Source organism: Pontivivens marinum, from assembly GCF_900231835.1.
In the GTDB taxonomy this organism is placed as follows: domain Bacteria; phylum Pseudomonadota; class Alphaproteobacteria; order Rhodobacterales; family Rhodobacteraceae; genus Pontivivens; species Pontivivens marinum.
This window is the reverse complement of the sequence record NZ_OCTN01000001.1, coordinates 279,857-335,214: the sequence shown is the minus strand read 5'-3', so window position 1 is coordinate 335,214 and position 55,358 is coordinate 279,857. Positions and strand designations below refer to the sequence as shown.

Below are 55,358 nucleotides of genomic sequence, written 5' to 3'. Positions count from 1 at the left end.
AGGCCGCCCTCGCGCAGCCGTGCAATATGGCCGGAGGCGGTTTGGCGGGTGATGCCAGCCTCCACCGCCAATTCGCTGGCCGTCAGGGCGTGCCCCGCCATCAGCGCGGTCAGCATCCGTGCGCGGGCGGGATCGCCGATCAGGGTCGCTATGCGGGCTATATCGGGTCCGTCTGCCATGGGGGCAGTTTAGGGTCAGGGCGCGCATCGGGCAATCGTGGACGCTTCGGTTTGGGCCGAACCATTAGCGTGTTGCAGTGTGCGATAACGGGGCAGCACTGAAAGGAACCAGCATGCTGACCTGCATCATTCGATACGAGATCGAGCCCTATCAACGCGATGATTTCGCGCAATATGCCCGCAATTGGGGGCGTGCCATTCCGGAATGTGGTGCCGATCTGGTCGGCTATTTCGCACCGGTGGAGGGCACAACCACTACCGCGTACGGGATTTACAACATTGCCGATCTGGCGGCTTATCAGGACTATCGGGCCACACTGAGTGCACATCCGCTGGGCCGTCAAAATTACGAGTTCGCCGCCGCGCGCCGTTTCATCCGGCGCGAGGATCGCGCGTTCTACAGAAATGAAAGCAGGGGGTAGATATGCTTGCAGTGATATTCGAGGTTCAGCCAAAGGACGGAAAGCGGCAGGCCTATCTGGACCATGCGGCAGGCATGCGTGACCTGTTTGACGGATTGGAGGGGTTCATCTCTGTCGAGCGGTTCGAGAGCCTGACCACGCCCGGCAAGCTGCTATCACTGAGCTTTTGGGAGGATGAGGCCGCGCTGGACCGTTGGCGCAATGTCGAACGACACCGTGCGGCACAGCGGGCCGGGCGCGGGGATTATTTCGCCGATTACCGCCTGCGCATCGCCGGTGTGATCCGCGATTACGGCATGGATGAGCGTGAGCAAGCCCCGGCCGATAGTCGTGCAATACACGGTTAGGGCCGGGGCAGGGGATTAGTCGAGATCAGCGGCGGAGTGACGCTCTGCCACTTGGGTCGCCTCATCCCCCCATGGGCGGTTCACACGAACGCCGCGCTTCACTGCGGGGCGTTCTGCGATCTGTTCGGCCCAGCGAAGCACGTGCTTATATTCAGTGACCGACAGGAAGGTCGCGGAATCGTACAGCTTGCCCAGCACCAGTGCGCCGTACCACGACCAGATCGCCATATCCGCGATGGTATATTCGTCGCCCGCGATAAACGGATGTTCGGCCAATTGGCGGTCCAGCACGTCGAGCTGTCGCTTTACCTCCATCGCGAAACGGTTGATCGGGTATTCGAACTTCTCTGGCGCATAGGCATAGAAGTGGCCAAAGCCGCCGCCCAGATAGGGGGCGGACCCCATTTGCCAGAACAGCCAGTTCATCACCTCGGCCCGTGCGGCAGGTTCGGTGGGCAGAAACGCCCCGAATTTATCCGCGAGGTACAGCAGGATCGAGCCGCTCTCAAACACGCGCACGGCATCATCGCCGGAGCGGTCCATCAGCGCGGGGATTTTGGAGTTGGGGTTGGCCGAAACGAAGCCGGAGCCGAACTGGTCGCCCTCACCAATATTAATCAGCCATGCATCATATTCCGCGCCCGTGTGACCGGCGGCCAGCAGTTCCTCAAGCATAACGGTGACTTTTACGCCGTTCGGTGTGCCGAGTGAGTGCAGTTGCAGCGGGTGTTCCCCGATGGGCAGGTCCTTATCATGGGTCGGGCCAGCAATGGGGCGGTTGATGCTGGCGAATTTCCCGCCGCTTTCTGTGTCCCAGGTCCATACTTCGGGTGGGGTATAGGTGTCGGTCATGGGATTTTCCTTCGCAATTGTTCCCCAGTCATGTGTGTGCAGGTAACATCAGATCAAGTTACAGGTCGCGTGGATCGTGGCTTAGGTAACGTAAATGTGCCATCGCATTCACAAAATATCCGCGCCGCAGACATCTTGACCCTGAACCGTGCTTGCACCTAGGCGCTGTGCGCGTTACATGCATGTTTTCCCCGACCACGAAACGAGTGGAGGCCACCCTATGGCACGCGTTACCGTCGAAGATTGTGTTGATAAAGTTCCCAACCGGTTCGAGCTGGTCATGCTGGCTGCGCACCGTGCGCGTGAGCTGAGCACCGGTTCTGAACTGACTGTCGATCGCGACAATGATAAGAACCCTGTTGTTGCGCTGCGTGAAATCGCGGACGAAACGCTGACAGCCAACCACCTGCGTGAGGCAGCGATCGAATCGCACCAGCGCCAGATCGAGGTTGATGAGCCTGAAGAGGACCAGATGGCCCTGCTGATGGGCGATGGCGGTGACAAGCCGTCCGAGGATGACATGTCCGAGGAATCGCTGCTGCGCGCCCTCATGGACGCACAGGGCGAGAAGTGATTATGAAAAGAGAGCATCATGGCTGACGGGGCTACCGACGGTCGCTCTCTTTTCCGGCCTACCGCGGCAGAGCTTGCCGCGCAGGCCCGTGAATATAATCCCAATTCGAACTCTGCACTGATAGAGGCGGCCTATGCCTATGCGCAGGCCGCCCATTCAGACCAGCGCCGCCGCTCAGGCGAGGCGTATTTCACCCATCCGCTGGCCGTGGCGGAGATGTTGGTGGATCAGCAGCTAGACGATTCCACCATCGTTACTGCGCTATTACATGACACTGTTGAGGATACAGGCTCCACCCATCAGGAGGTGACGCGCCTGTTCGGTCGGGAAATTGCCGATCTGGTCAACGGTGTGACCAAGCTGACAAATCTGGAGCTGTCCTCGGCCGAGACGAAGCAGGCCGAGAATTTCCATAAGCTGTTGATGGCCGTCGCCCGCGATTTGCGCGTGTTGTTGGTCAAGCTGTCGGACCGCCTGCATAATATGCGCACGATCCGCCATATGCGTGCGGATAAGCAGATTCAAAAAGCGCAGGAAACCATGGATATCTACGCACCGCTGGCCGGTCGCATGGGTATGCAATGGATGCGGGATGAGCTGGAGGACCTGAGCTTTCGGGTGCTACAGCCAGAGGCGCGATCCTCGATCATCCGGCGGTTTATCACGCTGAAGAACGAGACCGGGGACATCATCCCCAAAATTACCGATGATATCGAAAAGGCGCTGTCACAGGCGGGGATTACCGCGCATATCAGTGGCCGTGAAAAGCGACCCTTTTCTATCTGGCGGAAACTGAACGATAAAAACGATCCGGAGGGTGATTTTCACCGTCTGTCCGATATTTTCGGGTTCCGTATCATCGTCGCGACCGAGGAAGATTGCTATCGCGCGCTGGGCGTTGTGCACCGGCGCTGGACGGCGGTTCCGGGGCGGTTCAAGGATTATATCTCGCAGCCGAAATCCAACGGCTACCGCTCGTTGCACTCAACGGTTTCGGGCCGGTCTGCGCGGCGGGTGGAAATGCAGATTCGCACCCGCGAAATGCATGAGGTCAATGAAAGCGGTGTCGCCGCGCATTGGTCCTATCGCGATGGTATCCGGTTCGAAAACCCGTTCGCGGCTGATCCGGTTGCGTGGCTAAAGGACCTGTCCGAGGGCTTGGCCAATTCGGACAACCCGTCGGAATTTCTGGAACATGCCAAGTTGGAGATGTTTCAGGATCAGGTGTTCTGCTTCACGCCCAAGGGTAAGGTGGTCAAGCTGCCGCGCGGTGCGACGCCGCTGGATTTCGCCTATGCGATCCACACCAATCTGGGCAATTCCTGTGTCGGGGCCAAGGTGGATAACCGTCGCGTGCCGCTGTTCACCCGCCTGCGCAACGGCCAGTCGGTGACGATTATTGCTGCTCCGGGTCAGAAGCCGCAGGCCAGCTGGGCCGATCTGGTCGTAACGGGGCGTGCCAAAACCGCGATCCGCCGCCATGGGCGTGAGGAGGAGCGCGAGGCGCAAATCCGTTTGGGTCGTGAATTTGCCCGTGTCGCCTTTGCCAAAGTGGGCAAGAAGGCCACGGAAAAGGCGCTTGCGACGGCGGCGGAGCGGATGAACATTTCTGGCGGCGCGGATGAGTTGCTGCGTGCGCTGGGCGCGACGGAGCAATCGGGCGATGCAGTTGTTGCCGTGCTATATTCCGAGCTGGTGGATATTGGCCCGACGGAGAACGGACATAGCGACGGCGTTATAGGTCTGGACCCCGGTCAGGCGGCCCGTGCGGCGCTGTGCTGTCAGCCGCTGCCCGGCGAGCGAATCGTCGGCATTACCTTTCGCGGGCAGGGTGTTGAGGTTCACGCAATCGATTGCCCCAAGCTGAGCGAATATGAGGAGCAGCCCGAGCGTTGGGTTGATCTGAAATGGGGCGTTGGTGAAAGCCTTGGCACGCATACGGCGGTGCTGGCTGTGACTATGGCGAATGATGCGGGTGTGCTGGGGCGGCTATGCTCATTGGTGGGTGAGCATAATGCCAATATCTCGGATCTGAATATTGTGGACCCCAAGCCTGATTTTTACGTCGTGGAAATTCGCGTTGATGTGCGGGACCTGAAACATCTTTCCCGGGTCGAGACTGCAATAAAGGCCGATTCGGCGGTGACAGATGTGGCGCGTAAGCGTAACTCCAAGGCGAACTAGTCTGGCTGTACGGGCCCATGCCCGAAACACGCAGTTATGACGATGGAATGATAGCAAGGACGGCCCGAACCATGGTGTTCAAGCGCAGAAAACCGCTGAGCATTCTGCAATGGCTGCGAGAGGGCGTGCTGCCCCGCGCGGGATGGCGTCGTGTTGTCGAATATCTGGCGCATCGGGTGCGCCGCCTGCCGGATAGTCCGCACAAGATTTCACTGGGTCTGGCCTGCGGTGTCTATATCTCGTTCTCGCCATTTTTCGGGCTGCATATTCTGGTCGCCATGGGGTTGGCGTGGCTGCTGCGGGGCAATGTATTGTCGGCGGCGATTTCGACCTTTTTTGGCAATCCGATTACGTTTCCGTTCATCGCCTATATCTCGCTAGGCATCGGGCGGTGGATCACGGGGGACGGTGGTACACGCGATTTCGGGCATATTGCCGGCGCGTTTAGCCATGCAGCGATGGGGATCTGGGGGTCGATCAAAAGCTTGTTCGGCTATGGTCCGTCCTCATGGGACCTGCTGGGCGGGTTCTTTTACGATCTGTTCCTGCCCTATCTGATCGGTGGAATCGCGCCAGGGTTGATTGGCGGGACGCTGACATATTACCTTAGCCGTCCACTGGTGCGCGCCTATCAGGCCCGCCGTCGCGAGAAAAAGCTGAAGCGGATTGCTACACGCGCCGCTGCCAAGAAACGGATTGCTGACGCGAACCAGCAAACCGACTAACCTTACCCCACACGATCATTCGGAGGACCGGGCATGAGCCAGTCGCACGACCGCCTTAGACTTGGGATCAACATTGACCACGTAGCCACGGTGCGGAATGCGCGGGGGGGATATTTTCCTGATCCGCTGCGCGCCGCAAAACTGGCCGAGCGTGCGGGCGCAGACGGGATCACCGCGCATTTGCGTGAGGATCGTCGCCATATCCGTGATGCGGATATCGAAGCCTTGGTAGAGGAGCTGACCGTTCCGCTGAATTTCGAGATGGCAGCAACCGCGGAAATGCACGCCATTGCCCTGCGCCACAAACCCCATGCGGTGTGCCTCGTTCCCGAAAAACGTGAGGAGCGCACGACCGAGGGTGGGTTGGAGGTTGCCGGTGATCTGGCACGGCTGACCGATTTCATCGCGCCCTTGGCTGAGGCGGGATCGCGGGTTTCCTTGTTCGTCGCGGCGGACCCTGTGCAGATTGAGGCGTCGGTCAAAACCGGTGCGGCGGTGATTGAGCTACATACAGGCGCCTATTGCGATGCCCATAATGAGGGGCGTTTCGATGATCGTGATCTAGAGCTGGCGCGGATTTGCAATGCGGCGGAGCTGGCGCATGGATTGGGGTTGGAGGTCCATGCGGGCCATGGCCTCGCCTTTGACAGTGTCGGTCCGATTGCCGCGATCCCTGAGGTGCGAGAGCTGAATATCGGGCACTTCCTGATTGGTGAAGCGATCTTCCTCGGGCTTGATGGCGCAATTGGCCACATGCGTCGCCTTATGGACGCGGCGCGATGAACCCTGCCGATTTCGGCCTGATTATGGTTGCCGCATTGATTGCGGTGGCCAGCCCCGGGCCTGCTACCTTGGCCATTACCAGCACGTCGATGCAGCGTGGGCGGGCACATGGTGTCTCCGTGGCCAGCGGGGTTTTGACCGGCTCGCTGATGTGGTCCTGCGCGGCGGCGTTGGGGTTGGGCGGTATCATGGCGGCCCATGCGGGGCTGTTGGAGGTGCTGCGCTACGCGGCGGCATTCTATCTGCTGTGGTTGGCGTATAAATCGGCGCGGTCCGCCGTGCGTGCAGGCAATCCAGTTGCGAAACCGTCGGATGCACGGGCCTTGCGCGGCAGCTATCTGCGGGGGCTTGGCCTACACCTGACCAATCCGAAGGCGATCTTTTTCTTTGGCGCGTTATACACGGTCGGCATTCCGGCGACGGCAACGACGCTGGATGTTGTGATGGTTGTCGCCCTGATCGCAGTGCAAAGTGCGACAGTGTTTCTGGGCTATGCGGTGTTGTTCTCCTCGGCCCGTGCGCAGGCTGTTTATCTGCGCTCGCGCCGCTGGATTGAGGGGGCGGTTGCAGTCCTGTTTGCGGGCGCTGCCTTGCGTATTTTAAGGGGTGGCCTGACGTGATCTTGGGTGTTGGCACGGATATGGCGAATATCGAGCGGATCGAGGGCACCATTGCGCGGTTCGGCGAGCGGTTTTTGAACCGTTGCTATACCGACATTGAGCGCGCCCGTTCCGAGCGGGTGGCCAATCGGGTTGAAAGTTACGCAAAACGCTGGGCAGCCAAGGAGGCGTGCTCCAAGGCGCTCGGCACCGGTTTGCGCATGGGGATTGCGTGGCGCGATATGGAGGTGCGTAATTTGCGCACAGGCCAGCCCACCATGCACGTCACCGGTTGGGCGGCAGAGCGGTTGAAAACCATGACGCCTGCGGGCTGTGAGCCCTTTATCCACGTTAGTTTGACCGACGATCACCCATGGGCCAGTGCCTTTGTCGTGATCGAGGCACGCCCCGTCACATCCCCCGCGCCAGTTGACATTCCGGGGGCTTAGCGCAAGAACCCGCACTAGCATCAAAACCCACAAGGACAGTGTTTCATGGCCAGTAAGAATTCTGAGGGCGGCGTTCTGGATACGCTCAAGACCGTCATCTATGCCTTTCTGCTGGCTGGACTGATCCGAACCCTGTTTTTCCAACCGTTCTACATTCCGTCCGGCTCGATGAAGCCGACGCTGCTGATCGGTGATTTCCTGTTCGTGAACAAATTCGCCTACGGCTATTCGCGCTATTCCTGCCCGATGGCCCTGTGCGCCGTTGATGGCCGCCTGTTCTTTAGCGAGCCAGAGCGCGGCGATATCGTTGTGTTCCGGCATGAGGGGCTGGGCCAGGATTACATCAAACGCCTGATCGGTCTGCCCGGTGATACCGTGCAAATGCAGGGCGGACGCCTGATCCTGAACGGTGAGATGCTGCCGCTGGTTCCTGCGGAGCCGTTCGAGGAAATCTTTGAATATCAACAGGCCACCCGTCCGCGCTGCGCCAATGGCTCCGTATCCCTGGGTGCGACGTGTCAGAAGGAACAGTTCATTGAGAGCCTGCCAAATGGCGTGGATCACATGGTTCTGAATATCGGGGATGAGACGGGCGACAACACGCCGATCTATACCGTGCCGGATGAGCATTACTTCTTTATGGGCGATAACCGCGATAACTCGACCGACAGCCGCTATTTCACGCGCGCGCAAACCTCTGAATTCCGTGCGGAGCTGTCCGGCCCGCCGCCCTTTAGCGGGTCCGGCGTTGGATTCGTGCATCGTGATCTGCTGATCGGAAAGGCGAACCTCGTCGTGTTCTCGGCTGCTGGATCGTCCCTGTTCAAGGTCTGGAATTGGCGCATGGATCGCCTGCTGGAATGGGTGGAGTGAGCGCGAAATCTGCACGCGCCGCCCTGATGCGGGCGCTGGGGCATGAATTTGCGGACCCCGGTTTGCTGGAGCGTGCGCTGACGCATTCCTCGATCGCAAACCGTGCGCGCCCTGATAACCAGCGTCTGGAATTTCTGGGGGATCGCGTTCTGGGATTGGTGATTGCCGAGGCATTGCTGACCGAGGATAAGAATGCGGCCGAGGGCCTGATCGCGCCGCGTTTCAACGCATTGGTGCGCAAGGAAACCTGCGCCGCGATTGCCACCCATGTCGGGATTGGTGAGGCGCTGATCCTTGGCCGATCCGAGGCGCAGACCGGTGGTCGGCGCAAAACCGCATTGCTGGGCGACGCGATGGAGGCAGTGATTGCCGCCGTTTACCGCGATGCTGGTATGGAAAAGGCCCGCGCGGTTATCCTGCGCCTATGGGCCGATTATATTGCCGGAGCCGAGGAGGACGCGCGCGACGCGAAAACCCGACTTCAGGAGCTCGCACAGGCCCGGGGCGAGGCATTGCCCGTCTACAAGGTCGTTAACCGGCGTGGGCCGGATCACAAGCCGGTCTTCACCATCGAGGTACGTCTCGAATCCGGTGGCACCGCATCGGCGGAGGCGAGCAGCAAGCGCGACGCCGAACAGCAGGCCGCCCGCCGCCTGCTTGAGGAGATTTCGTCCGATGACTGAACAGCAAACCCGCGCAGGCTTCGTTGCCCTTATTGGTGAACCCAATGCCGGTAAATCCACCCTGACCAATGCGATGGTCGGGGCGAAAGTGTCGATTGTGACGCATAAGGTCCAGACCACCCGCGCCCGCATTCGCGGCGTCGCGATGGAGGGGGACAGCCAGCTGGTGCTGGTCGATACGCCTGGTCTGTTCCGCCCGCGCCGCAATCTGGATCGCGCCATGGTTAAGGCCGCATGGTCCGGTGCCGCGGATGCCGACATTGTGGTCCTGTTGATCGAGGCGCATCGCGGCAAGACTGACGGCGTGGACGCGATTATCGCCGCGCTAAAGGAACGTGATGTTGAGGGGCAGAAGGTTGCCCTCGCTATTAACAAAATCGACCGGATTCCTCGTGACCGCCTGCTGGCGCTGACGGCGGAGATGTCCAAGGAATTCGATTTTGCCCAAATCTTTATGGTTTCGGCGGAGAAGGGCTACGGCGTTGATGACCTGAAGGCGTGGCTGGCTGGTCGTGTGCCCGAGGGGCCGTGGATGTACCCTGCGGATCAGATCGCCGACCTGCCGCTGCGCATGATCGCGGCGGAGATTACACGCGAAAAGCTGACCCTGCGCCTGCATCAGGAATTGCCCTATCAGTTGACCGTTGAGACGGAAAGCTGGGAGGAGCGCAAGGATGGCTCGGTCCGGATCGATCAGATCATCTATGTCATGCGTGACGGGCATAAGGGCATCGCGCTCGGCCCGAAGGGTGAGACGATCAAGGCGGTCAGCATGGCCGCGCGCGAGGAACTGAACGAGTTTCTGGGCCAGAAGGTCCACCTGTTCCTGCAAATCAAGGTACGGCCGAACTGGCTGAGCGAGGCAGAGCGCTTTAGCGAAATGGGGCTCGACATCAAAGATGGCGGCTGAGCCGCGCCTCACCTCTGAATTCTGGGTGCATGCCTATCTGGCGCGCCTGCGGTTGAATGACATTCCGGTGTTTTTAACGGCCAAGGGTGACGCCACGGCGGGCGCTGTGATCGTCAAGCTGAACACGCTGGACGGGCAGGCGCGGGCCTTTCACCGCAGTTATGATATGGAGTTCAACCGTATCTGGGTTGAGCTGATTGCCGGTGCGGATCGCACGGTTGAGGATGAGCTGACCCGCCAGCGTATGTCCGACCCCGATCTGTGGATCGTTGAGGTCGAGGATCGCGCAGGTCGGCATCTGCTGGATGAGGAGGGCCTGGCGTGATCGAGTGGCGCGAGCAGGGCATCCTGCTGGCCGTCCGGCGTCATGGTGAGGCCAATGCAATTATCGAAGTTCTGACCCGCGATCACGGCCTGCATGCAGGTGTCGTGCGCGGGGGCGCGTCGCGCAAACAGGCGCCTCTGCTACAGGTCGGCGCGCAACTGGACCTGACTTGGCGCGCACGGATCGAGGATCATATCGGCAGTTTCGTGGTGGAGCCTGTTCGGTCGCGCGCCGTGCCGATCATGGCGGATCGGGCTGCACTGGCCGCGCTGCAATCGGTGGCGGCGCTGTTGACCACCTGTATAGCGGAGCGGCAGCCGGTAGAGGAGGTGCATGATCGCACCTACGCGTTGCTCGACACGCTGGCCCGCCAACCCGATTGGCCGCAGCTATACGCGCAATGGGAATTATCGCTGCTGGCGGATTTGGGGTTCGGCCTGGACCTAAGCTGTTGTGCGGTGACGGGGGTGACGCAGCAATTGCGCTATGTCTCACCGCGCACAGGTCGCGCCGTGTCGCAGCAGGGCGCGGGGGAATGGGCGGATCGGTTACTGCCGCTGCCACTGTTCTTGCTGATGGGTGGGGATGCCAGCGCACAGGAAACGGCGGATGCGCTGCGCCTGACGGGGCATTTCCTGCGGCAATGGCTGGGCCCGACCCTGACCCGATCCAACGCGCTGGATGCGCGGGATCAGGCGGCGCGGGCGATTGTGGGGCAGATGGTTAAAGCGGCAGGAACTCCAACCGGATAATCCCGCCCGCATCACGCATAACCAGCACGCCGTTCTCCACATGGGCGGAGCGGGCGTCGATCATGGCGATGGCGATTTCCTCTTGCAGGGTGGCACGCTCGCAATCGGGCAGGCGGGGCACGACGATGGTTTCCACCACGAAAATCTCACCCGTTCCGAAATAGTTGCCGCGAATATCCTGACAGGGGCCGGTGCCGTCGATCTGTCCGCCGGACAGGTCAACCTCCATCACGCGCCCGACCAGCCGGTCGTTCAGTACGGTCAACGCCCAATCCACGTCGCTGATCTGCGTCGGGATGATTTCGGGTGGGGCATTTGCCGCCTCAAGCGCGGCAATCTCCGCGCCCCGCGATGGGGCGGGCCGGCCGGGGGCAGGGGCCGAAACCTCACGCGGGGTGGGGTCACAGGCAGCGAGGAATAGCAGCAGCAGGGGCGCGATGCGCAACATGGGTCAGCGTCCGTCAGTTTGGGTCGCACCAGAGCTAACCCGCGTGCCCCGCTGGGGCAAGGCTACGCTTGGCGAGTATCTAGCAGGCGGCGGGCGATAACATGGGCCTGAATTTCGGCTGCGCCCTCGAATATGTTGAGGATGCGGGCATCGCACAGCACGCGGCTGATCGGGTATTCCATCGCGAAACCATTGCCACCGTGGATTTGCACGCCGTTATCCGCAGCGGCCCATGCGACGCGCGCGCCCAGCAGTTTGGCCATGCCGGCCTCCAGATCGCAGCGACGCTCGGCGTCCTTTTCGCGGGCGGAGAAATATGTGAGCTGCCGTGCGATCATGATCTCAACCGCCATCATGGCTAGTTTGGCATAAACGCGGGGTTTTTCGACCAGTGGCGCGCCAAAGGCGGTGCGGTCCAGCGCGTATTGCAGGCTAAGCTCCATCGCGCATTGCGCCACACCTATAGCGCGGGCGGCGGTCTGGATGCGGGCGCTTTCGAATGTGCGCATAAGCTGGCGGAAGCCCTGACCCTGTTTGCCACCCAACAGCGCATCGCCGGAAACGCGGTGATCGTCGAGGGCGAGAGTGTATTCCTTCATCCCGCGATAGCCGAGGACCTCGATCTCTCCACCATGGATTGTCGCATCGGGGAAGGGCTCCGCATCAGTGCCACGGGTTTTCGGGGCGAGGAACATGGACAGGCCGGAATAATCATCCGTATCGGGCACGGTGCGGGCAAGTACGGTCATCAGGTCGGTGCGGCCGCCATGGGTGATCCATGTTTTGTTGCCACGCAGCACCCAGTCATCGCCATCCTGTACGCCGCGTGTTTTCAGCGCACCAAGGTCCGATCCGGTATTGGGTTCGGTGAACACAGCGGTGGGCAGGGTTTCACCGCTGGCGAGTTTCGGCAGCCATTCCGCCTTTTGCGCGTCAGTGCCACCACCAAGGATCAGCTCCGCCGCGATTTCCGACCGTGTGCCCAGCGAGCCAACGCCGATATAGCCGCGCGACAGTTCCTCGGACACCACACATATCGCGGTTTTGCCGAGGCCGAAGCCGCCATGCTCCTCAGGTATTGTCAGGCCAAAGACGCCGAGTTCGGACATTTCCTCGATGATGCTCATCGGGATCAACTCGTCCTTTAGGTGCCATTCATGGGCGTGTGGCAGGACCTTATCATCGGCAAAGCGGCGGAACTGGTCGCGGATCATGGTGAACTCTTCGTCCAGACCCGTCGCGCCGAAGGTCGCGACGCCCTGCCGTTCGACCATCAGCGCGGCGAGGCGTTGGCGTGCCGCATCGGTATTGCCGGACATGAGCGGCGTCATGGCGTCGGGCAGGGACAGGCCCAGATCGGCAAGGCGGAACATCTCACCTTGGCTCATCGGGATGCCGCCGGAAAGCTGGCTGATATATTCGCCTAGGCCGATGGTCAGGATCAGCTCCTCCATCTCACCGAACGCGCCATCGGCATTCAGGCGTGTCGCCCAGTCGATAAGCTGCACAAGCGCCTCGCAATAGGTGGCGATCCACGCAACACCGTGGGCGTCATATTGCACTGCGTCCACGCTACGCTGCGCCGTTAGGGTGGCCAGTGCATCGACCGCATCGCCGCGCAGGGCCTGCAAGGGGGCAATAGCGGCCTGGGCCTGCTGTAGGATGCGATCATTGCTCATCGGTGTATCTTTCATCGGTCGAGCCCTCGAATGGTGCGGCGCACAAATTCCGTGCAGTTGCGAGGGACACTAGGGTGCGGATTTGGAGGGGTCAAGATGTGCTCGCAACAATCGTGCGTAATTGTGTAATTTATAGAATGTTTATTAGCATTGCGTTTGCGCCCTTTGCCGTGTGAATTCAGGCCATGTCATTTTTCGCACCTGTTTTTGCCTCCATCGACCTCGATCTGATTCTGATTGCGGTTTTGATCATGTTCATCGCCGGATTCGTGAAGGGAGCGGTCGGTTTCGCCCTGCCTATGGTGGCGATCAGCGGCATCGGGTCGTTGATGCCCGCCGCGATTGCCGTTGCTGCGATCATGTTGCCGGCGGCGCTGACCAATCTGTGGCAGGCGCTGCGGGATGGGCCGCGCGCGGCGCTTGGCAGCTTGATGGCGTTCCGATGGTATGTGCTGCTGATCGTGTGCGTGATGGGCATGGTGGCGCCGTTGGTCAGCATCCTATCGACGGAGATGTTGTTTATCGTTCTCGGTGGCGGGGTTACGTTTTTTGCTGTGCTGCAACTGGCAGGTTGGCGGCCGGGGCCGGAACTGGGCAAAACGCGCATCGCCACGATTATTTCGGGTGTGACGGCCGGGGTCTTTGGCGGTTTGGCCGCTGTGACCGGCCCCGCCGTGGTGCTGTACCTGCTGGCGCGTGAGGTACCGAAGGTGGAGCAGGTGCGCCTACAGGGCGTGATCTTCCTGCTGGGTCTGCTGGTGGTGATTACGGTTCATGGGCGGACGGGCGTGCTGAACGAGTTGACGTTGCCGCTATCGGTGATGTTGATCGTACCTGCAATTGCGGGCATGGGCGCTGGCCTGTTGGTGCAGGACCGGTTGGAGCAGGAAACCTTTCGCAAGGCGACATTGGTTGTTCTGGTTGTCGCCGGTTTGAACCTGCTGCGTCGGGGTCTGATGGGTTAGGTCTGGGCGAAACCATCGCGGCGCGGGTCGGCTACGGCCTCGATCTGACCGCGGGGGGATCGGCGCACGGCATGGACCCCGCCAAAATACATCGCACGATCTGGCCACAGGTTCAGATCGGCAGGCAGGGCGCGAATGGCGTCGTACCAACGCTCCTCCGCCGGTTCTGCGGCGACTGGCCCGTTCAGGGTATCCAGATGCAGGCGAGGGGCGAGGATTGCTTGCTCCAGCGCCATACCGTCGATCAGGTGCAATGCGGTCTGGCTGAGCGCGGTGCGGATGCGGCTGGACCCGCCTGATCCCATCATGGTGATTGATCCGTCCGGCGCGCGCAGGCTGATCGGGCACATGGCGGAGGCGAGACGGATGTCCTGCTCCCAACTGCCCGGACCGGCGGGCAGCAGATCCTCCTCACCCAACATATTGTTCGGCATGATGCCGGTGCCCGGAACGATCATTCCCGCGCCTGTGCCGTTGGATAGGGTCAGCGCCGCGCCCAGCCCCTGTTGATCCGTGACCGAGATATGGGTCGTGCCGCGCAGGCGGGCATCGTGGCGGGCCAGCGTCTTGCGCAGTTCAGCGGCCAAGGTCGGATCAAAGCGCAGCGTGGTGTCTGATTTTTCGCGCAGGTTCAGCAGCTCAATCTGTGCGAGGTGCAGCAGCGCGGGCGTAACCTGATCGGGCAGCGCGTCCAGCATCAGCGCGATTTGCGCGCCCCCGATGGAGGGGGACGGGGTTAACGATACCTGCCAGCCGCGTCGGGTCATTTGCAGGGGATCGCGCCATTTCGGAGCATAGCGGCGCAGGTCATCGGCGGTCAGCACGGTGCCGTCGAGCGAGAGCAGCGCCTGCGCGACCTCCCCCTCAGTGAACAGGCGGGGGCCCTCAATCGCGAGGACCTCCAGCACGTCGGCAAGGTCGGGGGCGGTCAGGGTATCGCCCGCTTGCATGATGCGTTCCGCGGTGCCGAACCGCTGCTGCGTGCGTGGGTCTGCGGTCAGGATCGGGGCGGCAATCTGTGCGACCTCGGCCTGTAGGGTGGTCACGACATGGCCGTTACGGGCGGTTTCGATTGCGGGTTGGGCCAGTTCACGCATCGGCGTTTTGCCAGCGCGGGCGTGGGCCTCAAACAACATCGGGATCAGGCCGGGTGTGGCGACGGTGCCTGCGCCAATGTGGAAAATCTGCGTGGTGTCGCCGAAATCCGCTTCGACCTGCTGCACATCGCCGGGAATGCGGCGGCGCGGCGTTTGGACAAAGCCGTCCAGCACACGCGGCGCGCCATGTAATGGGGCCAACATCAGGAAGCCGCCTCCCATCGGTCCGGCCAGAACCGGTTCCACCACACAGGCCATCAGGGCGGCGGCGATGCACGCATCCACGGCGGTGCCGCCCGCGCTGAGCACGTCATATGCAGCCTGAGTCGTCAGGCGGTGGCCGGTTGCGGCGGCGATGGGATGTTTGTTGGCTTTCATAGATCAGGCGATGCCAGCAGGATCAGGTCCGGTCAAGCGTTCACGCTGTCATGTTGCGCCCCGCAGGTGATGTTTGCGGTGCATCGGGGCGTGTACCGTCCATTGGGCAGGACGGGAACGGGCGCACCGGATAGCGCGCCCGTGAGTATTATGCTGCGGTAACGGCGATACGCATTACGTCGTCATCCACATGCGCCTCGTACTGGGCGAAGTTGTCGGCGAACATCGCCACCAGCTTGGCCGCTTGGGCGTCATAGGCTTCCTTGTCATCCCATGTGCGGCGCGGGTCCAGCAGCACGTCGGAAACGCCCTCAACCGCGACAGGAACGTCGAAGCCGAAATTGGCGTCCTTGCGGAATTCCACCTCGTTCAGGGTGCCTGTCAGGGCGGCGGTCAGAAGGGCGCGGGTGGCGCGGATTGGCATACGCGATCCGGTGCCATATGCGCCGCCGGTCCAGCCGGTATTGACCAGCCAGCAGGTTGCGCCATGGTCCGCGATCTTGTCCCGTAGCAATGCGCCATAGGCCTCTGGTCGACGGGGCATAAAGGGGGCGCCAAAGCAGGTGGAGAAGGTCGGTGACGGTTCGGTCACGCCCTTTTCTGTGCCTGCAACCTTGGACGTGAACCCGCTGAGGAAGTGGTACATCGCCTGTGCCGGTGTCAGACGCGCGATGGGGGGCAGTACGCCAAACGCATCACAGGTCAGCATCACGATATTGCGGGGCATACCGCCCAGCGATGTGTCGGATGCGTTCGAGATGTAGTTCAACGGATAGGCGCAACGCATGTTCGGCGTCAGGCTATCATCCTTGAAATCCAGCTCCTTGGTATGTTCGTCATAGACCATGTTTTCGATCACGGTGCCGAACATCTTGGTCGTGCCGTAGATTTCCGGCTCTGCCTCGGGGCTGAGGTCGATGGTCTTGGCGTAGCAGCCGCCCTCGAAGTTGAAGACGCCGTTATCGGACCAGCCATGTTCATCGTCACCGATCAGCGTGCGGGCCGGATCAGCGCTGAGCGTGGTTTTCCCGGTGCCCGACAGGCCAAAGAAGACAGCGACATCATCCGCGTCACCCGTCGCGTGGTTGGCCGAGCAGTGCATCGGCATCACGCCCTTTTCAGGCAGCAGATAGTTCAGCAGGGTAAAGACGCTTTTCTTGTTCTCACCCGCATAGGACGTGCCACCGATCAGGATGGTTTTCGTCTCGAAGCTCATCGCGATGACGGTTTCGGAACGACAGCCGTGACGCGCCGGATCCGCCTTGAACGTCGGGCAGTTCAGGATGGTGAATTCGGGGATGAAGCTTTCCAGCTCCTCCAGCTCGGGACGGCGCAGCAGGTGGCGGATGAACAGGTTATGCCATGCCAGTTCCGTCACGACGCGCACGTTCAGGCGATAATCAGGGTCCGCACCGGCGTACAGATCCTGTACGAACAGCTCTCCACCCTCGACATGCGCCAGCATGTCCGCATGCAAGCGGGCAAATGCCTCTGGATCCATGGGGGGGTTGTTGTCCCACCAAATGGTGTCCTTGACCGAAGGTTCCGCGACGACAAACTTATCCTTGGGCGAGCGACCGGTATGCTTGCCAGTGGAGACGAGAAATGCGCCGCCCTGACCGATCGTGCCTTCGTCACGTTTGACCGCTGCCTCGATGAGGGCGGGCTCCAGCAGGTTGTAGTGAACAGAGGCAACATTGGTGATGCCGCCCTGCGCGAGGGTGTGGTCTGGGTTGACCTTGCCAGTCTCCATTTTGGACTGTGCTCCTGAAGGTTGAGGCGCGCTAAAACCTTGGCGACGCGCCCCGCGTCTCTATCTGCATGATACCGCCGAAGGGCCAGTCCGGCAGCGCGTTCGCGCCTGCACCATGCGATGACACTTCCTCCTTACCCAGCAACTTTCAGTAATTCCAGTCCGCATTTTTTGGTATTTTATTCCGCAACCGCTTTGAATCGTGTCTAATGGCACTATGCCCAGCATTCGCGTGACACTGCCCCGCGCATAGTCGATAATCAGGTCTGGAAAACGCATGACAGTTCTGGGGGCGAGTATATGCAGCGCATTACCTTGGTTGATGATGACCGGAATATCCTGACCTCTGTATCAATGGTGCTGGAGGGTGAAGGCTTTGAAGTAACGACATTCTCGGATGGCGCGGCTGCTTTGCCTGCATTATCGCGCGGAGAGGCGGATATTGCCGTTCTGGACATCAAGATGCCCCGAATGGACGGAATGGAGCTGTTGCGCCGTTTGCGCCAGAAAAACGACATGCCGGTGATATTCCTGACATCCAAGGATGAGGAAATCGACGAGGTTCTGGGCCTGCGCATGGGCGCCGATGATTACGTGCGTAAGCCGTTTTCACAGCGCTTGTTATTGGAGCGTATCCGCGCCGTGCTGCGGCGTAGGGCCGCACGGATGGAGCCCGAGACCGAGGAAGACGCCGATACCATCATGCAGCGCGGTAAGCTGATGATGGATTCGCTGCGCCATACGGTCACGTGGGGCGGGCAATCGATATCCCTGACTGTCACCGAATTCCTGATCCTGGAGGCATTGGCGCAGCGCCCCGGTTTTGTGAAAAATCGCGATCAGTTGATGGACGCGGCCTATGACGATCAGGTCTATGTCGATGATCGTACCATCGACAGCCACATCAAGCGGGTCCGCAAGAAGTTCAAGCGCGTGGATGACAGCTTCTCCTCCATCGAAACGCTATATGGCGTTGGCTATCGCTATACCGAGGTCTGAATTGGGCAGGTGGCAACAGAGCAGACGATTGTCGCTGCCACGGTTAGAGCGTGGTCGCGGTCTGACCATCGGTGCACCGGGCGCGGCAAAGGATTCCGCGACCCTGGACGATCAGCTCTATTCCGCATCGCCAATTGCCCGCAAAATCGTGCTGTTCAACCTGCTGGCGCAGGCGGTCATGGTTATCGGCATCCTGTTCCTCAGCCAATATGAGCGTTCCTTGGTCGAACAGCGGGCACAGGGGCTAACCCGTGATGGATTGCTGATTGCGCGCACGGTTAGCAGTTTTGCCACCCAACAGGATCGTGCTGTGCTGGACAATGTCGCTGCGGATGGAATCGTGCAGGATGTCGGTGATCTGACCGGCGCGCGGGTGCGGCTGTTTGATGCGGATGGCGATCTGGTATCCGATACGCGCGGCACGTCCGAGCAGACCGTGCCCCAAGCGGCGGAGCAGCAGGGTGCCTCGGCGGGACAGGCGGCGGTCTATCTGTTTGACCTCGTGATCGACCGGATCGTTGCGTTGTTGCGACGGGTTGAGGATGCAGATCGGGCTGCGTTATCGCGTGAGGAGCTGGATGTCTTTATCGCGCAGTCGATGGGCGGAACTTCGCAGCAAATCGTGAATCGTGATGATACGGGCGATTACATCCTGTCGATCTCGATACCTGTGATTGCGCGGAATGAGCCTATCGGCGTGCTGGTTCTATCGACCCGCAGCGGTGATATTTCGCTGCTGGTGTCGAATGAACGGCGGCAGATGATGACCGTGTTTCTATTGGCGCTGACCGTGTCGATTGGTCTGTCGGTTGTGCTGGCAAATTCGATCGCGCGGCCATTGCGGGCGCTGGCCCGTGCGGCACAGCGGGCCAGCCGCTCAACCCGTGATATGGCGCCTGAACGTATTCACTTCCCCGATTTGACCGGTCGACCGGATGAGATCGGCAACCTGAGCCGCGCCCTGATTCTGATGACGCAGGCACTATATGAACGGATCGAGGCGAACGAGGAGTTCGCCGCCGATGTCGCGCATGAGATCAAGAATCCGCTGACCTCGCTGCGATCCGCCGTGGAGACGATGGAATATGCAAAGACGGACGAGCAACGGAAACGCCTGCTGGACGTGATTGCCAATGATGTGCAGCGTTTGGACCGGTTGGTCACGGATATTTCCAACGCATCGCGGCTGGATAGTGAGCTGGTGCGTGAGGAAATGGAGGCGTTCGACCTGAACCTGCTGATCGGGTCCTTGGTCGAGTATAACAGCGCCGAGGCCGCGAAGGTGGACGTGAAGCTAGTCGCGGATACGCCGGAACCTGCGGTGGTTGTTTCGGGGCTTGAGGGGCGTTTGGCACAGGTTTTCATCAACCTGATCACCAATGCAGTCAGCTTTACCCCCCCCGATGGCACTGTTTCCGTGCGTGTTTCGGTTGAGCGTGATCGGGCCATTATCGTGGTGTCTGATACGGGGCCGGGCATTCCGCCTGATAACCTGAAGGACGTGTTCAGCCGCTTCTACTCCGAGCGCCCGGGGCAGGAATTCGGGTCGCATAGCGGCTTGGGCTTGGCGATCTCGAAACAAATCGTCGAGGCGCATAATGGCCGGATCTTTGCGCGCAACATCCAGAATGCGCAGGGTGATGTAATGGGCGCGCAATTCACCGTCGAATTACCGATGTGAGCATCCATGGCTGCGTCATCTCTGGACCATCTCGCGCGGTTCTAATTCTGGGCGCGGCGGGTTCGGGCAAGAGCAGTTTGTCCCTGCACCTGCTGGCGCGTGGCGCACAGTTGGTTGCAGATGATCGAGTGGTTCTGGATGCGCAGCAGGGCCGCTTGATGGCCAGTGCTCCGTCATCGCTGCACGGGTTGATTGAGCTGCGTGGTATCGGAATCGGTCAAGTGACCCCGGCAGCCCCCGCCGCGCTGTCACTGGTGGTTGATCTGGATGTTGTGCCGTTGGAACGCCAGCCGCAGCCGTTGATGTGGCAGCATTCAGGCATCACTTTGCGGCGGATCGCGGGGCAGGGCGTCGCGCTGCTTCCCAGTTTTTTGGAATTATGGCTACGTAACCAAATCGATTTGATTGACGATATGGGGTGATTCATGACGGATAAAACGCATGAGGCAACGCCGCTGGTACTGGTAACAGGCCCATCCGGTGCGGGGCGCAGCACGGCGATTCGCGTGTTGGAGGATTTGCGGTTCGAGGTGATCGACAACCTGCCGCTCTCCTTGATCCAGCAGGTTGCGATTGGCGGTTCGGTCACGGGCCCCTTGGCCATTGGCGTTGACGTACGCACGCGGGGATTTTCGGCGAGCAATCTGCTGGATATCGTGTCGTGGATGCAGGATGAGCCGCGCGTGGCGGGGCAATTGCTATATCTCGATTGCTCGGAGGAGGTGCTGCTGCGCCGGTTTTCCGAAACACGCAGGCGTCACCCGCTGCATGATGAGGCAGCCCCCAGTGCCGTCGCGCGTGAGGTTGATTTGCTGCGCGGGCTAAAGGATCGCGCCGATATCCTGATCGATACCTCGGATTTATCGCCCCATGATCTAAAGGCGGAAATCGCGCAATGGTTCGGGCCGCAGGGCAGCACCGGCCTGTCGGTCAGCGTGCAGTCGTTTTCGTATAAGCGGGGGATTCCGCGCGGCTTGGACATGGTACTGGACTGTCGGTTTCTGCAAAATCCACACTGGCAACCGGCTCTGCGCGCATTGACGGGGCGCGATCAGGCGGTTGCGCACTATGTGCAGGCGGACCCGAACCATGATGCATTCGTCGCACAGGTGGGATCGCTGCTGGACCTGCTGATTCCGGCCTATCGGGCCGAGGGTAAAGCCTATTTCAGTCTGGGTTTCGGGTGTACCGGCGGGCAACACCGTTCTGTATATATGACAGAAGCAATCGCGAAACGCCTTGCAGAAGTCGGGACGCGGGTGTCTATTCGTCACAGGGAAATCGCCGGAATGACGACAACAGTCGCAGCTGGCACAGAAGGGTGAAACCCGGTTTTGATCGGTATTGTTATTGTAGCCCATGGTAGGCTCGCACAGGAATATCTAGCCGCGCTTGAACATGTTGTCGGGCCGCTGGAGGGTGTGCGTGCAATCTCCGTTGAGCCGAATGATCGGCTGGATACCTGTCAGGCCCAGATATGTCGTGCCTCCGAGGAGGTTAACGAGGGGCAGGGCGTGGTTCTGGTCACAGATATGTTCGGCTCCACCCCGTCCAACCTCGCGATGAAGGCCTGCACCCGCAACGGGATGGGCGTTTTATACGGCGCGAATATGCCTATGCTGGTGCAACTGGCCAAATCCCGACACCTGCCACGGCACGATGCGGTTACAGCGGCGGTTGATGCCGGACATCGCTATCTGGATGCCCGTGAGGGGCCATCCTATTCCCCTGCGGCTGCTTGCTGAGAACCCATGAAATTAACGCTCGATATTATCAACCGTAAGGGGCTGCATGCCCGCGCCTCTGCCAAGTTTGTGGAATGTGTCGAGGCACGCGACGCCACAGCCTCGGTCAGTCGCAATGGTGAAACAGTTTCCGGCGATTCGATTATGGGCCTGATGATGCTGGAGGGCGCGCAGGGTACCCAGATTCAGGTCGTCACCCACGGGCCGGAATCGGCCGCACTGGCCGATGATCTGACGAAACTACTGGCGGATAAGTTTGGTGAGGGCGAGTAGCCCTCAGCCGCCTGTCATCCGTTTCAGAATGTCATCCTTATCCACGAAGTGATGCTTTAGCGCGCCACCAACATGCGCCAGCAGGGTTAGTGCCAGAATAATCGCGGACCAATAGTGGATACCAGCGGCAAGGTTTTCGATCCACGCAACACCCGGAACCCATGGATCGGGCAGGATGAACCAGTTGAACACCTTGTTGTCGATGTTCAGCAGGTCCTGAATCGGGGCGGCGGCTGACATCACCCAACCGCTCAGCGGCATTAGGAAGATCATCAGATACAGCACTGCGTGGCTTAGATGCGCGGCGCCGATTTGCCATTTGGGCGTATCGGCTGGCAGGGTCGGACGCTTGGGGGACAGGGCCAGCCATATCACGCGGATCACGGCCAGGGCAAAGACCAGAAAACCCCAGCTTTTATGTGTCTGGGTCAATGCGAATTGTTCCAGCGGGTCGGCCACGAATTGGGTCATGTAGACCCCTAACCCCAGCGTCCACAGCAGGATGCCCGCCGTTGCCCAATGGATCAGGCGTGTGGGGATACCCCAGCGGCGTGTTGAGTTCATCACTTGCATCATGGCCTCCTGCGGCGGTTCGGGGCGGGATGTACCGCCCCGATCACGTCATTATTGCGACGTCAGTTCCAGATTCACAGTGACAGGGATCACAGCGGGAATAACTGGCGCGCCAAAGCCCATGCCAAAGGCGGTGCGGTCGATTTCACCGGTGGCAGTGAAGCCTGCGATTTGCATGTCAGGGTTGAACGGGAATGGTCCCAACTGGTTCAGCGTTGCCGCGAAAACAATCTCTTGGGTCTGGCCTAGCAATGTCAGATCGCCGGTCACATCGGCAGTATTCTCACCTGTTTCGGTAACGGAGGTGGAGACGAAGGTGATTTGCGGATGCTCACCTGTGTTCAGGAAGTTCTCACCGTTCAGGTGGCCGTCACGCTCGGCCCAGCCAGTGTCGATACTGGTGGCGTCGATGGTAAAGGAAACTTCGGTTGCTTCGATATTGTCAGGGTCAAAGCTGACGACCGGCTCAATGGTGTTAAAGCGGCCGTTCAGCGTGGAATAGCCCAGATGGCTGACCTCAAACGTGACGGAGGTGTGCGACGGGTCAACCTGCCACTCAGCAAAGGCCGCGAGCGGCGCGAGGGTCAGGGCGGAGGCAAGAACAATGGTGCGCAAAGTCATGGGATATCCTTATGTTTGCGTTATCTGTCCCCCACAGATGGCACATCGCTGTCGGAATGCACCCGTGAATCGACCCAACAAATTGTCACGAAAACGAGAACAATCACGCTTTCGTGAGATTTCTGTTGCGCAAAGTCGTGCAATTAGCGGGTCGGAACGGGGAACTCGCCGCGATAATCGTAAAAGCCACGATCGGTCTTGCGGCCCAGCCATCCGGCCTCAACATATTTGGTCAACAGCGGGCAGGGGCGATATTTGGTATCGGCCAATCCGTCATGCAGCACGTTCATAATGGCAAGGCAGGTATCCAGACCGATAAAATCAGCCAGCTCCAGCGGACCCATCGGGTGGTTGGCGCCCAGTTTCAGCGAGGTATCGATGCTTTTGACCGAACCTACGCCCTCATACAGGGTATAGATCGCCTCGTTAATCATCGGCATCAGGATGCGGTTCACGATGAAGGCGGGGAAATCCTCCGCACTGGCCGAGGTTTTGCCCAGCTTGGCCACCACAGCCTCCAACGCATCATAGGTGGCGCTGTCAGTGGCAATGCCGCGGATCAGCTCAACCAACTGCATCACCGGCACTGGGTTCATAAAGTGGAAGCCCATGAACCGCTCGGGCCGGTCGGTTTGCGAGGCGAGCCGCGTGATCGAGATGGACGACGTGTTCGAGGTCAGAATGGTTTGCGGCCCCAGATGCGGCAGTAGCTCTGCAAAGATCGCGTGCTTCACGACCTCCTTTTCGGTCGCGGCCTCGATAATCAGGTCCAGTTTGCCCAGATCGGTCAGGGTTGGGGTGGTGGAAATACGCGCCATTGCGGCGTCGCGCTCAGCCTCGGTCAGTTTTGCGCGCCCAACCTGACGGTCAAGGTTCTGCGCGATCTTTTCGACCGAAGCGGTCAGCGCATCCTGCGAGATGTCGGTCATCGTTACGTCGAATCCGGCAAGGGCAAAAACATGCGCGATCCCGTTGCCCATCTGCCCGGCGCCCACGACGCCAACTGTTCTGATATCCATCTCGAAACCCTCACGTGTTGCAGCGCGACAATAGGCTTGTCCGTGCATTGTCCGCAAGATGTTGAGGAATTGTTCAGACCTGTGCCTTAGCCCGAAAGGAAGCTGTAGAGGATTTGAGCATGAGCTTTCAGTCGGTTCTGACAACGGGTGTGGATTATCAGGAATATCGCTGGGGGCGTGCGCGACAGGTGTTTCGGGGACCAAAGCCGGACCTGCGCCGCCCCTACGTTGCCTGCATCGGCGGGTCCGAGACATATGGCAGATTCGCTCGTGAGCCATGGCCGCAGCAGCTAGATGCGCAGCTCGGGCACACCTGCGCGAATTGGGGCACCCCCGGCGCGGGGGCAAGTTTTTACCTCAAGGACCCTGTGGTGCTGGAAGCATGCTCGAACGCGCGGGCCTGTGTGATCTCGATAATGGGGGCGCATGTCGTGTCTAACAGGTTGTATTCAGTGTATAACCGCCGAAATCTGCGATTGCGCACGATCAGCCCGATGATGCAGGCCCTGTATCCGGAGGTGGAGTTCGACCAATACCGCTTCGTTCACAATATGCTCGCAGCTCTGTATCGGATCAGCCCGCAACGCTTCGCCGTGGTGGAACTGGAAATGCGGCAGGCGTGGCTGGCGCGAATGACTGAATTGCTGGCGGATATCGAAACGCGCAAAATCCTGTTCTGGTTCTCTGACACATCACCGGATGAGGCAGGCCGCATGCAACCACTGGCCGCGCGCGATCTGCTGCCATCATTCGTTGATCGTGAGATGATTGATGCGCTGCGCCCGCATGCGGACATTTATGTCGAATATGTCGCATCCAGTGACGCCGCAAACGGCCCGCGTATTCCGGGGCGCAGGCCGCCACAGGTTGCGCGGAGAAGCCCGTCGCATATCATGCATGTGGAGGGGGCAGAGTTGCTATCAAACCCCGTTTCGCGCCTGCTAGGATTGTCCATGATGTAGATTGCTTTGGCGCGTCGGTGGGCTACCTCAGCTAAAACCCACGAAAGGTGCCGCAACATGCAAAACTCGCTCAAACTGGCCGTCCTGATCGACGCGGATAATACCAACCACAATGTCGCGCAGGCGCTGTTTGACGAGATTGCCCGACTGGGTGAGGCGAATGTGCGCCGCATCTATGGCGATTACACCCGTTCTGAAATGCAGGGCTGGGAAAAGAAGCTGGCCACCCACGCGTTGATCCCCACACATCAACCCGCCTATGTGAAGGGTAAGAATGCCTCAGATATCACCATGGTGATTGATGCGATGGACCTGCTGCATAAGGGGAATGTGGACGGTTTTTGCCTCGTCTCCTCAGATAGTGATTTCACGCGCCTTGCCCAGCGGATCAAGGAGGAGGGCGCGGTTGTGTACGGTTTTGGCGAACAAAAAACGCCCGAGGCATTTCGCGCCGCCTGCACGCGGTTCATCTATAATGAAAACCTCATGAACGGCTCCCCCGATGCGGAGGCCCCGGATCGGCGGAAAACCCAACCACCCGCCGCGGCGGTGCCGATCCTGCGATCCGCGATTGCGGAGCTGGAGGGCGATGATGATTGGGTGTCGCTGGGTGTGCTGGGCCAGCGGATCAACAATGCGCGCCCTGATTTCGATGCGCGAACCTATGGCTGCTCTAGCCTGTCCAAGCTGGTTGAGAAATGCGGTGCCTTCGATCTTAGCCGTGATGCGGGCAATCGGGTGATCGTGCGGCGCAAGGATTGACGATCAACTATTGTTTCGGCTCTAGCACGGTCACGGCCGCGTGAACATCTATTCAGATAGCCCTCGCACAACGCATCGGACGGGTTCGATTCGCGGGAAATTCTGCGTGGGACTGGGTGTAGTAAGATGTTTCATGATCGTTTTGATGGTGTGCTGATGTCTGTGTTCATCAGTATCGAATTTGCCGTGATGTTCGGCGCATCGGCATGGGTTGTCGGTGATTTGGCGGGCCTGTCCATGCCAATGCATTGGGTGGCTCTGGCCTTTGCTGCGGCGCTGACAACTGCGCTGCTTCGGCCAATTTGGCGCCGGATGTTGGCTCCCGCAAGCGGGCGCTGAAATGAAAAACGGGGCGCCGATGGGGCGCCCCGCTTCTATCTAGAACTCGGTTCGATTAGCCGAGAGCTTTTTCAAGCTCGGGGACGGCGTCGAACAGGTCGGCAACCAGACCGTAATCGGCAACCTGGAAGATTGGTGCCTCTTCGTCCTTGTTGATCGCGACGATGACCTTGGAATCCTTCATACCGGCAAGGTGCTGGATCGCGCCGGAAATGCCGACTGCGATGTACAGGTCCGGTGCCACAACCTTACCGGTCTGACCAACCTGCCAATCGTTCGGTGCATAGCCCGAATCGACCGCCGCGCGGGATGCGCCAACTGCGGCGCCCATCACGTCTGCCAGTTTTTCGATGATCGCGAAGTTTTCCTCGGAGCCGACACCACGGCCGCCGGAAACAACGATTTTCGCGGAGGTCAGGTCAGGGCGATCGCTCTCCTCAACCTTATCCTCAACCCAAGTTGACAGGGCCGGATCAGCGGCTGCTGCTGCGTCCTCAACGGATGCGGAACCTCCCTCACCAGCAGCATCGAAGGATGCTGTGCGGATGGTCATGACCTTTTTCGCGTCGCTGGACTTTACAGTCTGGATCGCGTTGCCGGCATAGATCGGGCGCTCAAACGTGTCGCCGTCAACAATCCCCATAACTTCGGAGATGACCATAACGTCGAGCAGGGCAGCCACGCGGGGCAGCACGTTTTTCGCGTTTGCGGTCGAGGCTGCAACGATGTGCTCGAAATCACCCGCGATGCCGGCAACCAGAGCGGCAACAGGCTCGGCCAGATAGTTGGCGAGCGAGGCGTCGGACACGGCCAGCACCTTTGCCACGCCGTCCAGTTTCGCGGCGGCTGCGGCGGCATCGCCAACATTGTCGCCCGCGACCAGAACGGTCACGTCGCCCAGCTTGGATGCTGCGGTCAGTGCCTTGGCTGTCGCGTCCTGCTGGAACACGTTGCCGGTCATTTCTGCCAGAAGAAGAACGGCCATATCAGATCACTCCCGCTTCGTTTTTCAGTTTGCCGACCAGTTCCTCAACGGAGCTGACCATAACACCTGCTGCCCGCTCAGGCGGCTCGGAGGTTTTGACGACGCTCAAACGGGGGGAGACATCGACGCCGTAATCGGCAGGTGTCTTTTCCTCGAGCGGCTTTTTCTTCGCCTTCATGATGTTTGGCAGCGAGGCGTAGCGAGGCTCGTTCAAACGCAGATCGACGGTCACGATGGCGGGCATCTTGACCTTGATTGTCTGAAGGCCGCCGTCAACTTCGCGGGTTACGACGGCGTTATCGCCCTCGATTGCCAGCTCGGATGCGAATGTTGCCTGCGACCAACCCAGCAGCGCGGACAGCATCTGACCGGTTGCGTTCATGTCGTTATCGATCGCCTGCTTGCCTGCGATGACCAGACCGGGCTGTTCCTCGGCCACCACTGCGGCCAGCAATTTGGCAACGGCGAGGGGTTCGATATCGGTGTGAACATCATCTGCTGCGTTGATCAGGATCGCGCGATCAGCACCCATGGCGAGGGCGGTGCGCAGCGTTTCCTGCGACTGCTTAACGCCGATGGAGACGACGACGATTTCCTCGGCCGCGCCCTTTTCACGTAGGCGAATTGCCTCTTCGACGGCAATCTCGTCAAAGGGGTTCATCGACATTTTTACGTTAGCCAGATCGACGCCGCTTCCATCCGCCTTCACACGGACTTTCACGTTATAGTCGATCACGCGCTTGACCGGTACCAGGACCTTCATTGCGTCTCTCCACTGCTATGGCCGGAATATCCGGCGAGTCTTTCGTTGCCATGTCTAACGGGGCTAGCGCCGTCCGACCATGGGAAATGCGACGTTTTCATGCGCGGTTGCGCACGAATATGTCGCGATGGTTTCTGATATGTCGCGCTGGTTTCCGAACGGGTCAATTTCGACGTCGCGTCAGCGATTCGCGCCGGGAACCCATAAAACATCGTCGCGCCCGTCATCATTTGCGATGCGGCCCGCGACGAAAAACCAATCGCTCAGGCGGTTCAGGTACTTTACCGCGTTGGGGTTCACGCCCTCATGGGTGGAAAGCTCCACCACCAGCCGTTCCGCGCGGCGCGTGACGGTGCGACACATGTGCATCTGCGCGGCCAGGGCGGACCCACCAGGCAGGATAAAGCTGCGCAACGGTTCCAAGCGGGGATTCATCGCATCGATCTCACGCTCCAACCGGTCAACCTGTTCGGCAACCATGCGCAGGGGCGGGTATTCGCGTTCGTCGTCCTGCTCCATGTCCGGCGTGCACAAATCAGCGCCCAGATCGAACAGGTCGTTCTGGATCGCGGCCAGCATCACATCCATGTCGCCCTCGGCCACTTGCCGCGCCAAGCCGACGGTGGCGTTCACCTCATCCACGGTGCCATAGGCGTTTACGCGTTCGGAATGTTTTGCCACCCGCGCGCCGTTGCCCAATGCGGTCTGACCGGAATCGCCGGTTCGGGTGTAAATCTTGTTGAGTACAACCATGTTTAGCCCCCCTGCTTTGCCAGCCAGATGCCACCAACGATGACAATCACCGCGATGAATTGCATCAAAATCCGCAGGCGCATGATTTTGTTGGCATATTTCTTATTGAATTCGCCGCCTTTGGCAAAGCCACCGACGCCGATGAGAAGGACGACAAGTACCGCCAAGCAGGCAATGCCGATCACGTAGAGTAAGGGTCCCTGTACCATACTCCATCAGTTAGCTTTCCCGCGCCAAACTGCAAAGGGACATCGCGTCGCGGGGGTGAAATTGTGGCTCTGGGCATAGGGGGCAGGGCGGGTTAGGGTTCGCATATGAACAAGAAACTGATGACCTATGCCAGTATTGGTGCTGCCACCGCCGCGATCCTCAGCTTTACGCCGCTGGGCGTTATGGGCATGGCCGCAATCGGGCTGGGTGCAATTGCGGGTTATATCGACCTGATCCTGCTGCCTGCATTGTTCATCTGTGTGATTCTGATCGGGTATGCGCGCTCCGGCTCTGCATGATCGTGGCGTTTGGCACTTTACCGTTTCGCGGGGCCGCCCTACACATTTGCTATGGCTGACATTGACGACACGACCGACGACCCGAACGGGCATATCACATCCGAGCCTTTGGCGCGGGCGATTGGTGACCGTTATCTGCAATATGCGTTGAGCACGATCATGCATCGGGCACTGCCTGATGCGCGGGACGGGTTAAAACCTGTGCACCGCCGGATTCTGTTCGCCATGCGCGGGTTGCGTCTGGACCCGAACGGCGCGTTCCGAAAATGCGCCAAGATCGTGGGTGAGGTGATGGGTAACTATCACCCCCATGGCGACCAATCGATTTACGACGCGCTGGCCCGCTTGGCGCAGGATTTCAACGTCCGCTATCCTATGGTGGACGGGCAGGGGAACTTCGGCAACGTGGATGGCGATAACCCCGCCGCTCAACGATATACCGAGGCCCGCCTGACCGCCGCCGCCGTCGCGATGATGGAGGGCTTGGCCGAGAACGCCGTTGATTTCCGCCCCAATTATGACGGGTCCGAGAGCGAGCCGGAGGTTCTGCCTGCGTCCTTCCCGAACCTGCTGGCCAACGGCTCGTCCGGTATTGCGGTGGGCATGGCGACCAACATTCCGCCCCACAACGTGGCCGAGGTGATCGACGCCGCGCTATACCTGATCAAAACGCCCAATGCCGGTGTTGAGAAGCTGGTCGAATTCATCCCCGGCCCTGATTTCCCGACAGGCGGCACGATTGTCGAACCCCCCGCCGCCATTCGTGAGGCATATGCCACCGGTCGCGGTGCCTTCCGCCTGCGCGCTGTTTGGCAGGTTGAGGAACTGGGCCGTGGAACGTGGCAGATCGTTGTCACGGAAATCCCCTATCAGGTTCAGAAATCCAAATTGATTGAGCGTGTGGCGGAGCTGATTAACTCCAAAAAACTGCCGATCCTTGCCGATATTCGCGATGAGAGCGCCGAGGATATCCGCATCGTTCTGGAGCCTCGGGCCAAGACGGTGGACGCTGCCACCCTGATGGAGGCGCTGTTCAAGCAATCCGATCTGGAGACGCGATTCTCGCTGAACATGAACGTCCTGATTGACGGGCGCACGCCACAGGTATGCAGCTTGCGCGACGTTTTGCGGGCCTATCTGGACCACCAGCGCGACGTGTTGCAACGCCGCTCACAGCACCGGTTGGAGAAGATCGACCGTCGGCTTGAGGTGCTTGAGGGCTATATCATCGCCTTCCTCAACCTTGATCGGGTGATTGAGATTATCCGCTACGAGGATGAGCCGAAAACGGTCATGATGGCCGAATTCGCGCTGACCGACGTACAGGCCGAGGCGATCCTGAATATGCGGCTACGCTCCCTGCGTAAGCTGGAGGAGATGGAACTGCGCAATGAGCGTGACGCGCTGATCGCGGAACGTGCGGGGCTGGAGGCTCTGCTTGCCTCCGAGGATCTGCAATGGTCCAAAATCGCGGAACAATTGCGCGAAACACGCAAGGCATTTGGCGCGCCACCTAAATATAAGGGCCTGACCGCCGCCGAAAGCCTGGCTGATATGAAGCGGGCCGATGGCGATGATTACCCCGTGGGCGCGCGCCGCACCGGTTTCGCAGATGCGCCGGAGACGACAGAAATCCCGCTGGAGGCCATGATAGATCGTGAGCCGATCACGGTTGTCTGCTCCGAAATGGGCTGGATTCGCGCGATGAAGGGGCACATCGCCCTCGACACCGAAATGAAGTTCAAGGACGGCGACGGCCCGCGCTTTATCTTCCACGCGGAAACCACCGACCGCCTGATTATGTTCGGCACGAATGGACGGTTCTACACCCTGTCCGCCGCGACGCTGCCGGGTGGGCGCGGAATGGGGGAACCTGTGCGCCTGATGGTGGACCTGCCAAACGAGGCGGAGGCGCTGGCGCTGTTCAAACATGACCCAGCACGCAAGCTGCTGGTCGCGTCGTCAGCCGGTGACGGTTTCGTCGTGCCGGAGGCTGAGGTGATTGCCCAAACCCGTTCGGGCAAACAGGTTCTGAACGTCCGCGATGCCAAGGCGATTGTGTGCAAACCGATATCGGGTGACCACGTGGCCGTCGTCGGTGAAAACCGCAAGGTTCTGGTATTCTCGCTTGAGGAATTGCCAGAAATGACCCGCGGTAAGGGCGTTCGCCTGCAAAAGTACAAGGATGGCGGTTTGTCCGATGCCACCACCTTTACCCTGACCGATGGTTTGCAGTGGAAGGAAAGCGGCGGACGCAACCGCACGCAATCCGATCTGGGCGACTGGATGGGCAAACGCGCAGGCACGGGCCGCATGGCCCCCCGAGGGTTCCCACGCGATAACCGGTTCTGAGGACCACAACCAACGAGGCCCAAGGAATGGAACAGCCCCCCGCTAGAGAGGCGCTCGCGCCCAGCTATCACGGTAGTGGTGGGTCGCTGTTCTGGCTGATGTTCCGCACGACGATCTATAATCTGCTGACGCTGGGCTTTTACCGGTTCTGGCAACGGACCAAGACGCGGCAGCATTTCTGGAACGGCATCCGCGTCGCGGGCAGCCCGCTGGAATATACCGGCACAGGGCTGGAGAAGTTTCTGGGCTTCCTGATCGCGGTGGTGTTTCTGGCCGTGTATCTGGGCCTGTTCCAGATCGGCTTTTTCTTTCTGGGGCTAAAGCTGACAGGCGGCGCGGAATGGGTTGGGGTGGTCAGCTCACTGCCCGTGATCCCGCTGGTATATTACGCGCAGTACCGCGCGCAGCGCTATGTCCTGTCCCGAACCCAACTGCGCGGCATCCGGTTTTCGATGTCACAGGATGCGGTCCGTTATGTGTTTGTAGCGTTATGGCATCTGCTGCTGACGGTGCTGTCATTTGGCATTTTGTACCCCCGAATGCAGTGGTATTTGGAGAAATTCCGCACTGACCGTACCTCCTATGGCACAATGCGGATGCTGCTGACCGGTAGCTGGTTCAGCCTGCTACGACCTTGGCTGCGGGTTCTGGCCTGTGTGTATTTGCCTGCCATTGTGATGGGGATCCTACTGTATCAGGACAAAAAGGTCGGTGCAGGTTTCATGGCTCTGGGCCTGATTTTCCTGCCTTTCGCATGGGTTTACTACCGCGTCGCGTCCTTTCGCATTCTGACCGAGGCCAAGAGCGTCGGCGGCGTTTCGTTCACCTCGGGCGCGCGGACGGGCAGCGTTCTGGCGATTTACATGCTGGGCTACCTGCTGATCGGCGTCATCATGACTGTCATTGCGACAATTGTCGGTAGCGTGGCGACCCTTGTCAGCGATACGCCGACAAAGGTGGTGGTCGGCTGGGAGACCCTTACCGATTTAGGGCAATTGCTGACATTCGGTTTGATTATGGCGGTGTATCTAGGGATTTTCCTAACGTGGTCCGCGATGCATGCCGTGTTTATCTCGCAACCGCTGCTCAGCCATTTTGTCACCACCCTGTTGATCCATGATGCGCAGGAGCTCGATCTGGTACGCCAGCGTGAGCAGGATGATTTCCTTGAGGCGGAGGGCTTCGCAGATGCCCTCGATGTAGGGGGCGCGTTCTGATGGGCAGTCCGGCACGCTATTTCGACGGTTATTCGGGAAAACCACGCCAGGTGACGATCGCGGTGGGCACATCCACCTTGGCGATCAGTGCGCTGGATGATGGGCGCCAGATTGAAAACTGGGCGTTTTCCGATCTGCGTGCACTGCCCGGTGGGGTCAAGGATGGCGTTTTCACCCTTGCCCGCAAACAGGGTGATGCGCGGGTCGAATGCGACGACTCGGTGTTGCTGCGGGACCTGCGCCGTCAGGTGCGTGGCCTGACCCGTGGACCAATGCGCAGGCGTGGCACGGGGCGGATCGCGCTGTGGGCTGGCGGTGCGGTCGGGGCATTGGGCGTGATGATCTTTGCGCTGATACCACGCTTGGCCGTGGGTCTGACCGATTTGATTGAGCCAAGCATCGAGATGCAGATGGGCGATCAGGTGCGCGGGCGGCTGGCCGATATCTCGCCGTTTCTGATGCAGGATCGTTCCCGCGCTTGTGTGGCTCCTGAGGGGCGCAAGGCGCTGTCGCTGATGGTCGCGCGGCTAACCGAAGATATGGATTTGCCCTATGCCTTGCAGGTGGAGGTCTGGGACGCCGATATCGTCAATGCGATTACACTTCCGGGTGGGCGGGTGATCTTCTTCAACGACCTGATCGCACAGGCGGATAGTGCGGAGGAGGTCGCAGGCGTGTTGGCACATGAAATCGGTCATGTGGCGCATCGTGACGGATTGCGGTTGAGCCTACGCGCCGCCGGTTCCGCCGGTCTGCTGGGCCTGATTGTTGGCGATGCATCGGGGGGCGCTGCGGCTATTGTTGCAGCAGAACAGTTGCTGAACGCATCCTATACTCGTGATGCGGAGGCAGCAGCGGACGAATTCGCCTTTGCCCTGCTGGACGGTGCCGATGTGGATGTGGCAGCACTGGGTGGCTTTTTTGAACGGATAGGCGCGGAGATAGGTGAGCCGAGCGGCGTCGCCCAGCATTTCGCGACGCATCCTGATCTGGCCCTGCGCGCCGATCAGGCGCGCAGTTTTGGTAATTCGGGCACGATCCACCCGATCCTGACGGATGTACAATGGCAGGATTTGCGGCAGATTTGCGATCAAACCGCGCCGCTTTAACTCTCGCTGTTCACCAGCTGGCCGTAAATTTCCGTCGTGAAAATGGCGAAGAAGGCAAAGATCAGCGACGAAATCACCGTGTTCACAATCAGCACCGCGCCGATGCTGTCACCAATGGCACCCATGATGGCTGCCGACACGATCACAATCGCGATGAGCAGTACCAGCAGGCCGACGAAGCTGCCCGCAATGTGCCAGCGCCGCCCTCGGCTCAGTTCAACACAGCGCATCATCGCTTCCCAACCGCGACCCTCGATCACGATGATGGGGACCAGAACGGCGAACATGCCGAACAGATAGATGCCGGGGATAATCAGCAGGATCACGCCAAAGCCGACGATGATGCCGACAACGATCGACAGGAAGAATAGCGGCAGGATCATCTGCGCGGACCGGTTCAGATAGGCGTTGGGCTGCGGATGGGCACCGCGCATCACATCCCATGCCGCCAGATGCAGCACGGCGGATAATGCGCTGAGCAGAACCTGGCTCATCAACCCCCATAGCAGCATTCCGGCGTTCAGACCGGGAATGGCGACATCGTTCTCAACCGTCACAGGTGCGCCGTAAACCGCGTATTCGATGCCGAATAGCAGGGATTCGATCACCGTGACCGCAACAATCCCCGCAAAGGCGAGGGTGAAGAACAGCAGGAAGTTCTCACGAAACAGCGTGAAACTGTTGCTATATGCCGCCGTTACATTCACTCGAATGCCTCCGGTTTCATCTCGCGCGCCATATGGTCCAGCACGGCGTTTACGAATTTCGCTTCTTTACCCTCGGGAAAGAATGCCTTGGCCACATCCACATATTCGGTGATCACAACCTTGGGCGGAGTGGTCGAGGATAGGATTTCAGCGCCAGCGGCACGAAACAGCGCACGCAGCGTCGGGTCGATGCGGCCTAGGGGCCAGCGTTGAACCAAAGCACGGTCGGTGGTTTTGTCGATATCACCCTGCCGGTCCAATGCATCGGACAGCGTTTTGCGAAACAGGCTGACATCGCCCTCGGAATAGGTGTCACCGTCCAGCTCCGCGCCAAAACGGTGGGTCTCGAACTGTTCGCGGACCTCTGGCATGGGCTGCGCGGATTGCTCCATCTGGAACAGGGCCTGCACGGCAAACAGGCGCGAGGCGGAGCGCATCTGGCGTTTTTCTTCGCGGTTGGGCTTTGGAACGGGTTTGGGCATGTCAGGCAGTATCCTTCGGAGCGGGCATTCCCGCCATGAGTATATCGTCGCGCGGATCGCCCACAGGGGCCGGTGCGCGGAATTCGCGGTCTAGGGCAATCAGGTGCAGCGCTGCAATAGCGGCGCCCGCGCCCTTGTTCATTTGTGCGGGATCGGCGCGTTCAACAGCTTGGTCCATATCCTCAACAGTCAGGATGCCATTGCCGATGCACAGCCCGTCCAGGCCCAGCAATGTAATCGCACGCGAGCTGTCATTACACACGGTTTCGTAATGGGTGGTCGCGCCACGGATCACACAGCCCAACGCGACATAGCCGTCATAGCGTTTCGCACGGGCGGCCAGCCGGATGGCGGTCGGGATTTCCAGCGCACCGGGCACCTCGATCGCGTCACAGGTAGCACCTGCATCGGTCAGTGCGGTTTTCGCCCCCGCGATCATCCAGTCGGCGATACCGCGATAGAACGGGGCCGTGACCAGCAATAGATGCGGCGCAGGGCTGAGGCGCGGGGCCTCCATGCTGTAATGCTCCTCATGGCTGGCCATGTCAGCTCTCCTCGCTAATGTCAGGGATCGGGCGGGTGCCGGTAATGCTGAGGCCATATCCCTCCAACCCGATCACCTTGGGCGCGGCGGAGTTGGTCAGCAGGATCAGTTCATGCAATCCCAGCGCGTTCAGGATTTCAGCGCCAGTGCCGTAATTGCGCAGGGTCTGGGGCGAAACCTCGCCGTCCATCGCCATCTTGGCAGACATATCGCGCAGCAGAACCACAACGCCACGGCCCTCCTCGGCGATCATCCGCATGGATTGCGCCAGTTGATGCGCGCGGCCGGGGACCAGCGCCAGCATATCCTCCAGCGGGTTTGCGGGGTGCATGCGGACCATTACGGGGCCGGTGGACACATCGCCCATGACCAGCGCCAGATGCTCCGCCCCGCCGGTCACGTCGGAAAACACGCGCATCGTCCACGCGCCGCCATATTCCGAGGTCACATCACGGGTCGCGATTTCACGCACGAGGTTATCGTGGCGGCGGCGATAGGCGATCAAATCGCTGATCGTGCCGATTTTCAGGCCGTGCAATTGGGCAAAGGACACCAGATCTGGCAGACGCGCCATTTCGCCGTCATCCTTCATGATCTCACAAATCACGCCGGACGGGTCCAGACCAGCAAGGCGAGAGATGTCGGTCGCCGCCTCCGTATGACCGGCGCGGACCAGCACACCACCAGCGCGGGCGCGCAGGGGGAACACGTGGCCGGGGGTCGCGATATCCTGTGCACCGCTATTGGGATCAATCGCCACCTTAACGGTTTGTGCGCGATCGGCGGCGGAGATACCGGTCGTCACACCCTCACGCGCCTCAATGGATACGGTAAAGGCGGTTTCGTGGCGCGATGAATTGCTCTGCGCCATCATGGGCAAACCCAGCGCGTCCAGCCGCTCACCGGGCAGGGTCAGGCAGATCAGGCCGCGCCCATGGGTGGCCATAAAGTTGATCGCCGCCGCATCCGCATGGATTGCAGGGATGACCAGATCGCCTTCATTCTCACGATCCTCATGATCGACGAGGATGAACATCCGGCCTGCCTTGGCGTCAGCGATGATATCCTCGATTGAGGAGATAGCATCTGCGTAATCGGTCATGTCCGGTCCTTCAATTTTTCGCCTGCATATCGTTAAGGCGGGCGACATACCGCGCCAGCGTGTCGATCTCCAGATTGATCATATCACCTATGACGACATCGCCCCATGTGGTCTGTTCCTTGGTGTGCGGGATGAAGTTTATCCCGAAATCACACCCATCTACATCATTTACCGTCAGCGAGGTGCCGTTCAGCGCCACCGAGCCCTTGGGCGCGATGAATTTCGCCAGCTCGACAGGGGCGCGCAGGGTGACGCGGGTGCTCTCACCCTCATCCACCATGGCGATCACCTCGGCCAGTCCATCGACATGGCCCGAAACGATATGACCGCCCAGCTCATCCCCGACCTTTAGCGCGCGTTCCAGATTCAGGCGCCGTCCCTCAACCCACGTGCCGGCGGTGGTCTTGCCGATACTCTCGGCGCTGATGGTCACGTCGAACCAGTTCTGGCCTGCCGCCTCACCCCGATCAACGACTGTTAGGCAGCATCCGTCGCAGGCAATAGATGCGCCCAGATCGATACCTGCCGCATCATATCCTGTTGCAATACGAACGTGTAGATCGCCACGCATTTGCACTGCTGCAACCCGTCCGATATCCGTTATAATCCCGGTAAACATTGCGCCGTGCCTCACTTCTGCCGCCTTCGGGACCGACAGCTATGCCCGGTCCGCTCAATTGGCAAGATGATAGGGCCTGAACGAGCCCGCTAATAGATGTAAAGAGGTCGCCATCCTTTGAGAGAAGTCCGACATTTCCTTCTGTTGCAGGGACCGCATGGCCCGTTCTATGCGCAACTGGCAGAAAAATTGCGCGCTGCGGGACATAAAGTTTCACGTCTGGCCTTTAATGCTGGCGATTGCGCTGAATGGCCGGATGCGGACAGCCTGCTATGCTATCGCGACATCTCAGATAATTTCGGGCCGTGGTTGCAGGCGCTGTTACAGGAACGTGGCGTCACGGATGTGGTGCTATATGGCGATCACCGCTGGATGCACCGCATTGCCGCCAATATCGCAAAGCAGACCCGGCGCCGTTTGCATTTTCTGGAGGAGGGCTATCTGCGCCCCCACTGGATCACCTATGAGCGGGACGGCGTGAATGGTGGCTCCCTTCTGATGGATATGCCGATTGAGCGTATTTGCGAACTGGCAAACCACATCCCCGAACGGGACCGCCCCGCACCGGACCAATGGGGGGCGATGGGACGGCATTTGTGGCACGGGCTGCACTATCACCGTGCCGTAGGAAAAGGCGCATCCGATTGGCCCATGGTGCCACCTGCGCGGGGCATTAGCCTCAGCAATGAGCGGGATTACGCATTGCGCGCGCTGCTGGACCTGCCGATCCGCGCCAGACGCCGCCGTCGTGCGCAGCGCAGGCTGAACAATAGCGGCGCGCCCTATCATGTGGCGCTGCTGCAATTGGGCCATGATGCCTCGGTTCAGGCGCACAGCCCCTATTCCAACATGGCCAGCTTTATGAAGGATGTGGCCGTCGGCTTTGCCAAGGGCGCGCCGACCCACCACCATCTGGTGTTCAAATTCCACCCGTTCGAGGATGGGCGCGAGGGGCTGCACCGCGTCGCTCGCAAGTTAGAATCGGAACTGGACTTGACCGGTCGTGTGCATCTGCTGGAGGGGGAACGTCTGGCCTCGTTGCTGGATACCGCGCTCAGCGTGGTGACGATCAACTCCACCGCTGCGCAACAGGCCATGTGGCGCGGATTGCCCGTGCGTGCGGCGGGGCGGGCGATTTATGCGAAGCGGGGTTTGGTTTCCGCGCAACCTATGCATGATTTCTTTGCGCGTCCCGAATTACCCGATCATGCCGCTTATCTGGCCTTTCGCAGGGTGCTGTTGGCCACATCCCAGGTAAAGGGCGGGTTCTATACCGCCACGGGGCGCGCCACGTTGTTGCGCAATCTGGTGGATATGATGCTGGCGGCCGAGGGGCCATATGCCTGTATGGATCGCGACCTTGCGGCCACAGACGCAATCATTTTGCCGTTTCGATCCGGTCGGGATTCATAAAAGTTTGGCCCCGGCGGCGGCTCAGGGTAAGAACCTCATAGGTCGGAGCTAAACCGGCAGGGACACCGGACGGGCAAGGGATACTGGCATGAAATTTTCCACATCGCGTGGCGCAATGGGGCTTGCGGCACTCATTCTACTATCGGCCTGTAGCACATTGCCGCGTTCTGGCCCGACAATCGAGGAAATCACCGCGCAGCCAACAGATGGCAGTCCAGCGGTGCAAATCGTTCCGATCACGGATGAGGTTGGCGTGCTGACCCGCGTGGTTGAGGATTTGACCTTCTCCGCCGCATTCCGCGCCCAGGATGTTGAGAATATCGAGATCATCCGCCCATTGGACGTGCTGAACATCGCCGTCTGGGAAAGCGGTGAGTTCCCCCTCTTCGGCAGCGCATCCGGTGGCCCCTCCTATCTGAACGATATGCGTGTGGGGCTGAACGGCACCTTCTTTATGCCACAGGTCGGCACGATCCGCGCGGCGGGCAAAACGATTGAGCGGTTGCGGCAGGAGCTGACCAATAGTCTGTCCCCGATGACGCCAGAACCGCAGGTCGAGATTCGGCTGGAATCCTCGGGCACCAAAACCGTCCGTATCTTCGGGAATGAGGGCGCGCTGGGCGAGGTGCCAATCGGACCGGGTACGCGCACGCTGTCCGGCCTGATCGCAAATGCCCCATCCGCCGGCGTTGATCCCAACATCTCGCAATTGTCGATCCGCCGTGGATCAATGGTGGAACGGGTCTGGATTTCGGACATTTTCACCAATCCGCAACTCGATATCGCGCTGCGTGGTGGCGACGTGATCAATATCGAACGTGACCCGCGCAGCTTCATCGCCTTGGGCGAGTTGGGTACGCAGGCTCAGGTCGAATTCCCCGGTCGCGACATTTCGTTGATGGAGGCGCTGGCCTCGATCGGTGGTCTGAATAGCAGCACCGCTGACCCCCGTGGCGTCTTTGTTCTGCGTGAGGAGGAGCCGGATATCTACGAGCGGATTACCGGCCAGCCCGCATTGGCACCCGTCCGTACAGGTTATGTGATGGATCTGACACGGCCCGCCGCGTTCTTTATCGCGTCGAACTTCTCGGTCCGTGATGGTGACATCATCTTCGTATCCGAGGCACCATACGTGCAGTTCCTCAAGATTGTGGGTTCGATTTCCCCGCCAATCAACAGCATAAACTCGACCTCGCAACTGCTGACCGGCGGGTAAGGCGGCTGGTGAATATAGTGGCTAAGGCGGGCGAACTCCCTCGCCTTGGCGTGCTGTCTCTGGGTTTTTTGCGCCAACCGTGGTTGCGCGCTGCGCTGCGGGCGCAGGGTTGGCAGGTGGTTCCGGGCTGGCAGCAATGCGACGCGGTGGCCGTCTGGGGCAGGGGCAATGTTGCGGCACGTGGCATCGCACTGGCACGCCGCCGCGATTTACCGTTGCTGACGATTGAGGACAGCTTCCTACGCTCCATCCATGCGGGGGCCGGACCCGCCGCTGGCCTGATCCTCGACCTACACGGCGTGCACTACGATCCGGATAGTAGCAGTACCGTTGCCGCCCTGCTGAATGCGCAACCGCAGCCCGATGCGGATACGCGCGATGCCTTGGCGTTGATGCAGCATCACCAGCTATCGAAATATAACCATTGGCCGACAGGGGCAGATGCATTGCCGGATCGATTCGCTCTGGTTGTGGATCAGGTAGCGGGCGATGCGGCGCTGATGGGCGCGGATGCGACGGCATTCGCCGGAATGCTGGGCGCGGCCCGTGCGCGCAATCCTGACCTTCCCATCCTGATCCGCACCCACCCGTCGGGGCAGGGCCTGCTGCCGCAAACCGACCTGCCTGCTGGCGTGTCGCTGATGCCGCAGGGCGTGAACCCATGGCATATCTGGCCGCGCGTGGCCGAGGTTCACGTCTACTCCTCGCAACTGGGGTTCGAGGCGATCCTCGCCGGTCATCGCCCGATTGTGCATGGCCAACCGATCTATGCCGGTTGGGGCCTTAGCCAAGATCTCACCCCGATCGCTATCCGCACGACTCAGCTAACCCGACTGCAACTGTTTGCAGGGCTAATGCGCGATGCCAGCATTTGGCCCGATCCGGTGACGGGGTGTGATGGGGGCGTGCTGGCGGCGGTACAGCGGCTTGCCTCGACCAGTGCGGCCCATCGGCGGACTTATGGCACAACGCAACTGGTCGGCGTGTCGGGATGGAAACGGCACCGTGTGGCGCAGATGCTCGGCGATATCGGGCCAAAAACCACCGTCGCATGGGGTAATGACCGGACCGCCGATGCACGGATCGAGGATGGATTCCTGCGCTCGCGTGGCCTGGGCGCGGCGCTGGTGCCGCCTGTCTCGCTGATCCACGACCGAACCGGCCTGCATTTCGATCCGGCACATCCCAGCGATCTGGAGCGTTTCATTGCGGACAGCCCCACTTTACCCCCCACTGCCCTGACCCGTGCCGCCAAACTGCGTGCGCGCCTGATTGCGGGGCAGTTCGACAAATACAACCTGACGGCCCCGCTACCGACGCTGCCGCAGGGGCATCGCATTCTGATTGCGGGGCAAGTTCGGGGGGATGCCTCGGTCCGGTTTGGCGGGCCGAATATCACGGATGCTGATATCGTGCAGGCCGCTCGGCGCGCATACCCAGCAGCCGTGCTGATCTACAAACCCCATCCCGATGTGGTTGCGGGCCTACGCGACGGGCATGTCGTTGACGGGGCTGATGTGGTGATCACGCAGGGCGGCCTTGCCCCGCTATTGCACCAAGTCGATGCGCTGTGGACCAATACCTCCCTCGCGGGGTTCGAGGCCTTGCTGCGCGACGTGCCTGTTACCTGCCTAGGGTGGCCGTTCTATGCGGGGTGGGGGCTGACGCAAGACCTTGGCCCTGTGCCTGATGGCCTGCTGCAACGGCGCACTGCGCGGCCGGGTATGGATATGCTAACCTACGCCGCGCTGATCGATTATCCGCTATATCTGGACCCGCGCACGAAATCACGCTGCGGACCCGAAGATATCCTGAGCTGGCTGGAGCAAGGAGGCCATGAACCCGCAATACCGCTGGCCGGTCCGGGGCGTGTGCTGTCGCGATTGCTTAGATACGCCACTCGGTCATGACATCGTCGCCGATCCGGTCGCTGCTATGCAGGCGCCAGCGTGCAACCTCATCCAAGGGCAGGTCTGCCATAGCCGCGACCGAGGCTAACCCCTCACCGCCCAGCACCAGCCCCGCATGGAAATAGACCAAGCGATCGACCACACCCGCCCGCAGCAGCGCCGCGGCCAGCTTTCCGCCGCCCTCGCACAGAACGCGCGTGATGCCGACGTCGCCTAATGCGCGCAGCATCTCAAGCGGCACTAGCGCACCGGTTTCATCCGTCGCACAGGGCAAGGTTTGCGCGCCCAGCCCACGCCATGCATCGCGCCGCGCCCGATCCGCATCGCGGCGATGCAGCAGCCAGACCGGCTGATCCGAAACGCTGCGCGCCATACGACCGGTTAGCGGCAGTGACAGCCCACCATCCGCCACAACGCGCACGGGGCCAGCATCGGTCAAACCGGCCAGCCTGACATCCAGCATCGGATCATCCGCACGCGCCGTTCCCGCGCCGATCAGCAAGGCATCGGCCTGAGCGCGCATCATATGCACGGCGGCACGGGCCTGCGGACCAGTGATCCAGCGGCTTTCGCCCCGCGCCGTTGCAATCCGTCCATCCAGCGAAGCCGCCAATTTCAGCGTGACCAAGGGGCGCCTGCTGGCCTGTCGCATCAGAAAGCCTGCATTCGCCTCCATCGCGGCACCGGCCATCTGGTCCAGAACCGTAACCTCAACACCGGCGGCGCGCAGGCGGCGCAATCCCTCACCAGCAACGCGGGGATCGGGGTCCTCCATCGTGGTGACAACGCGGGCCACACCCGCTGCGACCAGCGCGTCGCAACAGGGCGGCGTGCGGCCATGATGTGCGCAGGGTTCCAGACTGACATAGGCGGTGGCACCGCGCGCTGCCTCGCCGGCCTGTGCCAGTGCCACAGTTTCAGCATGGGGGCGTCCGCCGGGCTGGGTCCAGCCCCGACCGAGAACGCGCCCATTGGAAACGATCACGCATCCCACAGCCGGATTTGGCCAAGTGCGTCCTAGTCCACGCGCGGCAAGGCTCAGCGCATGGGCCATATGGCGGTTATCTTGGCTACTCATCCGTCTCAGGGTCCACACTTGGTGGGCGCAGCTCCTGCACGAAATCCTCGAAATCGTCGGCCTCTTGGAAGTTTTTGTAAACGCTGGCAAACCGGACATAGGCAACGGTGTCGATACGGGCCAGGGTTTCCATCACAATCTCACCAATCGTGTCAGAGGCGATGTCGCTCTCACCCATGCTCTCCAGCCGGCGCACTATTCCAGAGATCATCTGGTCTACGCGCTCCCCCTCAATCGGGCGTTTTTGCAGGGCGATGCGGATCGAGCGTTCCAGCTTATCCCGATCAAACCCCTCACGGCGGCCATTCTTTTTAACGACGACCAGATCGCGCAATTGCACCCGCTCATATGTGGTGAAACGACCTGCACAGGCAGGGCAATAGCGGCGGCGGCGGATGGCGACGTGGTCCTCGGCTGGGCGCGAGTCCTTAACCTGAGTTTCGGTATTTCCGCAAAATGGACAACGCATAGGGTGAACTCCGTCAGGTGGTGCAGATATCGCACCGCGCGCAATCGGTGGTGGTTTTCGCCACTTTGCCCGCCGTGTGTAGTGCTGGCAAGAGTCGTTAGGTCACGTATTGGCGAAACCCGTGGCGCATACGCAAAATGCCGGACCCATGGCCCGGCATTCAATGCGCTGTTCAGGTGGCGCGGATCAGGTCCGCACCTGCCAGATCAGAATGTTTCCAGCTGCAACTGGGCCGAGCAGGTGCCCGGGCCGTATGTGCCGATCCAGATGTCGTACAGGCCAGCTGCCGGATTGTTGATCCGCAGTGCCGGGTCGCCGGCGCTGTTGGAATTGCCATCATCGTCGTAGAACCAGTCGCCCTCACCATCATTGATCAGCAGAACTGAATCGCAGTCGCTGACAACGCGGATTTCGAGGCTGTAATTCGCATCCTTGCGGTAGTTCAGCTCAAAGTCAGGTGCCGTTGCAACCCAACCAACAGGTGTGACGTTATTGTAGGTGCGGATGTTGCAGTAGCTTAGGTCAGAGCTGCCGCCTGCGGTAACGTTGTAGTTGTGGGGGGAATACAACTGTGTGGCCGAGGCATTAATCGTCGCGCCGGTCTGGCCGATATTCGGGCAAGCAAAAGCTGCGCCCGCTACGAATGTTGCAGCGATAGCAACTGATAGAGTCTTAAGCATAGGTATCTCCTGTTGGCAGGTCTAACTGGCCTTGTATCATCATGCGCCGTTACGTTGCCCTGAGGCAAGCATAAGCCTGAAATTCATTTGCGAAATGCAATATTCACTGGGCCAACAGTCGTTCCAAATGCATTTGGTCTGTGGTTGGGCAGAAGCGAGGTTTCGCGAATTTCGTAACGTAAGCGGGGTACTACGTCACTCTGATGAACTGGAGTGGCAAATCACACATTCATCGTGATTTTTTGCGGTGCTTTTGACCACGATTATGGGATGTCGCATGCCTGTGCTCACGGCGACCTACAGGCTAGCGATTTTTGAGGGGGAGATTGGCCGCATTATGTGGCTGAAATGGCCGCATAAACTCGCGGGCCGATCCTGCGCCGCCAATTGTTCAGCGGCGCAGAATGTTTAATCTAGAGAGTGTCTTACTGGTCGAGGAACGACCGCAGCTTACGACTGCGCGACGGGTGCTTCAGCTTGCGCAGCGCCTTTGCCTCGATCTGCCGGATACGCTCGCGTGTAACGCTGAACTGCTGGCCGACTTCCTCCAGCGTGTGGTCGGTGTTCATGCCAATGCCAAAGCGCATCCGCAAAACACGTTCCTCACGCGGGGTGAGCGAGGCCAGAACCCGTGTCGTTGTTTCCTTGAGGTTGCCCTGAATGGCCGCCTCCAGTGGCAACATCGCGTTCTTATCCTCGATGAAGTCACCCAGCTGCGAATCCTCCTCGTCCCCGATCGGGGTTTCGAGCGAGATAGGCTCCTTGGCGATTTTCTGAACCTTGCGCACCTTCTCCAGCGGCATTTGCAGCTTCTCGGCCAATTCCTCGGGTGTTGGTTCACGGCCGATTTCATGCAGCATCTGGCGACCGGTGCGGACCAGCTTGTTGATCGTCTCGATCATGTGCACAGGAATACGGATCGTGCGCGCCTGATCGGCGATGGAGCGGGTGATGGCCTGACGGATCCACCATGTCGCATAGGTCGAGAATTTGTAACCGCGGCGATATTCAAACTTATCCACGGCCTTCATCAGGCCGATATTGCCCTCTTGAATCAGATCGAGGAACTGCAAACCACGGTTCGTATATTTCTTGGCGATGGAGATAACCAAGCGCAGGTTCGCCTCGACCATTTCCTTCTTGGCCTGACGGGCTTCTTTCTCACCCTTTTGAACCTGCTGCACGATGCGGCGGAATTCGGGGATATCAACGCCGATATAGGTGCCGACCTCGCCCATTTCCGCGCGCACGGCCTCAGCCTTTTCGCGGTGAACGGATGCCAGCGTGGACCAGCCACGACCGGTATTTTCACCCACACGGTCCAGCCAGCCGGGCTCCAGCTCCGCACCACGATATTCGTTGATGAAATCCTTGCGGTTGATGCGCGACAGGTCCGACAACTTGACCATATCACCGTCCAGCGAGACGATTTTGCGGTTGATGCCGTAGATCTGATCGACCAGTGCCTCGATCCGGTTGTTGTGCAGGTGCAGCGAGTTCACCATCTCAACAATTTCCGAGCGCAGACGCTGATACTCCAGCTCGCGCGTGGTTGAGAAGGTGTTCTCCTCGTTCAGCGCGGCGGACATCCGGTCGTCCTGCATTTCGGCCAGACGGGCATAGTCGGACGCGATGCGGTCGAGCGTTTCGAGAACTTGGGGCTTTAGCTGAGCTTCCATCGCGGCCAGCGACAGGTTGGCCTGCTCGTCCTCTTCCTCGTCATCATCATCCGAGGATTCGACCTTGTTCTCAGCGGATGCATCATCGGTGGATTCAGTCGGAGTTGTGACCTCGTCCTCCTCCTCATCCTCCAGCGTTTCGCCGAAGGTGGTTTCAAGGTCGATAACGTCGCGCAGCATGATGGCTTCTTCCATCAGCTCCTCACGCCAGATCGTGATCGCCTGGAAGGTCAGGGGGCTTTCGCACAGACCAAGGATCATAGTGTTGCGACCGGCCTCGATCCGCTTGGCGATGGCGATCTCGCCCTCGCGGCTCAGCAGTTCGACGGACCCCATTTCGCGCAGATACATCCGCACAGGATCGTCGGTGCGATCCAGTGTTTCGTTGCTGGCGGTGGTGGTCGCAATTTCACGGCTGGTCGAGGTTTCAACCTCCGCCGGTGCCTTTGCGTCCTCTTCCTCGGCTTCCTCGGGTTCGATGACGTTGATGCCCATTTCGGACAGCATCGCCATCACGTCCTCGATTTGCTCGGACGAGACTTGGTCAGGGGGCATCACCGTATTCAGTTCGTCATAGGTGATGTAGCCGCGGGCCTTGGCCGTCGTGATCATTTTCTTCACGGCTGCCTGGCTCATGTCCAGAATGGAGCCCGATCCGCTTTCCTGATCCTCGTCCTTGCGTTGTTCGAGGTCGTTTGCCGCCATGATGCACTCCGTCAAACCTGATGCCGTTCCGCGCCCGAATCAGGGCCGAATCAGCGAATTGTTTTGCACGATACTGAATCGAGAGTGATTCGGCCCGCGCTGCTTTAGCGTTTCTTTATCCAGACCTGGTCCGCGATTAAACGCGAAAGATGGTCTGACAGTTCTTGTTCACCGCCTGACGCGGTGTCTTCTTCGTCGCCAAGGCCGCGTAATGCGCGGTCCCGGGCTATACTTGCTTGCTGCAAACGCCACGTAACGCCCTCGTCCGCGACACCATGCATATCTTCCTCAGCATCGCGTACTTCGTCGCGAATGCCCATCTCCGCCGTCTGCTTTGCCATCTCTTCTAGGATAGCGGCCCGCGCTACGCTTGCATCTGCCTGTGGCAGAAGATGACGCGCAACCCGTACATTGCCCAGCGCATTTAACCGCTCCCGAGCATCATAGCCAAGCTGCGTCATTGTTGCCTCTACTGCGGTGCTAGCATCGTGATGTAGGGGGTTGGACAGATGATACAAGAGGACATCGCGCAACACAGTTAGATCGGAACAGGCCATTGGCAAGCGTTCTAACGGCGCCTCCAGCGATCGGGCGACCTCTGGATGGTTCAGGCAGCCCGCCATGATCGCGCTTTCCCGCAAGCGCTGATGGTCCTCCAGTGCCTGTGTCTCGCGCGCCAGAAAGGATGCCCGCGCACCTGCGCTGGCCGGCTCCGGCGCGCCCTTGGGCCGCCACGGCGTTCCAGTGTTGAACCCGCCGCGGGACGGACGGCTGCCGCCAAACAGCTCCTGCCGTTTGTCGCGCAGCGCCGCGCCGTAATGGGTGCGAATGGATTGATCGGTGATGTTATTGAGTAACCGCCGCAGGTCCGCATCCAGCGCGGCGCGGCGTTCAGGGCTGTCGAAAACCTTGCCCTCTGTCTCACGCTCCCACAACAGCTCCACCATGGGGCGGGCGCCGTCCAGCAGCGATTGCATGGCGGTGACGCCGCTTTCACGGATCAGATCGTCGGGGTCCTGACCGGCAGGCATGACACAAAACCGCAAGCTTTTGCCAGGTTGCAACAACGGCAGCGCCACGTCGATCAGGCGGCGGGCGGCGCGAATGCCTGCGGTATCACCGTCCAGCGCAATGACCGGCTCATCCGTGATGCGCCACATTAGCGCCAACTGCCCCTCGGTGATCGCGGTGCCTAGCGGCGCGACCGCATGGCCGATACCCGCCTGTGCTAGGGCGATAACGTCCATATATCCCTCAGCGACGACGAGCGCCTGCGTCTTGCCCGCTGCCTCACGCGCGGGGCCCTGATTGTACAGGGCGCGGCCCTTATCAAACAGTTCGGTTTCCGGCCCGTTCAGGTATTTCGCCCGCGCATTCGGGTCCATCGCCCGCCCGCCCAAGCTGATGGCGCGGCCCCGTCCGTCGCGGATGGGAAAGATGATGCGGTCCCGAAACCGGTCATAGGGCTGGCCGCTATCGGGCTGCGCCGCAACGCCCGAGGCAACGATCTCCGCAGGCTCAATCCCCTTGGCCCGCAAATGCTCGAACAGCAAAGTACGATCCGGCGGGGCATATCCGATCTCGAACCGCTCCACCGTGGCACGGGTTAGACCGCGTCGGTTGATATATTCACGTGCCGCACCCGCCCGTGCGCCGGATAGTTGCGCGCGGTAGAATTTGACCGCCATCTCCATGATATCGCTAAGGCCGGCCCGTTTTTCGGCCCGCTCTGCCGCACGTGGGTCACGCTCGGGCATTTGCATCCCTGCTTCACGGGCCAGTATCTCAACCGCCTCCATAAAGCTGACATTCTCGGTTTCCTTGACAAACCCGATGGCGTCGCCCTTTGCGTGGCAGCCAAAGCAGTAATAGAACCCCTTGCGGTCATCGACATGGAACGAGGCGCTCTTTTCCTGATGGAACGGGCAGGGGGCCCACATGTCGCCCTTACCCGGATTGGACTTGCGATTATCCCACGTCACCTTGCGCGCAACCACAGCGGCAAGGGATGTGCGCGAACGCAGATCATCAAAGAAGGAAGGTGGGAGACTCATGCCCCTAATATCGGATGTTGCGACCGGATCGGCAAGACGCCATCAGCCCTCAGTTGTGCCATGCCGATCCAGAACCAAAATCATCCAGGCCAACATGGTGCCGTTCAACAGATGCCACAGCCAATGCGTGCCCAGCGGAACGACCTCGCACAGGGCCTCATCCACGGACCGCGCGGTCAGCGATAGCGTCAGCAGCCCCGCGCCAATCAACAGCCCACGCCCCGTCGCCGGTTTACGCGGCAACAGCCACAGCCCGTAACCCGCAATCAGCAGCATGGTGGGCACATAGCCCTCGGACCCGTTCAGCCCGCCGGTGATCGCCACCACGGCAGACGACACCGCCGCCGTAAAGGGAAAGAACAGCGCCACCGCGACGAATCCCGCCCAGCGTGGCAGCTCCAGCATCCGCACCGTTGCGAGCCATAGATAGACGAGGATGAATACCATGATCGGCACCACATCCGCAGTTGAGGCCCAGCGGCTGGCCACCGTGTGAAACAGGAACGATCCGATCCCGATGGCCGTCAGGATCAGCAGCAGCGCCCGCACTCCCCAATCGGGGCGGTCCCGCACGATACGCCACACCACAAAGGCGGCGATCAGAAACGCCGCATTGCTGGCCGCATTGACCGGTTCCGCCCAAAAGCTGAAATCGGTGCGCTCGCAGTAGTTGTCCACCTGCGCTGTCCAGTCCATGTTGTCCCCCAATTCGGCTATGCCGCATCATGACCTACGCGAAGGGACCCCTCAAATGAGAATCATCTGGCTCGGCCATTCCGCCTTTCGTATCGAGATCGCAGATCAGGTCCTGTTGGTGGACCCATGGCTGGACGGAAATCCCAGCTTTGCCAGTGCGGAACGTGAACGCGCGATCACCGGCGCCACGGCGATCCTGCTCAGCCACGGGCATGGCGACCATTCCTCGGATGCAGTCGCAATCGCCAAGGAACTGGATATCCCCGTTGTCGGCATCTACGATTTGATGAGCTGGTGGGAGGATAAAGAGGGCATCGCCACCATCGGGTTTAACAAGGGCGGCACGGTTGCCCTGGGCGATGTGGCCGTGACCATGGTGAACGCGACGCATTCCTCCAGCATCTCCACCCCCGATGGCCCGCGCTATGTCGGCGGTGAGGCCGGATTCATGATCGCGGGTGAGGGTAAGACGATCTACTTCTCAGGCGATACCGACGTGATGGCGGATATGGAGGTGTTCGAGGCCCTGCACCAACCCGAAATCGGCATCCTCGCTGCGGGTGGCCACTTCACTATGGATATGAAACGCGCCACCTTCGCCGCGAAGATGTTCTTTAACTTCGAGACGGTGATCCCCTGCCACTACCAAACCTTTGGCCTGTTGGAGCAATCCGCAGATGTGATGCGCAGGGGTCTGCCCAATGTGAATGTGATTGAGCCCGAGGTGATGCGCCCGATTACTTTGTAACCGATTTGCCGCCACCGCCCTGCTGAAAACCACCACCGCTGGACTGGTGGCCGAATGCCGGTTGATGATGCCCGAAAAATTGCAGGTCGCCGCCGCAACTTGAAATCCAGACCTCGAATAACAAGTCCGTTCCCTGCACGGCGGTATTTATCAACATGGCACTGCCATGGGCGGCTCTCGGCTGTCCCATATGGTCGTAATTCGGACCGGTCGGGCAGGTTTGATCGTAGGGGGATGTGCCAACCCAGTCGCCGTCAAAGGGGATCTGGTTGAAGATGATCGGATTGGTCGGGTGCATATCGACATAAATCGCCTCGGGCGGGAAATAGAGCCACATTTCCTGATCCGGCATTTCGATCCAGACATAGGGACCACCCGGCGTGGCGACATCCTCGATAATGTTGAAATCGCCCATATAGCCGTTCGCACCATCATACATCGCGTATTGACCATCGGCGAGGGCAGGGGCCGCGAATAGAGCGGTGGATAAGAGTATGGCAGACGCAGTTTCGCGTGGGGTTTTCATGGCGCTTTCCTCATTTGAGTATTGGTCCACACCGCAGACAAACCCAATTTTATTAGTTTGTTGGACCTAGCGCACGTCCCCACCCGCTCTCTAACTTCCACAGTTCGTGCATAGACCCTTGCCGTAATCTGACCTCAAGGCAAGTAATTCGACATTCGCGTCATCCTGCATCCATTCCGGTGCTGGTTTCGAATTAGTTGTGGATACCGCGCCCCGGGATGCGTTCAGCCCCTTTCCCGATGCCCTAAGCCCCTGTAAACCACTCGTGAACAGACAGGAGCAGGTGCATGGCGCTGAGCAGAGGCGAACAGCTACGCTATTGGGGGGTCGGTGCTGCGATCTTCATCGGCTTCCTGTGGGTTGTCGGGGACACTTTGCTGCCATTTCTTGTGGGAATGACCATCGCCTATTTCCTCGACCCGGTGGCGGATCGGCTGGAACGGTTGGGCTTTTCGCGTGTTCTGGCAACGGTCGTCATCACGATTGGCGTGCTGCTGGGGGCGATACTGGTGCTGGTCATCCTGATCCCTGTGGCCATCGACCAAACCCAATCCCTGATCGCCGCCGCGCCCGGATATGCGGATACTTTGCAATCATTTTTGCAGGAGCGATTCCCCGAATTGCTGGTTGAGGGCAGCGTCCTGCGCGATGCTATCGACACCACAACCGAGGCGATCCGATCACGCATTCCCGACATTGCAAACTCGATCCTCGCATCGGGCATCGCGGTGCTGGATTTCGTGCTGGTGCTGGTCGTCGCTCCGGTCGTTGCCTTCTATATGCTGATGGACTGGGACCGCATGGTGGCCAAGATTGACGGCTGGCTGCCCCGCGAACATCGCAAAACGATCCGCGATCTGGCCTGTCGTGTGGACAGCGTGCTGGCGGGTTTCGTGCGGGGGCAGCTAACGGTCTGCCTGATTCTGGGCGGGTTCTATGCCATGGCGCTGACATTGATCGGCCTGCAATTCGGGCTGGTGATCGGGCTGTTTGCAGGCTTGGTCAGCTTTATCCCCTTTGTCGGCTCGATCATGGGCGGCGCGCTCAGCATTGGTGTGGCGCTGTTCCAGTTCTGGGACCAGCCGCTGTGGATCGCAGCGGTCGCTGCGATCTTTGTGGTGGGACAGGCGGTTGAGGGCAACGTGCTGACACCCAAACTGGTAGGCGGTTCCGTCGGCCTGCATCCGGTGTGGTTGATGTTCGCGCTGTCGGCATTCGGGGCGATCATGGGCTTTACCGGCCTGCTGATTGCGGTTCCGGTGGCAGCGGTGATCGGCGTGCTGGCCCGCTTTGCGATCGATAAATACATGGAGGGTCGGCTCTATCGTGGTCCGGAGGATCAGGACGGCGCGGGATGAGCCAAATTCCCCTCGATCTACCCCACCGCGCTGCGTTGGACCGTGAAGCCTTCTTCGTCTCCGCCTCGAATGCCGAGGCATTGGCGATGGTCGAGGCATGGCACGACTGGCCAGCGGGCAAGCTGGCGCTGACCGGCGCGGGCGGCAGTGGCAAAACCCATCTGGCCCATGTGTGGGCCGCGGGCACCGGCGGTGTTGTGGTAAACGCTGTGGACCTGACCGATGCCGACTTACCTGGTATGGTCGATGCAGGCGCCGTCGCGGTGGAGGATGTCGATCACCTCGCTGCCATGGCCAACCCGCGTCCGGCGGAGGCAGCCCTGTTCCACCTGCACAACATGCTGGCAGGGGCAGGGGGCAAATTGCTGGTGACCGGCAAAAACGCCCCGTCCCGTTGGCGGCTGACCACGCCTGACCTTGCCTCACGCCTACAGGCGGCGGGCATCGCCACATTGGGCGCGCCTGATGATGCGCTGATCCACGCGGTCATCGTGAAAATTGCGACGGACCGGCAGTTGGATCTGGACCCAAGGCTGCCTCCGTTCCTTGCGCTGCGGCTGGACCGGTCGCTGGCCTCCATCGCGGATGCATTGGCGGAACTGGACCGGCAGGCACTGGCCGAACAGCGGCGCGTGACGGTGCCCTTTGCCCGACAGGTGCTGTCGCTGTGATGCGCCCCCGCCGACAGTTTTTACCAACTCCCCAATAGCACCCCCACTGGCGAAGCGCGTCGCAATCAGCTAAAGACGCGCCGACCGACATGAGGAACCCCTATGGCCCGTTATCTCGTCACATCCGCTATTCCGTATATCAACGGTATCAAGCATCTGGGCAATCTGGTGGGCAGCCAACTGCCCTCGGACGTTTATGCGCGCTATCTGCGCGGGCGTGGCCATGAGGTCATGCACATTTGCGCCACGGATGAGCATGGCTCACCTGCTGAACTGGCCGCGCAAAAGGCGCAAAAGCCGGTCGCGGAATATTGCGCCGAAATGCATGATGTTCAGGCCGGTCTGGCCGATGGATTCCGCATGAATTTCGACCATTTCGGGCGGTCCTCCTCGCCGCAGAACCACGAGTTGACGCAGCATTTCGCCGCGCAATTGGCCAAGCAGGGCCTGATCGCCGAGGTCGAGGAGCATCAGATTTACTCCGTCACAGATGGCCGCTTCCTGCCGGATCGCTATGTTGAGGGGACGTGCCCCAATTGCGGTTTCGACAGCGCACGCGGCGATCAATGTGATAATTGTACCAAGCAGCTGGACCCGACCGATCTGATCAACCCCCGCTCCACCATTTCCGGCGCGACCGATCTGGAGGTCCGCGCGACCACGCACCTGCACCTGAAACAATCGCAATTGCGCTCCGAGCTATCCGACTGGATCGAGGGCAAGCATGACTGGCCCCTGCTGACCACCTCGATTGCGAAAAAGTGGCTGAACGACGGCGACGGCTTGCAGGATCGTGGCATCACCCGCGATCTGGATTGGGGCGTTCCGGTTCCCGATTTGCCGGGTAAGGTGTTCTACGTCTGGTTCGACGCCCCCATCGCCTATATCGCCGCCACGGCCGAGAAATTCGACGATTGGGAGCGTTGGTGGCGCACCGACAAGGGCGCGGATGACGTGACCTATGTGCAGTTCATGGGCAAGGATAACGTCCCGTTCCACACCCTCAGCTTCCCCGCCACGATCATCGGATCGGGTGAGCCATGGAAACTGGTGGATTATATCAAATCCTTTAACTACCTGAACTACGAGGGCGGGCAATTCTCGACCTCACGCGGGCGCGGTGTGTTCATGGATCAGGCGCTCAGCGTGCTGCCATCGGATTATTGGCGCTGGTGGTTGATGAGCAACGTGCCGGAAACCTCCGACAGCCAGTTCACATGGGAGAACTTCCAGGCGGGCTGTAACAAGGATCTGGCCGACGTGCTGGGCAACTTCGTGTCCCGCGTCACCAAATTCTGCCGCTCCAAATTCGGTGAGGAGGTCCCCGACGGCCCCCTCGGCGAGACCGAGCAAGCATTGGTTGAGGAACTGACCCGCCGCGTCACCCTGTATGAGGGCCATATGCAGGCGATGGAGTTCCGCAAGGCAACAGCCGAGCTGCGCTCCATCTGGGTCGCCGGCAATGAATACTTGCAGGAGGCCGCCCCGTGGGCCGTGTTCAAGCAGGACCCCGAACAGGCCGCCGGCATCATCCGTCTGGCACTGAACCTGTGCCGCTTCTACGCCGCGCTGTCCGTGCCGTTCATCCCCGATGCTAGCGCCATGTTGGCCACATCGCTGAATACAAATCTGGACTGGCCCGAGGATGTCGCCGCCGCGCTGGATACCCTGAAACCCGGCCATGCATTCACCGTTCCCGAAAACCTGTTCGCCAAGATTACGGATGAACAGCGCGAGGATTGGCAGGAACGTTTTCAGGGCCGCTGACCTACACGATGAAATCCCGCCGCCCCCGAAATCGGGGCGGTGGCCGCTTTGTAGCGGCACAATTCTGCCACTGACAGACCCCGCCATGGCGGATAACACTGCACGAGCGCGGCCAGAAATGTGCCAGACGCAGAGCAGCCGGAAAGCAGCCACAAAGCAGCCCCATGTTTTTGGTCCCTTTCGGGCCTGATAAAGGGCAGTTCCAGTGCAGCAATCCCCCCCCGGCGCGTCGCTACCGCAGCCTAACCAAATCGCCAATGACAATGCCCGTGGGTTGGCGTGGATGTTCTTCTCGGTCGTGACCGCATCGGCTATGTCGGTCGCTGTGCGCTTCGTTGCCGATGATCTGGATAGCCGCATGGTGGTGACCCTGCGTGCTGGCGTTACAACATTGATACTGCTCGCATTATTGCCGCTGATCTGGCGAAAACTGCGGTTTACCTCGCCCCGCGATCACTTGGTCCGTGGCGCACTGATCGGCGTTTCGACGCATATGGGGTTCTATACGATTGCCAACCTGCCGCTGGCGACCTCAACCGTGCTGTTTTTCACGGCTCCGATATTTGCCACGATCCTTGCTGCGGTGTTTCAGGGCGAACGTGTCGGCCCCCGCCGCTGGGGTGCTGTCATCGCCGGATTTCTGGGTGCTTTGGTTATTTTAAGGCCGGGAATCAACAGCTTGGAGCCCGCGATGCTAACCGCACTGACCTCCTCGCTGCTATTCGCATGCGCTCTGTCGATGAGCCGCCGCGTCGCCCGCGCGGATGGTCCGCTATCGGCATTTGCCTCCTCGGTCGTGGTGACATTGGTGATCAGCCTGCCGCTGGCCCTGCCAGTGTGGAAAATACCTGAGACAACCTCCGTCTGGATCGGTGCGGCAATTCTGGTCATTTGCGGTGCTGCGCGAAATGTTGGGGATATTCAGGCCTATCGCTATGCGGATGCAGGTCTGCTGGCCCCGATCACCTATCTGCGGTTGGTTTTGATTGGCGGGGCCGGATATTTCATGTTTGGTGAGGTAATTGATACATACACTGCCGCGGGTGCGACGCTAATCATCGCGTCCACATTATACATCGCGCATCGCGCCCGTATTGCCGCTGGTAAGGCGTGATACGCACTTGATAATAAACGGAGTTTCCATGGATATCGAGCAACTGACAGGTGGTAATATCGCAGTTCTGGCGCTGGCCGGACTGGTTATTATCCTGCTGTTTCTGGGCGTGCGGATCGTTCCGCAATCCGAGAAATACGTTGTTGAGCGCCTTGGCCGCCTGCAAAAGGTGCTTGGCCCC

Annotated in this window: 61 protein-coding genes (2 of these 61 running past the window's edge); 36 read left to right on the top strand and 25 right to left on the bottom strand. The window is 60.2% G+C overall.

Annotation, left to right across the window (positions count from 1 at the left end; translation table 11 throughout):
• A protein-coding gene (locus CR254_RS01730; RefSeq protein ID WP_097928078.1) for an ArsR/SmtB family transcription factor crosses the window boundary here: on the bottom strand, nucleotides 1-179 show its 5' portion. It extends 484 nt beyond the left edge of the window; 179 of the gene's 663 nt are visible here — the first part of the coding sequence; it begins with the start codon at nucleotides 177-179; its stop codon lies beyond the left edge, outside the window.
• A gap of 113 nt (nucleotides 180-292) precedes the next feature.
• On the opposite strand from CR254_RS01730, the gene CR254_RS01725 reads away from it, so the two are divergent.
• Together CR254_RS01725 and CR254_RS01720 are read left to right on the top strand one after the other, a co-directional pair.
• Nucleotides 293-601: an NIPSNAP family protein gene (locus tag CR254_RS01725; protein ID WP_097928077.1), complete on the top strand. Its 309-nt coding sequence runs from the start codon at nucleotides 293-295 to the stop codon at nucleotides 599-601.
• A 2-nt stretch (nucleotides 602-603) separates the two neighbouring features.
• The gene (locus CR254_RS01720) at nucleotides 604-948 is read left to right on the top strand and encodes an antibiotic biosynthesis monooxygenase family protein (RefSeq protein ID WP_097928076.1); all 345 of its coding nucleotides are present in this window, start codon (nucleotides 604-606) and stop codon (nucleotides 946-948) included.
• Nucleotides 949-963: 15 nt separating this feature from the next.
• Here CR254_RS01720 and yghU read toward each other — a convergent pair whose 3' ends face one another.
• Nucleotides 964-1,800: a glutathione-dependent disulfide-bond oxidoreductase gene (gene yghU, locus CR254_RS01715; RefSeq protein ID WP_097928075.1), complete on the bottom strand. Its 837-nt coding sequence runs from the start codon at nucleotides 1,798-1,800 to the stop codon at nucleotides 964-966.
• Nucleotides 1,801-2,020: 220 nt separating this feature from the next.
• Here yghU and rpoZ point away from each other — a divergent pair, with 220 nt between their 5' ends.
• The 11 genes from rpoZ to recO all read left to right on the top strand — a co-directional run bounded on the left by rpoZ (nucleotide 2,021) and on the right by recO (nucleotide 10,657).
• The gene (gene rpoZ, locus CR254_RS01710) at nucleotides 2,021-2,374 is read left to right on the top strand and encodes a DNA-directed RNA polymerase subunit omega (RefSeq protein ID WP_097928074.1); all 354 of its coding nucleotides are present in this window, start codon (nucleotides 2,021-2,023) and stop codon (nucleotides 2,372-2,374) included.
• A gap of 18 nt (nucleotides 2,375-2,392) precedes the next feature.
• Nucleotides 2,393-4,558, top strand: coding sequence for a RelA/SpoT family protein (locus tag CR254_RS01705; protein WP_097928073.1), 2,166 nt, complete (start codon nucleotides 2,393-2,395; stop codon nucleotides 4,556-4,558).
• 71 nt (nucleotides 4,559-4,629) lie between these two features.
• The gene (locus CR254_RS01700; RefSeq protein ID WP_245851342.1) at nucleotides 4,630-5,283 is read left to right on the top strand and encodes a DUF2062 domain-containing protein; all 654 of its coding nucleotides are present in this window, start codon (nucleotides 4,630-4,632) and stop codon (nucleotides 5,281-5,283) included.
• Nucleotides 5,284-5,316: 33 nt separating this feature from the next.
• On the top strand, nucleotides 5,317-6,066 hold the full coding sequence (locus CR254_RS01695) for a pyridoxine 5'-phosphate synthase (RefSeq protein WP_097928072.1): 750 nt from the start codon (nucleotides 5,317-5,319) through the stop codon (nucleotides 6,064-6,066).
• On the top strand, nucleotides 6,063-6,686 hold the full coding sequence (locus CR254_RS01690; RefSeq protein ID WP_097928071.1) for a LysE family translocator: 624 nt from the start codon (nucleotides 6,063-6,065) through the stop codon (nucleotides 6,684-6,686). The genes CR254_RS01695 and CR254_RS01690 overlap by 4 nt, the downstream gene beginning before the upstream one ends.
• Nucleotides 6,683-7,114, top strand: a complete 432-nt coding sequence (gene acpS / locus CR254_RS01685) for a holo-ACP synthase (protein ID WP_097928070.1) — start codon at nucleotides 6,683-6,685, stop codon at nucleotides 7,112-7,114. The genes CR254_RS01690 and acpS overlap by 4 nt, the downstream gene beginning before the upstream one ends.
• Nucleotides 7,115-7,159: 45 nt before the next feature.
• Nucleotides 7,160-7,987: a signal peptidase I gene (gene lepB, locus CR254_RS01680; protein ID WP_097928069.1), complete on the top strand. Its 828-nt coding sequence runs from the start codon at nucleotides 7,160-7,162 to the stop codon at nucleotides 7,985-7,987.
• The gene (gene rnc, locus CR254_RS01675) at nucleotides 7,984-8,670 is read left to right on the top strand and encodes a ribonuclease III (protein WP_425440221.1); all 687 of its coding nucleotides are present in this window, start codon (nucleotides 7,984-7,986) and stop codon (nucleotides 8,668-8,670) included. Before lepB ends, rnc begins: the two co-directional genes overlap by 4 nt.
• On the top strand, nucleotides 8,663-9,580 hold the full coding sequence (gene era, locus CR254_RS01670) for a GTPase Era (protein WP_097928068.1): 918 nt from the start codon (nucleotides 8,663-8,665) through the stop codon (nucleotides 9,578-9,580). Before rnc ends, era begins: the two co-directional genes overlap by 8 nt.
• Nucleotides 9,570-9,905 carry a DUF1491 family protein gene (locus CR254_RS01665; protein ID WP_097928067.1) on the top strand — a complete coding sequence of 112 codons (336 nt, stop codon included), beginning with the start codon at nucleotides 9,570-9,572 and terminating at the stop codon, nucleotides 9,903-9,905. Before era ends, CR254_RS01665 begins: the two co-directional genes overlap by 11 nt.
• A complete protein-coding gene (gene recO, locus CR254_RS01660; protein ID WP_097928860.1) occupies nucleotides 9,905-10,657 on the top strand; it encodes a DNA repair protein RecO in 753 nt (250 codons plus the stop codon). Before CR254_RS01665 ends, recO begins: the two co-directional genes overlap by 1 nt.
• On the opposite strand, the gene CR254_RS01655 is transcribed toward recO, so the two are convergent.
• Together CR254_RS01655 and CR254_RS01650 are read right to left on the bottom strand one after the other, a co-directional pair.
• Entirely contained in the window at nucleotides 10,629-11,105 is a 477-nt protein-coding gene (locus CR254_RS01655; protein ID WP_097928066.1) for an META domain-containing protein, read from the bottom strand. The genes recO and CR254_RS01655 overlap by 29 nt on opposite strands.
• A gap of 62 nt (nucleotides 11,106-11,167) precedes the next feature.
• Entirely contained in the window at nucleotides 11,168-12,799 is a 1,632-nt protein-coding gene (locus CR254_RS01650) for an acyl-CoA dehydrogenase family protein (RefSeq protein WP_097928065.1), read from the bottom strand.
• A 170-nt stretch (nucleotides 12,800-12,969) separates the two neighbouring features.
• Here CR254_RS01650 and CR254_RS01645 point away from each other — a divergent pair, with 170 nt between their 5' ends.
• Nucleotides 12,970-13,749 (top strand): sulfite exporter TauE/SafE family protein, encoded by a 780-nt coding sequence (locus CR254_RS01645; protein WP_097928064.1) that lies wholly within the window; start codon nucleotides 12,970-12,972, stop codon nucleotides 13,747-13,749.
• Here CR254_RS01645 and CR254_RS01640 read toward each other — a convergent pair.
• Both CR254_RS01640 and CR254_RS01635 read right to left on the bottom strand, forming a co-directional pair.
• Nucleotides 13,746-15,224: a gamma-glutamyltransferase gene (locus CR254_RS01640; protein WP_097928063.1), complete on the bottom strand. Its 1,479-nt coding sequence runs from the start codon at nucleotides 15,222-15,224 to the stop codon at nucleotides 13,746-13,748. The genes CR254_RS01645 and CR254_RS01640 overlap by 4 nt on opposite strands.
• Nucleotides 15,225-15,372: 148 nt before the next feature.
• Nucleotides 15,373-16,977, bottom strand: coding sequence for a phosphoenolpyruvate carboxykinase (locus CR254_RS01635; protein WP_097928062.1), 1,605 nt, complete (start codon nucleotides 16,975-16,977; stop codon nucleotides 15,373-15,375).
• A gap of 300 nt (nucleotides 16,978-17,277) precedes the next feature.
• Here CR254_RS01635 and CR254_RS01630 point away from each other — a divergent pair, with 300 nt between their 5' ends.
• The 6 genes from CR254_RS01630 to CR254_RS01605 are packed head-to-tail and all read left to right on the top strand — an operon-like array spanning nucleotide 17,278 to nucleotide 21,675.
• Nucleotides 17,278-17,976 carry a response regulator transcription factor gene (locus CR254_RS01630; RefSeq protein WP_097928061.1) on the top strand — a complete coding sequence of 233 codons (699 nt, stop codon included), beginning with the start codon at nucleotides 17,278-17,280 and terminating at the stop codon, nucleotides 17,974-17,976.
• A gap of 28 nt (nucleotides 17,977-18,004) precedes the next feature.
• Nucleotides 18,005-19,657: an ATP-binding protein gene (locus CR254_RS01625; protein WP_180955854.1), complete on the top strand. Its 1,653-nt coding sequence runs from the start codon at nucleotides 18,005-18,007 to the stop codon at nucleotides 19,655-19,657.
• Complete coding sequence (locus CR254_RS01620) at nucleotides 19,654-20,079, top strand: HPr kinase/phosphorylase (protein WP_097928059.1); 426 nt, start codon at nucleotides 19,654-19,656, stop codon at nucleotides 20,077-20,079. The genes CR254_RS01625 and CR254_RS01620 overlap by 4 nt, the downstream gene beginning before the upstream one ends.
• 3 nt (nucleotides 20,080-20,082) lie before the next feature.
• Nucleotides 20,083-20,982: an RNase adapter RapZ gene (gene rapZ / locus CR254_RS01615; RefSeq protein WP_097928058.1), complete on the top strand. Its 900-nt coding sequence runs from the start codon at nucleotides 20,083-20,085 to the stop codon at nucleotides 20,980-20,982.
• Nucleotides 20,983-20,991: 9 nt separating this feature from the next.
• Entirely contained in the window at nucleotides 20,992-21,402 is a 411-nt protein-coding gene (locus tag CR254_RS01610) for a PTS sugar transporter subunit IIA (protein WP_097928057.1), read from the top strand.
• 6 nt (nucleotides 21,403-21,408) lie between these two features.
• Nucleotides 21,409-21,675 (top strand): HPr family phosphocarrier protein, encoded by a 267-nt coding sequence (locus tag CR254_RS01605; RefSeq protein ID WP_097928056.1) that lies wholly within the window; start codon nucleotides 21,409-21,411, stop codon nucleotides 21,673-21,675.
• 3 nt (nucleotides 21,676-21,678) lie between these two features.
• On the opposite strand, the gene CR254_RS01600 is transcribed toward CR254_RS01605, so the two are convergent.
• The 3 genes from CR254_RS01600 to CR254_RS01590 all read right to left on the bottom strand — a co-directional run bounded on the left by CR254_RS01600 (nucleotide 21,679) and on the right by CR254_RS01590 (nucleotide 23,888).
• Nucleotides 21,679-22,248: a cytochrome b gene (locus CR254_RS01600; protein WP_180955853.1), complete on the bottom strand. Its 570-nt coding sequence runs from the start codon at nucleotides 22,246-22,248 to the stop codon at nucleotides 21,679-21,681.
• A 51-nt stretch (nucleotides 22,249-22,299) separates the two neighbouring features.
• Nucleotides 22,300-22,869: a YceI family protein gene (locus tag CR254_RS01595; protein WP_097928054.1), complete on the bottom strand. Its 570-nt coding sequence runs from the start codon at nucleotides 22,867-22,869 to the stop codon at nucleotides 22,300-22,302.
• A gap of 143 nt (nucleotides 22,870-23,012) precedes the next feature.
• On the bottom strand, nucleotides 23,013-23,888 hold the full coding sequence (locus CR254_RS01590) for a 3-hydroxybutyryl-CoA dehydrogenase (RefSeq protein ID WP_097928053.1): 876 nt from the start codon (nucleotides 23,886-23,888) through the stop codon (nucleotides 23,013-23,015).
• A gap of 119 nt (nucleotides 23,889-24,007) precedes the next feature.
• Between CR254_RS01590 and CR254_RS01585 the strand changes: the two genes are divergently transcribed.
• The 3 genes from CR254_RS01585 (at nucleotide 24,008) to CR254_RS01575 (ending at nucleotide 25,951) form a co-directional block, all read left to right on the top strand.
• Nucleotides 24,008-24,850, top strand: coding sequence for a DUF6473 family protein (locus CR254_RS01585; protein ID WP_097928052.1), 843 nt, complete (start codon nucleotides 24,008-24,010; stop codon nucleotides 24,848-24,850).
• A 57-nt stretch (nucleotides 24,851-24,907) separates the two neighbouring features.
• Entirely contained in the window at nucleotides 24,908-25,612 is a 705-nt protein-coding gene (locus CR254_RS01580) for an NYN domain-containing protein (protein ID WP_097928051.1), read from the top strand.
• A gap of 126 nt (nucleotides 25,613-25,738) precedes the next feature.
• Nucleotides 25,739-25,951 carry a hypothetical protein gene (locus tag CR254_RS01575; protein ID WP_097928050.1) on the top strand — a complete coding sequence of 71 codons (213 nt, stop codon included), beginning with the start codon at nucleotides 25,739-25,741 and terminating at the stop codon, nucleotides 25,949-25,951.
• Nucleotides 25,952-26,006: 55 nt separating this feature from the next.
• On the opposite strand, the gene CR254_RS01570 is transcribed toward CR254_RS01575, so the two are convergent.
• The 4 genes from CR254_RS01570 to CR254_RS01555 all read right to left on the bottom strand — a co-directional run bounded on the left by CR254_RS01570 (nucleotide 26,007) and on the right by CR254_RS01555 (nucleotide 28,637).
• Entirely contained in the window at nucleotides 26,007-26,936 is a 930-nt protein-coding gene (locus tag CR254_RS01570; RefSeq protein ID WP_097928049.1) for an electron transfer flavoprotein subunit alpha/FixB family protein, read from the bottom strand.
• Nucleotide 26,937: 1 nt separating this feature from the next.
• The gene (locus tag CR254_RS01565) at nucleotides 26,938-27,699 is read right to left on the bottom strand and encodes an electron transfer flavoprotein subunit beta/FixA family protein (protein WP_097928048.1); all 762 of its coding nucleotides are present in this window, start codon (nucleotides 27,697-27,699) and stop codon (nucleotides 26,938-26,940) included.
• Between the two features lie 180 nt (nucleotides 27,700-27,879).
• Nucleotides 27,880-28,452 (bottom strand): cob(I)yrinic acid a,c-diamide adenosyltransferase, encoded by a 573-nt coding sequence (locus CR254_RS01560; RefSeq protein ID WP_097928047.1) that lies wholly within the window; start codon nucleotides 28,450-28,452, stop codon nucleotides 27,880-27,882.
• Nucleotides 28,453-28,454: 2 nt separating this feature from the next.
• Nucleotides 28,455-28,637, bottom strand: a complete 183-nt coding sequence (locus CR254_RS01555) for a twin transmembrane helix small protein (RefSeq protein ID WP_342744456.1) — start codon at nucleotides 28,635-28,637, stop codon at nucleotides 28,455-28,457.
• A 129-nt stretch (nucleotides 28,638-28,766) separates the two neighbouring features.
• On the opposite strand from CR254_RS01555, the gene CR254_RS01550 reads away from it, so the two are divergent.
• The 4 genes from CR254_RS01550 to CR254_RS01535 are packed head-to-tail and all read left to right on the top strand — an operon-like array spanning nucleotide 28,767 to nucleotide 33,639.
• Complete coding sequence (locus CR254_RS01550; RefSeq protein ID WP_097928045.1) at nucleotides 28,767-28,961, top strand: mercury resistance system transport protein MerF; 195 nt, start codon at nucleotides 28,767-28,769, stop codon at nucleotides 28,959-28,961.
• 51 nt (nucleotides 28,962-29,012) lie between these two features.
• Complete coding sequence (parC, locus tag CR254_RS01545; protein WP_097928044.1) at nucleotides 29,013-31,313, top strand: DNA topoisomerase IV subunit A; 2,301 nt, start codon at nucleotides 29,013-29,015, stop codon at nucleotides 31,311-31,313.
• A gap of 26 nt (nucleotides 31,314-31,339) precedes the next feature.
• Complete coding sequence (locus tag CR254_RS01540) at nucleotides 31,340-32,530, top strand: DUF898 family protein (protein ID WP_097928043.1); 1,191 nt, start codon at nucleotides 31,340-31,342, stop codon at nucleotides 32,528-32,530.
• Nucleotides 32,530-33,639 carry a M48 family metallopeptidase gene (locus CR254_RS01535; protein ID WP_097928042.1) on the top strand — a complete coding sequence of 370 codons (1,110 nt, stop codon included), beginning with the start codon at nucleotides 32,530-32,532 and terminating at the stop codon, nucleotides 33,637-33,639. Before CR254_RS01540 ends, CR254_RS01535 begins: the two co-directional genes overlap by 1 nt.
• Here the strand turns inward: CR254_RS01535 and CR254_RS01530 are convergent.
• The 5 genes from CR254_RS01530 to CR254_RS01510 are packed head-to-tail and all read right to left on the bottom strand — an operon-like array spanning nucleotide 33,636 to nucleotide 37,093.
• Nucleotides 33,636-34,346 carry a hypothetical protein gene (locus tag CR254_RS01530; protein WP_097928041.1) on the bottom strand — a complete coding sequence of 237 codons (711 nt, stop codon included), beginning with the start codon at nucleotides 34,344-34,346 and terminating at the stop codon, nucleotides 33,636-33,638. The genes CR254_RS01535 and CR254_RS01530 overlap by 4 nt on opposite strands.
• Nucleotides 34,343-34,828 (bottom strand): transcription antitermination factor NusB, encoded by a 486-nt coding sequence (gene nusB / locus CR254_RS01525; protein ID WP_097928040.1) that lies wholly within the window; start codon nucleotides 34,826-34,828, stop codon nucleotides 34,343-34,345. Before nusB ends, CR254_RS01530 begins: the two co-directional genes overlap by 4 nt.
• A gap of 1 nt (nucleotide 34,829) precedes the next feature.
• Nucleotides 34,830-35,372, bottom strand: a complete 543-nt coding sequence (locus tag CR254_RS01520) for a 6,7-dimethyl-8-ribityllumazine synthase (protein WP_097928039.1) — start codon at nucleotides 35,370-35,372, stop codon at nucleotides 34,830-34,832.
• A gap of 1 nt (nucleotide 35,373) precedes the next feature.
• A complete protein-coding gene (ribB, locus tag CR254_RS01515; protein ID WP_097928038.1) occupies nucleotides 35,374-36,522 on the bottom strand; it encodes a 3,4-dihydroxy-2-butanone-4-phosphate synthase in 1,149 nt (382 codons plus the stop codon).
• Nucleotides 36,485-37,093, bottom strand: coding sequence for a riboflavin synthase (locus CR254_RS01510; RefSeq protein ID WP_097928037.1), 609 nt, complete (start codon nucleotides 37,091-37,093; stop codon nucleotides 36,485-36,487). Before CR254_RS01510 ends, ribB begins: the two co-directional genes overlap by 38 nt.
• A 117-nt stretch (nucleotides 37,094-37,210) precedes the next feature.
• Between CR254_RS01510 and CR254_RS01505 the strand changes: the two genes are divergently transcribed.
• The 3 genes from CR254_RS01505 (at nucleotide 37,211) to CR254_RS01495 (ending at nucleotide 41,632) form a co-directional block, all read left to right on the top strand.
• Nucleotides 37,211-38,506 carry a capsule polysaccharide biogenesis protein gene (locus CR254_RS01505; protein ID WP_145996690.1) on the top strand — a complete coding sequence of 432 codons (1,296 nt, stop codon included), beginning with the start codon at nucleotides 37,211-37,213 and terminating at the stop codon, nucleotides 38,504-38,506.
• An 88-nt stretch (nucleotides 38,507-38,594) separates the two neighbouring features.
• Nucleotides 38,595-39,722, top strand: a complete 1,128-nt coding sequence (locus tag CR254_RS01500; RefSeq protein WP_097928035.1) for a polysaccharide biosynthesis/export family protein — start codon at nucleotides 38,595-38,597, stop codon at nucleotides 39,720-39,722.
• An 8-nt stretch (nucleotides 39,723-39,730) separates the two neighbouring features.
• Entirely contained in the window at nucleotides 39,731-41,632 is a 1,902-nt protein-coding gene (locus tag CR254_RS01495) for a capsule polysaccharide biogenesis protein (RefSeq protein WP_145996689.1), read from the top strand.
• Here CR254_RS01495 and ribD read toward each other — a convergent pair.
• From ribD to CR254_RS01465, 6 genes are all read right to left on the bottom strand, one after another.
• Entirely contained in the window at nucleotides 41,610-42,710 is a 1,101-nt protein-coding gene (gene ribD / locus CR254_RS01490; RefSeq protein ID WP_097928033.1) for a bifunctional diaminohydroxyphosphoribosylaminopyrimidine deaminase/5-amino-6-(5-phosphoribosylamino)uracil reductase RibD, read from the bottom strand. The genes CR254_RS01495 and ribD overlap by 23 nt on opposite strands.
• Entirely contained in the window at nucleotides 42,703-43,179 is a 477-nt protein-coding gene (gene nrdR / locus CR254_RS01485; protein WP_097928032.1) for a transcriptional regulator NrdR, read from the bottom strand. Before nrdR ends, ribD begins: the two co-directional genes overlap by 8 nt.
• A gap of 206 nt (nucleotides 43,180-43,385) precedes the next feature.
• Complete coding sequence (locus CR254_RS01480) at nucleotides 43,386-43,859, bottom strand: hypothetical protein (protein ID WP_097928031.1); 474 nt, start codon at nucleotides 43,857-43,859, stop codon at nucleotides 43,386-43,388.
• Nucleotides 43,860-44,284: 425 nt separating this feature from the next.
• Nucleotides 44,285-46,243 carry an RNA polymerase sigma factor RpoD gene (rpoD, locus tag CR254_RS01475; protein ID WP_097928030.1) on the bottom strand — a complete coding sequence of 653 codons (1,959 nt, stop codon included), beginning with the start codon at nucleotides 46,241-46,243 and terminating at the stop codon, nucleotides 44,285-44,287.
• 104 nt (nucleotides 46,244-46,347) lie between these two features.
• Nucleotides 46,348-48,297, bottom strand: coding sequence for a DNA primase (dnaG, locus tag CR254_RS01470; protein WP_097928029.1), 1,950 nt, complete (start codon nucleotides 48,295-48,297; stop codon nucleotides 46,348-46,350).
• A 42-nt stretch (nucleotides 48,298-48,339) separates the two neighbouring features.
• A complete protein-coding gene (locus tag CR254_RS01465; protein ID WP_097928028.1) occupies nucleotides 48,340-48,993 on the bottom strand; it encodes a ceramidase domain-containing protein in 654 nt (217 codons plus the stop codon).
• A gap of 55 nt (nucleotides 48,994-49,048) precedes the next feature.
• Between CR254_RS01465 and CR254_RS01460 the strand changes: the two genes are divergently transcribed.
• Nucleotides 49,049-49,741 (top strand): metal-dependent hydrolase, encoded by a 693-nt coding sequence (locus CR254_RS01460; protein ID WP_097928027.1) that lies wholly within the window; start codon nucleotides 49,049-49,051, stop codon nucleotides 49,739-49,741.
• Here the strand turns inward: CR254_RS01460 and CR254_RS01455 are convergent.
• Entirely contained in the window at nucleotides 49,731-50,267 is a 537-nt protein-coding gene (locus CR254_RS01455) for a hypothetical protein (RefSeq protein ID WP_097928026.1), read from the bottom strand. The two genes, CR254_RS01460 and CR254_RS01455, sit on opposite strands and share 11 nt — an antisense overlap.
• Nucleotides 50,268-50,554: 287 nt before the next feature.
• Between CR254_RS01455 and CR254_RS01450 the strand changes: the two genes are divergently transcribed.
• From CR254_RS01450 to CR254_RS01430, 5 genes are all read left to right on the top strand, one after another.
• Nucleotides 50,555-51,625, top strand: coding sequence for an AI-2E family transporter (locus tag CR254_RS01450; RefSeq protein ID WP_097928025.1), 1,071 nt, complete (start codon nucleotides 50,555-50,557; stop codon nucleotides 51,623-51,625).
• Nucleotides 51,622-52,296: an HdaA/DnaA family protein gene (locus tag CR254_RS01445; RefSeq protein ID WP_097928024.1), complete on the top strand. Its 675-nt coding sequence runs from the start codon at nucleotides 51,622-51,624 to the stop codon at nucleotides 52,294-52,296. Before CR254_RS01450 ends, CR254_RS01445 begins: the two co-directional genes overlap by 4 nt.
• Nucleotides 52,297-52,398: 102 nt before the next feature.
• The gene (metG, locus tag CR254_RS01440) at nucleotides 52,399-54,063 is read left to right on the top strand and encodes a methionine--tRNA ligase (protein WP_097928023.1); all 1,665 of its coding nucleotides are present in this window, start codon (nucleotides 52,399-52,401) and stop codon (nucleotides 54,061-54,063) included.
• A gap of 205 nt (nucleotides 54,064-54,268) precedes the next feature.
• A complete protein-coding gene (locus tag CR254_RS01435; protein ID WP_097928022.1) occupies nucleotides 54,269-55,177 on the top strand; it encodes a DMT family transporter in 909 nt (302 codons plus the stop codon).
• 28 nt (nucleotides 55,178-55,205) lie between these two features.
• A protein-coding gene (locus CR254_RS01430; RefSeq protein ID WP_097928021.1) for an SPFH domain-containing protein crosses the window boundary here: on the top strand, nucleotides 55,206-55,358 show its beginning. Its footprint extends 729 nt past the window's final position; 153 of the gene's 882 nt are visible here — the first part of the coding sequence; the start codon lies at nucleotides 55,206-55,208; its stop codon lies off the right edge, out of view.

Coding starts and splice junctions, on each gene's coding strand:
- CR254_RS01460 (WP_097928027.1), top strand. CDS start 49,049: ATGAGAATCATCTGGCTCGGCCATTCCGCCTTTCGTATCGAGATCGCA.
- CR254_RS01600 (WP_180955853.1), bottom strand. CDS start 22,248: ATGCAAGTGATGAACTCAACACGCCGCTGGGGTATCCCCACACGCCTG.
- CR254_RS01695 (WP_097928072.1), top strand. CDS start 5,317: ATGAGCCAGTCGCACGACCGCCTTAGACTTGGGATCAACATTGACCAC.
- CR254_RS01510 (WP_097928037.1), bottom strand. CDS start 37,093: ATGTTTACCGGGATTATAACGGATATCGGACGGGTTGCAGCAGTGCAA.
- CR254_RS01575 (WP_097928050.1), top strand. CDS start 25,739: ATGTTTCATGATCGTTTTGATGGTGTGCTGATGTCTGTGTTCATCAGT.
- CR254_RS01595 (WP_097928054.1), bottom strand. CDS start 22,869: ATGACTTTGCGCACCATTGTTCTTGCCTCCGCCCTGACCCTCGCGCCG.
- CR254_RS01565 (WP_097928048.1), bottom strand. CDS start 27,699: ATGAAGGTCCTGGTACCGGTCAAGCGCGTGATCGACTATAACGTGAAA.
- CR254_RS01590 (WP_097928053.1), bottom strand. CDS start 23,888: ATGGATATCAGAACAGTTGGCGTCGTGGGCGCCGGGCAGATGGGCAAC.
- yghU (WP_097928075.1), bottom strand. CDS start 1,800: ATGACCGACACCTATACCCCACCCGAAGTATGGACCTGGGACACAGAA.
- CR254_RS01635 (WP_097928062.1), bottom strand. CDS start 16,977: ATGGAGACTGGCAAGGTCAACCCAGACCACACCCTCGCGCAGGGCGGC.
- CR254_RS01465 (WP_097928028.1), bottom strand. CDS start 48,993: ATGGACTGGACAGCGCAGGTGGACAACTACTGCGAGCGCACCGATTTC.
- nusB (WP_097928040.1), bottom strand. CDS start 34,828: ATGCCCAAACCCGTTCCAAAGCCCAACCGCGAAGAAAAACGCCAGATG.
- CR254_RS01560 (WP_097928047.1), bottom strand. CDS start 28,452: ATGGTTGTACTCAACAAGATTTACACCCGAACCGGCGATTCCGGTCAG.
- CR254_RS01520 (WP_097928039.1), bottom strand. CDS start 35,372: ATGGCCAGCCATGAGGAGCATTACAGCATGGAGGCCCCGCGCCTCAGC.
- ribB (WP_097928038.1), bottom strand. CDS start 36,522: ATGTCGCCCGCCTTAACGATATGCAGGCGAAAAATTGAAGGACCGGAC.
- rapZ (WP_097928058.1), top strand. CDS start 20,083: ATGACGGATAAAACGCATGAGGCAACGCCGCTGGTACTGGTAACAGGC.
- CR254_RS01585 (WP_097928052.1), top strand. CDS start 24,008: ATGAGCTTTCAGTCGGTTCTGACAACGGGTGTGGATTATCAGGAATAT.
- CR254_RS01570 (WP_097928049.1), bottom strand. CDS start 26,936: ATGGCCGTTCTTCTTCTGGCAGAAATGACCGGCAACGTGTTCCAGCAG.
- CR254_RS01665 (WP_097928067.1), top strand. CDS start 9,570: ATGGCGGCTGAGCCGCGCCTCACCTCTGAATTCTGGGTGCATGCCTAT.
- dnaG (WP_097928029.1), bottom strand. CDS start 48,297: ATGAGTCTCCCACCTTCCTTCTTTGATGATCTGCGTTCGCGCACATCC.
- CR254_RS01540 (WP_097928043.1), top strand. CDS start 31,340: ATGGAACAGCCCCCCGCTAGAGAGGCGCTCGCGCCCAGCTATCACGGT.
- parC (WP_097928044.1), top strand. CDS start 29,013: ATGGCTGACATTGACGACACGACCGACGACCCGAACGGGCATATCACA.
- rpoZ (WP_097928074.1), top strand. CDS start 2,021: ATGGCACGCGTTACCGTCGAAGATTGTGTTGATAAAGTTCCCAACCGG.
- CR254_RS01640 (WP_097928063.1), bottom strand. CDS start 15,224: ATGAAAGCCAACAAACATCCCATCGCCGCCGCAACCGGCCACCGCCTG.
- CR254_RS01725 (WP_097928077.1), top strand. CDS start 293: ATGCTGACCTGCATCATTCGATACGAGATCGAGCCCTATCAACGCGAT.
- CR254_RS01690 (WP_097928071.1), top strand. CDS start 6,063: ATGAACCCTGCCGATTTCGGCCTGATTATGGTTGCCGCATTGATTGCG.
- CR254_RS01630 (WP_097928061.1), top strand. CDS start 17,278: ATGCAGCGCATTACCTTGGTTGATGATGACCGGAATATCCTGACCTCT.
- era (WP_097928068.1), top strand. CDS start 8,663: ATGACTGAACAGCAAACCCGCGCAGGCTTCGTTGCCCTTATTGGTGAA.
- CR254_RS01645 (WP_097928064.1), top strand. CDS start 12,970: ATGTCATTTTTCGCACCTGTTTTTGCCTCCATCGACCTCGATCTGATT.
- CR254_RS01655 (WP_097928066.1), bottom strand. CDS start 11,105: ATGTTGCGCATCGCGCCCCTGCTGCTGCTATTCCTCGCTGCCTGTGAC.
- nrdR (WP_097928032.1), bottom strand. CDS start 43,179: ATGCGTTGTCCATTTTGCGGAAATACCGAAACTCAGGTTAAGGACTCG.
- ribD (WP_097928033.1), bottom strand. CDS start 42,710: ATGAGTAGCCAAGATAACCGCCATATGGCCCATGCGCTGAGCCTTGCC.
- CR254_RS01450 (WP_097928025.1), top strand. CDS start 50,555: ATGGCGCTGAGCAGAGGCGAACAGCTACGCTATTGGGGGGTCGGTGCT.
- CR254_RS01550 (WP_097928045.1), top strand. CDS start 28,767: ATGAACAAGAAACTGATGACCTATGCCAGTATTGGTGCTGCCACCGCC.
- CR254_RS01700 (WP_245851342.1), top strand. CDS start 4,630: ATGGTGTTCAAGCGCAGAAAACCGCTGAGCATTCTGCAATGGCTGCGA.
- CR254_RS01480 (WP_097928031.1), bottom strand. CDS start 43,859: ATGCTTAAGACTCTATCAGTTGCTATCGCTGCAACATTCGTAGCGGGC.
- CR254_RS01445 (WP_097928024.1), top strand. CDS start 51,622: ATGAGCCAAATTCCCCTCGATCTACCCCACCGCGCTGCGTTGGACCGT.
- lepB (WP_097928069.1), top strand. CDS start 7,160: ATGGCCAGTAAGAATTCTGAGGGCGGCGTTCTGGATACGCTCAAGACC.
- CR254_RS01705 (WP_097928073.1), top strand. CDS start 2,393: ATGGCTGACGGGGCTACCGACGGTCGCTCTCTTTTCCGGCCTACCGCG.
- CR254_RS01535 (WP_097928042.1), top strand. CDS start 32,530: ATGGGCAGTCCGGCACGCTATTTCGACGGTTATTCGGGAAAACCACGC.
- CR254_RS01650 (WP_097928065.1), bottom strand. CDS start 12,799: ATGAAAGATACACCGATGAGCAATGATCGCATCCTACAGCAGGCCCAG.
- CR254_RS01580 (WP_097928051.1), top strand. CDS start 24,908: ATGCAAAACTCGCTCAAACTGGCCGTCCTGATCGACGCGGATAATACC.
- CR254_RS01605 (WP_097928056.1), top strand. CDS start 21,409: ATGAAATTAACGCTCGATATTATCAACCGTAAGGGGCTGCATGCCCGC.
- CR254_RS01500 (WP_097928035.1), top strand. CDS start 38,595: ATGAAATTTTCCACATCGCGTGGCGCAATGGGGCTTGCGGCACTCATT.
- rpoD (WP_097928030.1), bottom strand. CDS start 46,243: ATGGCGGCAAACGACCTCGAACAACGCAAGGACGAGGATCAGGAAAGC.
- CR254_RS01455 (WP_097928026.1), bottom strand. CDS start 50,267: ATGAAAACCCCACGCGAAACTGCGTCTGCCATACTCTTATCCACCGCT.
- metG (WP_097928023.1), top strand. CDS start 52,399: ATGGCCCGTTATCTCGTCACATCCGCTATTCCGTATATCAACGGTATC.
- CR254_RS01720 (WP_097928076.1), top strand. CDS start 604: ATGCTTGCAGTGATATTCGAGGTTCAGCCAAAGGACGGAAAGCGGCAG.